The 57,671-nt window shown below is 41.8% G+C and carries 53 protein-coding genes (2 of these 53 cut by a window edge); 30 read left to right on the forward strand and 23 right to left on the reverse strand.

All coding sequences use genetic code 11. The annotated features are described in order from the left end of the window. On the reverse strand, nt 1-1,158 hold the 5' portion of the coding sequence (ribBA, locus tag ACM0OT_RS08945) for a bifunctional 3,4-dihydroxy-2-butanone-4-phosphate synthase/GTP cyclohydrolase II (protein WP_414564031.1). 618 nt of this gene lie to the left of the window's left edge; 1,158 of the gene's 1,776 nt are visible here — the first part of the coding sequence; the start codon lies at nt 1,156-1,158; the stop codon falls past the left edge of the window. 215 nt (nt 1,159-1,373) lie between these two features. On the opposite strand from ribBA, the gene argC reads away from it, so the two are divergent. Then, nucleotides 1,374-2,432: an N-acetyl-gamma-glutamyl-phosphate reductase gene (argC, locus tag ACM0OT_RS08950; RefSeq protein ID WP_414564033.1), complete on the forward strand. Its 1,059-nt coding sequence runs from the start codon at nt 1,374-1,376 to the stop codon at nt 2,430-2,432. A gap of 61 nt (nt 2,433-2,493) precedes the next feature. Here the strand turns inward: argC and eno are convergent, their stop codons facing one another. Beyond that, nucleotides 2,494-3,783: a phosphopyruvate hydratase gene (gene eno, locus ACM0OT_RS08955; RefSeq protein ID WP_414564035.1), complete on the reverse strand. Its 1,290-nt coding sequence runs from the start codon at nt 3,781-3,783 to the stop codon at nt 2,494-2,496. A gap of 322 nt (nt 3,784-4,105) precedes the next feature. Between eno and gloA the strand changes: the two genes are divergently transcribed. Together gloA and clpB are read left to right on the forward strand one after the other, a co-directional pair. Next, nucleotides 4,106-4,540, forward strand: coding sequence for a lactoylglutathione lyase (gloA, locus tag ACM0OT_RS08960; RefSeq protein ID WP_414564037.1), 435 nt, complete (start codon nt 4,106-4,108; stop codon nt 4,538-4,540). A 533-nt stretch (nt 4,541-5,073) separates the two neighbouring features. After that, nucleotides 5,074-7,728: an ATP-dependent chaperone ClpB gene (clpB, locus tag ACM0OT_RS08965; protein ID WP_414564039.1), complete on the forward strand. Its 2,655-nt coding sequence runs from the start codon at nt 5,074-5,076 to the stop codon at nt 7,726-7,728. Nucleotides 7,729-7,793: 65 nt separating this feature from the next. On the opposite strand, the gene ACM0OT_RS08970 is transcribed toward clpB, so the two are convergent. Together ACM0OT_RS08970 and ACM0OT_RS08975 are read right to left on the reverse strand one after the other, a co-directional pair. Next, nucleotides 7,794-8,018, reverse strand: a complete 225-nt coding sequence (locus tag ACM0OT_RS08970; RefSeq protein ID WP_414564235.1) for a hypothetical protein — start codon at nt 8,016-8,018, stop codon at nt 7,794-7,796. Further along, nucleotides 8,002-8,412 carry a PIN domain-containing protein gene (locus tag ACM0OT_RS08975; protein WP_414564236.1) on the reverse strand — a complete coding sequence of 137 codons (411 nt, stop codon included), beginning with the start codon at nt 8,410-8,412 and terminating at the stop codon, nt 8,002-8,004. Before ACM0OT_RS08975 ends, ACM0OT_RS08970 begins: the two co-directional genes overlap by 17 nt. Nucleotides 8,413-8,736: 324 nt before the next feature. Here ACM0OT_RS08975 and ACM0OT_RS08980 point away from each other — a divergent pair, with 324 nt between their 5' ends. Next, entirely contained in the window at nt 8,737-9,216 is a 480-nt protein-coding gene (locus ACM0OT_RS08980) for a hypothetical protein (protein WP_414564040.1), read from the forward strand. 177 nt (nt 9,217-9,393) lie between these two features. Here ACM0OT_RS08980 and ACM0OT_RS08985 read toward each other — a convergent pair whose 3' ends face one another. Both ACM0OT_RS08985 and ACM0OT_RS08990 read right to left on the reverse strand, forming a co-directional pair. Beyond that, nucleotides 9,394-10,566 (reverse strand): glycosyltransferase family 4 protein, encoded by a 1,173-nt coding sequence (locus ACM0OT_RS08985; protein ID WP_414564041.1) that lies wholly within the window; start codon nt 10,564-10,566, stop codon nt 9,394-9,396. Beyond that, nucleotides 10,563-11,558: a glycosyltransferase family 4 protein gene (locus ACM0OT_RS08990; RefSeq protein WP_414564042.1), complete on the reverse strand. Its 996-nt coding sequence runs from the start codon at nt 11,556-11,558 to the stop codon at nt 10,563-10,565. Before ACM0OT_RS08990 ends, ACM0OT_RS08985 begins: the two co-directional genes overlap by 4 nt. A 293-nt stretch (nt 11,559-11,851) precedes the next feature. On the opposite strand from ACM0OT_RS08990, the gene htpG reads away from it, so the two are divergent. The 13 genes from htpG to ACM0OT_RS09055 all read left to right on the forward strand — a co-directional run bounded on the left by htpG (nt 11,852) and on the right by ACM0OT_RS09055 (nt 28,111). After that, nucleotides 11,852-13,849, forward strand: coding sequence for a molecular chaperone HtpG (htpG, locus tag ACM0OT_RS08995; RefSeq protein ID WP_414564043.1), 1,998 nt, complete (start codon nt 11,852-11,854; stop codon nt 13,847-13,849). A gap of 630 nt (nt 13,850-14,479) precedes the next feature. Continuing rightward, the gene (gene rpmB / locus ACM0OT_RS09000; RefSeq protein WP_414543547.1) at nt 14,480-14,716 is read left to right on the forward strand and encodes a 50S ribosomal protein L28; all 237 of its coding nucleotides are present in this window, start codon (nt 14,480-14,482) and stop codon (nt 14,714-14,716) included. 488 nt (nt 14,717-15,204) lie between these two features. Next, nucleotides 15,205-19,854: a hormogonium polysaccharide biosynthesis protein HpsA gene (gene hpsA, locus ACM0OT_RS09005; RefSeq protein WP_414564044.1), complete on the forward strand. Its 4,650-nt coding sequence runs from the start codon at nt 15,205-15,207 to the stop codon at nt 19,852-19,854. A gap of 16 nt (nt 19,855-19,870) precedes the next feature. Further along, on the forward strand, nt 19,871-20,599 hold the full coding sequence (hpsB, locus tag ACM0OT_RS09010; RefSeq protein ID WP_414564045.1) for a hormogonium polysaccharide secretion pseudopilin HpsB: 729 nt from the start codon (nt 19,871-19,873) through the stop codon (nt 20,597-20,599). Nucleotides 20,600-20,758: 159 nt separating this feature from the next. Next, on the forward strand, nt 20,759-21,730 hold the full coding sequence (hpsC, locus tag ACM0OT_RS09015; RefSeq protein ID WP_414564237.1) for a hormogonium polysaccharide secretion pseudopilin HpsC: 972 nt from the start codon (nt 20,759-20,761) through the stop codon (nt 21,728-21,730). Between the two features lie 24 nt (nt 21,731-21,754). Continuing rightward, on the forward strand, nt 21,755-22,453 hold the full coding sequence (locus ACM0OT_RS09020) for a Tfp pilus assembly protein FimT/FimU (RefSeq protein WP_414564046.1): 699 nt from the start codon (nt 21,755-21,757) through the stop codon (nt 22,451-22,453). A gap of 47 nt (nt 22,454-22,500) precedes the next feature. Then, nucleotides 22,501-23,466 carry a hormogonium polysaccharide biosynthesis glycosyltransferase HpsE gene (gene hpsE / locus ACM0OT_RS09025; protein ID WP_414564047.1) on the forward strand — a complete coding sequence of 322 codons (966 nt, stop codon included), beginning with the start codon at nt 22,501-22,503 and terminating at the stop codon, nt 23,464-23,466. An 83-nt stretch (nt 23,467-23,549) separates the two neighbouring features. Further along, nucleotides 23,550-24,116 (forward strand): Tfp pilus assembly protein FimT/FimU, encoded by a 567-nt coding sequence (locus tag ACM0OT_RS09030; protein WP_414564048.1) that lies wholly within the window; start codon nt 23,550-23,552, stop codon nt 24,114-24,116. Between the two features lie 33 nt (nt 24,117-24,149). Then, the gene (locus tag ACM0OT_RS09035; RefSeq protein WP_414564049.1) at nt 24,150-24,794 is read left to right on the forward strand and encodes a TIGR04282 family arsenosugar biosynthesis glycosyltransferase; all 645 of its coding nucleotides are present in this window, start codon (nt 24,150-24,152) and stop codon (nt 24,792-24,794) included. Between the two features lie 303 nt (nt 24,795-25,097). Next, nucleotides 25,098-25,937: an HpsJ family protein gene (locus tag ACM0OT_RS09040; protein WP_414564050.1), complete on the forward strand. Its 840-nt coding sequence runs from the start codon at nt 25,098-25,100 to the stop codon at nt 25,935-25,937. A gap of 97 nt (nt 25,938-26,034) precedes the next feature. Beyond that, nucleotides 26,035-26,946: a glycosyltransferase family 2 protein gene (locus tag ACM0OT_RS09045; protein WP_414564051.1), complete on the forward strand. Its 912-nt coding sequence runs from the start codon at nt 26,035-26,037 to the stop codon at nt 26,944-26,946. Nucleotides 26,947-27,021: 75 nt separating this feature from the next. Further along, nucleotides 27,022-27,609 carry an SMC-Scp complex subunit ScpB gene (gene scpB, locus ACM0OT_RS09050; RefSeq protein WP_414564052.1) on the forward strand — a complete coding sequence of 196 codons (588 nt, stop codon included), beginning with the start codon at nt 27,022-27,024 and terminating at the stop codon, nt 27,607-27,609. A 154-nt stretch (nt 27,610-27,763) separates the two neighbouring features. After that, the gene (locus tag ACM0OT_RS09055; RefSeq protein WP_414564053.1) at nt 27,764-28,111 is read left to right on the forward strand and encodes a DUF760 domain-containing protein; all 348 of its coding nucleotides are present in this window, start codon (nt 27,764-27,766) and stop codon (nt 28,109-28,111) included. A gap of 51 nt (nt 28,112-28,162) precedes the next feature. On the opposite strand, the gene ACM0OT_RS09060 is transcribed toward ACM0OT_RS09055, so the two are convergent. After that, entirely contained in the window at nt 28,163-29,368 is a 1,206-nt protein-coding gene (locus ACM0OT_RS09060; RefSeq protein ID WP_414564054.1) for an HhoA/HhoB/HtrA family serine endopeptidase, read from the reverse strand. A 243-nt stretch (nt 29,369-29,611) separates the two neighbouring features. Here ACM0OT_RS09060 and ACM0OT_RS09065 point away from each other — a divergent pair, with 243 nt between their 5' ends. Then, entirely contained in the window at nt 29,612-30,490 is an 879-nt protein-coding gene (locus ACM0OT_RS09065) for a peptidoglycan DD-metalloendopeptidase family protein (RefSeq protein ID WP_414564055.1), read from the forward strand. A gap of 27 nt (nt 30,491-30,517) precedes the next feature. Here the strand turns inward: ACM0OT_RS09065 and ACM0OT_RS09070 are convergent, their stop codons facing one another. Next, nucleotides 30,518-31,576, reverse strand: a complete 1,059-nt coding sequence (locus tag ACM0OT_RS09070; RefSeq protein ID WP_414564056.1) for an isochorismatase — start codon at nt 31,574-31,576, stop codon at nt 30,518-30,520. Between the two features lie 268 nt (nt 31,577-31,844). On the opposite strand from ACM0OT_RS09070, the gene ispG reads away from it, so the two are divergent. Both ispG and ctpC read left to right on the forward strand, forming a co-directional pair. Then, nucleotides 31,845-33,071 carry a (E)-4-hydroxy-3-methylbut-2-enyl-diphosphate synthase gene (gene ispG, locus ACM0OT_RS09075; RefSeq protein ID WP_414564057.1) on the forward strand — a complete coding sequence of 409 codons (1,227 nt, stop codon included), beginning with the start codon at nt 31,845-31,847 and terminating at the stop codon, nt 33,069-33,071. Between the two features lie 231 nt (nt 33,072-33,302). Then, nucleotides 33,303-34,586, forward strand: coding sequence for a carboxyl-terminal processing protease CtpC (ctpC, locus tag ACM0OT_RS09080; RefSeq protein WP_414564058.1), 1,284 nt, complete (start codon nt 33,303-33,305; stop codon nt 34,584-34,586). 223 nt (nt 34,587-34,809) lie between these two features. Here the strand turns inward: ctpC and ACM0OT_RS09085 are convergent, their stop codons facing one another. The 11 genes from ACM0OT_RS09085 to pilM form a co-directional block, all read right to left on the reverse strand. Beyond that, complete coding sequence (locus ACM0OT_RS09085; RefSeq protein ID WP_414564059.1) at nt 34,810-36,285, reverse strand: dihydrolipoyl dehydrogenase family protein; 1,476 nt, start codon at nt 36,283-36,285, stop codon at nt 34,810-34,812. Nucleotides 36,286-36,370: 85 nt separating this feature from the next. After that, nucleotides 36,371-37,543, reverse strand: a complete 1,173-nt coding sequence (gene cobD, locus ACM0OT_RS09090) for a threonine-phosphate decarboxylase CobD (RefSeq protein ID WP_414564060.1) — start codon at nt 37,541-37,543, stop codon at nt 36,371-36,373. Between the two features lie 26 nt (nt 37,544-37,569). After that, complete coding sequence (locus ACM0OT_RS09095; protein ID WP_414545061.1) at nt 37,570-37,854, reverse strand: HU family DNA-binding protein; 285 nt, start codon at nt 37,852-37,854, stop codon at nt 37,570-37,572. Between the two features lie 373 nt (nt 37,855-38,227). Continuing rightward, nucleotides 38,228-38,539: a DUF5615 family PIN-like protein gene (locus ACM0OT_RS09100; RefSeq protein ID WP_414564061.1), complete on the reverse strand. Its 312-nt coding sequence runs from the start codon at nt 38,537-38,539 to the stop codon at nt 38,228-38,230. After that, the gene (locus ACM0OT_RS09105; RefSeq protein WP_414564062.1) at nt 38,536-38,769 is read right to left on the reverse strand and encodes a DUF433 domain-containing protein; all 234 of its coding nucleotides are present in this window, start codon (nt 38,767-38,769) and stop codon (nt 38,536-38,538) included. The genes ACM0OT_RS09100 and ACM0OT_RS09105 overlap by 4 nt, the downstream gene beginning before the upstream one ends. Before the next feature lie 63 nt (nt 38,770-38,832). Next, nucleotides 38,833-39,213 carry a helix-turn-helix domain-containing protein gene (locus tag ACM0OT_RS09110; protein WP_414564063.1) on the reverse strand — a complete coding sequence of 127 codons (381 nt, stop codon included), beginning with the start codon at nt 39,211-39,213 and terminating at the stop codon, nt 38,833-38,835. A 10-nt stretch (nt 39,214-39,223) separates the two neighbouring features. Continuing rightward, complete coding sequence (locus ACM0OT_RS09115) at nt 39,224-39,517, reverse strand: type II toxin-antitoxin system HigB family toxin (protein WP_414564238.1); 294 nt, start codon at nt 39,515-39,517, stop codon at nt 39,224-39,226. Between the two features lie 185 nt (nt 39,518-39,702). Further along, entirely contained in the window at nt 39,703-42,117 is a 2,415-nt protein-coding gene (locus ACM0OT_RS09120) for an AMIN domain-containing protein (protein ID WP_414564064.1), read from the reverse strand. Nucleotides 42,118-42,315: 198 nt separating this feature from the next. Continuing rightward, nucleotides 42,316-43,080 (reverse strand): GspMb/PilO family protein, encoded by a 765-nt coding sequence (locus ACM0OT_RS09125; protein WP_414564065.1) that lies wholly within the window; start codon nt 43,078-43,080, stop codon nt 42,316-42,318. Next, nucleotides 43,077-43,847 (reverse strand): PilN domain-containing protein, encoded by a 771-nt coding sequence (locus ACM0OT_RS09130; RefSeq protein WP_414564066.1) that lies wholly within the window; start codon nt 43,845-43,847, stop codon nt 43,077-43,079. The genes ACM0OT_RS09125 and ACM0OT_RS09130 overlap by 4 nt, the downstream gene beginning before the upstream one ends. Before the next feature lie 4 nt (nt 43,848-43,851). Continuing rightward, the gene (gene pilM / locus ACM0OT_RS09135; protein ID WP_414545066.1) at nt 43,852-44,958 is read right to left on the reverse strand and encodes a type IV pilus assembly protein PilM; all 1,107 of its coding nucleotides are present in this window, start codon (nt 44,956-44,958) and stop codon (nt 43,852-43,854) included. 141 nt (nt 44,959-45,099) lie between these two features. Between pilM and ACM0OT_RS09140 the strand changes: the two genes are divergently transcribed. Further along, nucleotides 45,100-46,401 carry an ABC transporter substrate-binding protein gene (locus tag ACM0OT_RS09140; RefSeq protein WP_414564067.1) on the forward strand — a complete coding sequence of 434 codons (1,302 nt, stop codon included), beginning with the start codon at nt 45,100-45,102 and terminating at the stop codon, nt 46,399-46,401. Between the two features lie 158 nt (nt 46,402-46,559). Here ACM0OT_RS09140 and ACM0OT_RS09145 read toward each other — a convergent pair whose 3' ends face one another. Continuing rightward, nucleotides 46,560-47,357: a PhzF family phenazine biosynthesis protein gene (locus tag ACM0OT_RS09145; protein WP_414564068.1), complete on the reverse strand. Its 798-nt coding sequence runs from the start codon at nt 47,355-47,357 to the stop codon at nt 46,560-46,562. Nucleotides 47,358-47,555: 198 nt separating this feature from the next. On the opposite strand from ACM0OT_RS09145, the gene ACM0OT_RS09150 reads away from it, so the two are divergent. Both ACM0OT_RS09150 and ACM0OT_RS09155 read left to right on the forward strand, forming a co-directional pair. After that, nucleotides 47,556-48,344, forward strand: a complete 789-nt coding sequence (locus tag ACM0OT_RS09150; RefSeq protein ID WP_414564069.1) for a hypothetical protein — start codon at nt 47,556-47,558, stop codon at nt 48,342-48,344. 131 nt (nt 48,345-48,475) lie between these two features. Then, on the forward strand, nt 48,476-49,840 hold the full coding sequence (locus ACM0OT_RS09155) for an aminopeptidase P family protein (RefSeq protein ID WP_414564070.1): 1,365 nt from the start codon (nt 48,476-48,478) through the stop codon (nt 49,838-49,840). Nucleotides 49,841-49,864: 24 nt separating this feature from the next. Here the strand turns inward: ACM0OT_RS09155 and ACM0OT_RS09160 are convergent, their stop codons facing one another. Further along, nucleotides 49,865-50,521 carry a Uma2 family endonuclease gene (locus tag ACM0OT_RS09160; protein WP_414564071.1) on the reverse strand — a complete coding sequence of 219 codons (657 nt, stop codon included), beginning with the start codon at nt 50,519-50,521 and terminating at the stop codon, nt 49,865-49,867. Between the two features lie 82 nt (nt 50,522-50,603). Next, a complete protein-coding gene (locus ACM0OT_RS09165) occupies nt 50,604-51,395 on the reverse strand; it encodes an NAD-dependent epimerase/dehydratase family protein (protein WP_414564072.1) in 792 nt (263 codons plus the stop codon). Nucleotides 51,396-51,705: 310 nt separating this feature from the next. On the opposite strand from ACM0OT_RS09165, the gene ffh reads away from it, so the two are divergent. The 5 genes from ffh (at nt 51,706) to ACM0OT_RS09190 (ending at nt 55,546) form a co-directional block, all read left to right on the forward strand. After that, a complete protein-coding gene (gene ffh / locus ACM0OT_RS09170; RefSeq protein ID WP_414564073.1) occupies nt 51,706-53,163 on the forward strand; it encodes a signal recognition particle protein in 1,458 nt (485 codons plus the stop codon). Nucleotides 53,164-53,311: 148 nt separating this feature from the next. Further along, nucleotides 53,312-53,572, forward strand: a complete 261-nt coding sequence (gene rpsP / locus ACM0OT_RS09175; RefSeq protein WP_414543785.1) for a 30S ribosomal protein S16 — start codon at nt 53,312-53,314, stop codon at nt 53,570-53,572. Continuing rightward, nucleotides 53,535-53,969: a KH domain-containing protein gene (locus ACM0OT_RS09180; protein WP_414543786.1), complete on the forward strand. Its 435-nt coding sequence runs from the start codon at nt 53,535-53,537 to the stop codon at nt 53,967-53,969. Before rpsP ends, ACM0OT_RS09180 begins: the two co-directional genes overlap by 38 nt. A gap of 146 nt (nt 53,970-54,115) precedes the next feature. Continuing rightward, nucleotides 54,116-55,069 (forward strand): PhoH family protein, encoded by a 954-nt coding sequence (locus tag ACM0OT_RS09185; protein ID WP_414564074.1) that lies wholly within the window; start codon nt 54,116-54,118, stop codon nt 55,067-55,069. 69 nt (nt 55,070-55,138) lie between these two features. After that, on the forward strand, nt 55,139-55,546 hold the full coding sequence (locus ACM0OT_RS09190) for a ChuX/HutX family heme-like substrate-binding protein (RefSeq protein WP_414564075.1): 408 nt from the start codon (nt 55,139-55,141) through the stop codon (nt 55,544-55,546). Between the two features lie 20 nt (nt 55,547-55,566). Here ACM0OT_RS09190 and ACM0OT_RS09195 read toward each other — a convergent pair whose 3' ends face one another. Further along, on the reverse strand, nt 55,567-56,430 hold the full coding sequence (locus ACM0OT_RS09195; protein WP_414564076.1) for a pentapeptide repeat-containing protein: 864 nt from the start codon (nt 56,428-56,430) through the stop codon (nt 55,567-55,569). Between the two features lie 251 nt (nt 56,431-56,681). On the opposite strand from ACM0OT_RS09195, the gene ACM0OT_RS09200 reads away from it, so the two are divergent. Both ACM0OT_RS09200 and ACM0OT_RS09205 read left to right on the forward strand, forming a co-directional pair. Next, a complete protein-coding gene (locus tag ACM0OT_RS09200; RefSeq protein ID WP_414564077.1) occupies nt 56,682-57,470 on the forward strand; it encodes a DUF6816 family protein in 789 nt (262 codons plus the stop codon). A 119-nt stretch (nt 57,471-57,589) separates the two neighbouring features. Further along, nucleotides 57,590-57,671, forward strand: partial view of an ABC transporter ATP-binding protein gene (locus ACM0OT_RS09205; RefSeq protein ID WP_414564078.1) — the beginning only. It continues 1,739 nt past the right edge of the window; the window shows 82 of its 1,821 coding nt (coding positions 1-82); its start codon is at nt 57,590-57,592; its stop codon lies beyond the right edge, outside the window.

The following is a 57,671-nucleotide window of genomic DNA, read 5'->3' on the forward strand; positions in this document are numbered from 1 at the left end:
CATGAGCATTTGCGCTCCCATACCATAATCACGCAAGTCCGCCGGAAATCCTAAACGCTCGTTGGCTTCGACTGTATCCAGTCCCATATCCTGTAAAGAATAGGCTTTGAGTTTATTAATTAAGCCGATTCCCCGCCCTTCTTGACGCAGATAAACTACGACCCCTTGACCAGCCGCTTCAATCATTTTTAATGCTGCTTGTAGCTGCATTCGACAGTCGCAGCGTAATGAACCCAAAGCGTCACCAGTTAAACATTCCGAGTGCATCCGCACCATCACAGGTTCATCTTTAAAATTAGCCGGATCACCCTTGACAATAGCAACGTGTTCTGTATTATCCAGAGTATGGCGATAGGCATAAATATCAAACAGACCGAACTGACTAGGTAGCTTGGTGACTACTTCACGATATACCAAGCGATCATGTTGCAGACGATAACTAATTAAGTCCGCAATACTAATAATTTTGAGATTGTGATGTTGAGCATATTCTATTAACTGGGGCAACCGCGCCATTGAACCATTAGGGTTTTGAATTTCACAAATTACCCCGGCTGGATATAGCCCTGCTAATCGAGATAAATCAACAGCCGCTTCTGTATGTCCGGCGCGTTTGAGTACACCGCCCAATTTGGCACGAATCGGGAAAATATGACCAGGACGACGTAAATCTGTAGGTTTTGTCGCTGGATTGAGGGTAACTTGAATCGTGCGGGCGCGGTCTTCGGCGGAAATGCCAGTAGAAACACCCAATTCAGGGCCAGCGTCAATACTGACAGTAAAAGCTGTTTGGTTAGTATCTGTGAGATTCGTCACCATTAAAGGCAAGTCTAATTCATCCAAGCGATCGCCTGTCATCGCTAAACAAATTAACCCTCGTGCTTCCACCGCCATGAAATTAATCATATCTGGTGTCGCAAATTGGGCAGCACAGATTAAATCGCCTTCATTTTCTCGATTTTCATCATCTACTACCACAATGACGCGACCTGCTTTTAAGTCTGCCAAAGCAGCATCAATGGCATCAAACTTAAAGGCAGGGGTTGACGAAGTAGATGTATCAGTGTTTTCCCCTGCTTGAGGAGCCACACCCGTGGGGGTGTCTTCCCCATTGAAGGGAGTAGAGTGAGACTGCCGCGTAGGCTTAGGGTTTGACACAGAAAATTTCCAGCTACCAGAAAGTAAACTTTTTTAACAATTTCTTCTTTTAGATTGTAGCTCGTTTATGCAGCATAGAAGTAGACTAACATTGACACTCTCCGGTATAAACAACAGTGAACATCAGCTTACTGCCTGAGGCTCCGGGGTTTTCGGTATATTCTTCATAACAGACAACTAAAGATTAACCAAAAGCGGATAAGGATTTCATCATCATGGGTAATTTGAGACGCGTACCAGTTGGGATTGTTGGCGCGTCAGGCTATGGCGGGGTGCAACTAGTAAGATTACTGATGGAGCATCCAGAACTCGAACTAGTGTATTTAGGGGGTGAGAGCAGTGCAGGAAAATCCTTTGCAGACCTCTACCCCCATCTGGCTCATTTAGTTAATTTGCCAATCGAGGCAGTAGAGCCAGAGGTGATTGCTCACCGCTGTGAAGTAGTATTTCTTTCTCTACCAAATGGTCTGGCTTGCCAAATTGCCCCAAAATTATTAGAAAAAGGCTGTAAAGTCTTAGATTTGAGTGCAGACTATCGATTCAGTGATTTGGTAACTTACACCAATTGGTATGGCACACAAAGAAGCGATCAGACAACTGCCGCCACAGCAGTATATGGTTTACCAGAACTTTATCGCGATCGCATTGCCGAAGCCCAGCTAGTTGGCTGTCCTGGTTGCTACCCCACTGCCAGCTTGTTAGCACTTTCACCACTTTTAAAGCAAGGCTTAATCGTTCCCGAAACCGCCATTATTGACGCCAAGTCTGGCACATCCGGCGGCGGACGGCAAGGCAAAATTAACTTGTTACTAGCCGAAGCAGATAACTCATTAGGAGCTTATGGTGTCGCTCGTCACCGCCATACCCCGGAAATTGAGCAGATTTGTAGTGATTTAGCCGGTCACGAAGTCACAGTGCAATTTACGCCCCACCTCATCCCAATGGTGCGCGGGATTTTGGCTACAGTATATGCCACACTCCGCGATCCCGGACTAGTGCGAGATGACTTGACGACAATTTACACAGCCTTTTATCGCAACGCACCCTGGGTAAAAGTATGCGAAAGTGGCATTTATCCCCAAACAAAGTGGGCTTGTGGCAGCAACCTTTGTTTCATTGGTGTAGAAGTTGACCCGCGCACTGGCCGAGTGATTGTGATGTCAGTTATCGACAACTTGATCAAAGGACAGGCGGGTCAAGCAATTCAATGTTTAAATCTAATGATGGGTTGGGAGGAAACCTTGGGGTTGCCCAAATTAGGATTTTATCCCTAATCCGGGACTGGGGATTTGGGCTTGGGAATTGGCAAAAAACTTCCCCCCTGCACCCCTGCCTCTACTTAGGCCCTAAACCTACAACACCAGCATAAATGGCGCGATCGCCTAATTCATCCTCAATGCGTAGCAAGCGGTTGTATTTCGCTACTCGTTCGCTGCGACAGAGGGAACCTGTTTTGATTTGACCGGCGCGGGTGGCTACGGCTAAATCGGCGATAGTGGTGTCTTCGGTTTCCCCAGAACGATGGCTAATTACTGACCGGAAACCATTGCGGGTGGCTAAATCAATGGTTTCTAAGGTTTCAGTGAGGGAACCAATTTGATTGAGTTTAATCAAAATTGAGTTACCGGCTTTTTGCTCGATGCCTTTTTGCAAGCGGGTAGCATTGGTCACAAACAAATCATCTCCCACCAACTGCACACGGGAGCCTAACTTTTGGGTAAGTAATTGCCAACTCTGCCAATCTTCCTCATGTAACCCATCTTCAATGGACACAATGGGGTATTGATCAACTAATTGACCCAGGTAATCAATAAATTCCGCAGGAGCGTGGGGTTTACCATCATAGACATACTGCCCATTCTTGTAAAATTCACTCGCCGCCACATCCAGGGCCAAAGCTACTTGTTCTCCTGGCTTGTAACCAGCTTGCTTAATGGCAGCTACGAGTAATTCCAACGCCACCTGATTGGACTCTAGGTTAGGGGCAAAACCACCTTCATCGCCCACACCAGTTAATAAACCCTTTTCATCCAATACCTTACTCAAGGTAGCAAATACTTCTGCACCCCAGCGCAACGCTTCTTTAAAAGAAGGCGCACCAATGGGGACAATCATAAACTCTTGGAAATCCACGTTGTTGGCTGCGTGAGCGCCACCGTTAATTACATTCATCAACGGTACAGGCAACAAATTCGCTAACGGGCCACCCAAATAGCGATACAGGGGAATATTCAAAGATTCAGCACCGGCTTTAGCTGCTGCTAAGGAAACCGCCAAGATGGCATTTGCACCCAAATTGGATTTATTCGCCGAACCATCCACAGCAATCATTGTCCGGTCTAACAGTTCTTGGTTGAGGACATCCAAGTCTAATAACTTCGGAGCAAGTAACTCATTCACGTTTTGCACCGCCTTGAGAACCCCTTTACCCCCATAACGGCCTTTATCACCATCCCGGAGTTCATGCGCCTCAAAAGTACCTGTAGATGCACCACTGGGAACCTGTGCTAAACCCACAGTACCGTTAGCTAAATGCACTTCGGCTTCCACTGTTGGTCTACCACGCGAGTCAAGAATTTCGCGGGCAACAATCGCCTCAATGGCAGTATCTAAGTAGTTACTCATTTGTTTTTTGTCCTTTGTGTCTTTTGCAAGAGTGCATTCCTAACGTTGATGGCATACATTCCAGTCGCTTACCCCAATCGTTAGCATAGGCGGTTAAGTGACTATGTAGCCTGAGATTAAACAAGATTTCCACTGACGAGGTCAACTTTCTGTAAGGGAGTTGGGAGTTGGGAGTTGGGAGTTGGGAGTTGGGAGTGGGGGAAAAGCAGGGTGCAGAGGGAAGACTGTGGTTAGTAATAAAATTTTTCTGCCTCATCCCCCTTATCTCCCATTCCCCAGTCCCTATTAAAATCAGTAAGAGAGAACAAATCAGGAAATAATTATGCGCTTACTACACACAATGCTGCGGGTAGGTAACCTGGAAGAGTCTTTGAAATTTTACTGCGATCTCCTGGGAATGAAATTACTGCGGAAAAAAGATTATCCAGGTGGAGAGTTTACCTTGGCTTTTATTGGCTACGGCGATGAAAGCGACAATTCCGTCATAGAACTAACTTATAACTGGGGTGTGGAAAAATACGATTTGGGTAATGCTTACGGTCACATTGCCCTGGGTGTCGATGATATTTATGCCACTTGTGAGGAAATTAAAAATCGCGGTGGTAAGGTGACACGGGAGCCAGGGCCAATGAAACACGGTTCCACAGTAATTGCCTTTGTGGAAGACCCAGATGGATATAAAGTTGAACTTATTCAAGTGGGTACTCAAGGGTCAACAGTTAAAAAGGAATCACCAGAACAATTGGTGAATAAATAAAAATGAAAGGGAACAGGGAATGGAGAATAGAAAAACTTACTTACCTGTTCCCGCCCCATAGGGGCTTGATGGAGGTTAAGTAGTATAGTAACTGTGCGATCGCACTCCAGCAATTTCCCAGTCAACTCATCATAGGGAAATCCTCTAAACAGGAAAAACATCTTCTCTAGCCTCTAACCTCTAACCCCTCAATTTGGCAAAATTCGCTCATCTGGATATTTTCGTTTTAAATTGGAAATAGGGCAGGAAGTAAACTCCTACCAGTGACTAATCTCAAACCGCAACCGCAAATACACGCGGATAAACATTGTTAACGTTTGGATAACTATTTAGGGAGTGGTTACTGGGAAAATATGACTAAACTATGTTTTCATCCTAGGCTAATGATAGGGGACGCCGCGAGAGCGTCTGATACCTCTACGTCATTCCCCAGTTCTTTACCCAAAATCTCACATCCATAAATTGAAAAAATTGCTATCAGGGAAATTCTCCCGGCAAATTCCTGAAAAATCCCAAATCTAAAATCTTTAAAGATGCAGCCTACAGATCCCAATAAATTTACTGATAAAGCCTGGGAAGGAATTGTTAAATCTCAGGATATAGTTCGTGCATATCAACAACAGCAACTAGATGTTGAACATTTAATTATTGCTCTTTTAGAAGAACCTACAAGTATAGCTATCCGGATTCTCGCCCGCGCTGAAGTTGATCCTATTCGCTTACAACAACAATTAGAAGCTTTTACCCAGCGTCAACCGAAAGTCGGTAAAAGTGACCAACTTTACCTCAGTCGCAGTTTAGACACATTGCTAGACCGCGCCGAAGAAGTTAGGGTGAGGATGCAAGATGCCTACATCTCAGTGGAACATATCCTTTTGGCTTTTGCCGATGATGAACGCATCGGTAGGCGAATAATCAAAGGTTTTAACGCTGATGGCGCTAAGTTAGAAGCCAGTATCAAAAGTATTCGCGGTAGCCAAAAAGTGACAGATCAAAATCCAGAGTCTCGCTATGAAGCTTTGCAAAAATTCGGGCGGGATTTAACGGAACAAGCTAAGGCTGGTAAGTTAGACCCAGTAATTGGTCGAGATGACGAAATTCGTCGGGTGATTCAGGTATTGTCACGCCGGAGTAAAAATAACCCAGTGTTGATTGGTGAACCTGGGGTGGGTAAAACTGCCATCGCCGAAGCTTTGGCGCAGCGGATGGTAAATGGTGATGTGCCAGAATCTTTGAAAAATCGGCAGTTGATTTCTTTAGATATCGGCAGTTTAATTGCTGGCGCGAAATACAGGGGTGAATTTGAAGACCGTTTAAAAACTGTACTCAAAGAAGTAACTGAATCTAACGGTCAAATTGTCTTGTTTATTGATGAACTGCACACAGTTGTGGGTACTGGTTCCAATCAACAAGGGGCGATGGATGCGGGTAATTTACTCAAACCCATGCTGGCGCGGGGCGAATTGCGATGTATTGGTGCTACCACACTAGATGAATACCGCAAACACATTGAAAAAGATGCAGCCTTAGAACGGCGTTTCCAGCAAGTATTTGTGGATCAACCCAGTGTAGAAAATACCATTTCCATTTTGCGGGGATTAAAAGAACGCTACGAAGTTCACCACAACGTCAAAATCTCTGACTCAGCCCTGGTAGCAGCCGCAACTTTGTCATCTCGTTACATCAGCGATCGCTTCTTGCCAGATAAAGCCATAGACTTGGTAGATGAAGCCGCCGCCCAGTTGAAAATGGAGATTACCTCCAAACCCTCAGAATTGGAAACCATTGACCGCCGCTTGATGCAGCTAGAAATGGAAAAGCTATCATTGGCTGGAGAAGAGAAGGAAACTGCACCAGCTAGGGAGCGTTTTGAGCGCATTGAACAAGAAATTGCCGACTTGACGGAAAAACAGCAAGAATTTAACGAGCAATGGCAAGGTGAAAAACAGCTATTAGAGGCTATCAGCACCTTAAAGAAAGAAGAAGATGCTTTGCGGGTGCAAATTGAGCAGGCAGAACGGGCTTATGATTTAAATAAAGCTGCCCAATTGAAGTATGGCAAATTGGAAGGAGTGCAACGCGATCGCGAAGCCAAAGAAGCGCAACTGCTAGAAATTCAAAGCCAAGGTTCCACATTACTCAGAGAACAAGTCACAGAAGCTGATATTGCCGAAATCGTCGCCAAATGGACAGGTATCCCCGTGAATCGTCTTTTGGCATCAGAACGGCAAAAATTACTGCAACTAGAAAGCCATTTACATCAACGCGTTATCGGGCAAGAAGAAGCAGTAGCAGCAGTCTCCGCCGCCATTCGTCGCGCCCGTGCAGGGATGAAAGATCCCGGTCGTCCCATCGGTTCATTTTTATTCATGGGGCCTACAGGTGTTGGTAAAACCGAACTTGCCCGTGCTTTAGCCCAGTTCCTCTTTGATTCCGATGATGCCCTGGTACGCTTGGATATGTCCGAGTACATGGAAAAACACTCAGTTTCCCGGTTAGTGGGTGCGCCTCCAGGATATGTCGGTTATGAAGAAGGCGGTCAACTTTCCGAAGCTGTGCGCCGTCACCCCTATTCGGTGGTGCTACTAGATGAAGTAGAAAAAGCCCACCCCGATGTGTTTAATATTTTATTACAAGTATTAGATGACGGTAGAATTACTGATTCTCAAGGGAGAACCGTAGACTTTCGCAACACCGTTATAGTGATGACCAGTAACATCGGCAGCGAATATATTTTAGATCTTTCAGGTGATGACACCAAGTATGAAATAATGCAAACCAGGGTAACAGATGCCCTGCGATCGCACTTCCGCCCCGAATTTCTCAACCGGGTAGATGATATCATTCTCTTCCATGCCCTCAGCCGTTCAGAAATGCGCCATATCATCCGCATTCAATTAAAACGGGTAGAAAATCTCTTGCGCGAGCAAAAAATCTCCTTTGAAATATCCGCAGCCGCCTGTGATTACTTAGTAGAATCTGGCTACGACCCAGTTTATGGTGCCAGACCCCTCAAACGAGCAATTCAGAGAGAAGTAGAGAACCCCCTTGCCACCAAGTTATTAGAAAATACCTTTATCTCTGGAGACACAATTTTCATTGATAAAGAAGACCAGGGTTTAACCTTTAGTAAAACCATGCCCGTCAAAGTCACAGTCTCACCATCCACAGTCAAAGTCGTGGAATGAAAAGGTTCGTAGTGAGGACTTTAGTCCTCTCTTCTTTTTTCAAAATAATTTTCCATGTTAGACACTTACTCAATAATTTCGTCATATTGATTAGTGTCATCTTCAGGCAATTCGTTCATTTCCAGCAATACATTCGCCAAAGTTTTTTCATCTAGCCATTGATGACGTTCTTTAGTATAGTCTCCTTTACCGGGACTGAAATACCGAATAAACCGAATAGTATCCACAACTCCCAGAGAATTAATTAAGGCATCATAGCCCTGTTGAATAATTTCATGTTGCGTTTTCATCATTACTGTTCTCGGCTTGTATTACTTCTGCCAGCCATTGAACCGGATTATTGGTCTTGACTGCAATTAATTGAGAATTTTTTTGGGCTTTTTTTAAAAGTCTGTCATCTGTTGTGAGAAATATATCAGCCTCTGCTCTTTCAGCGCTGGCGATATGGGTGGCATCATAGCTAGAGAATCCTAATTTTTGGAGTTGGTCTGCTCTGTCTACAATAAAAGCACTATTGATAACTTTGATTTTAGCAATAGAAAGTAATTTTTTGACGTTTTTTAGTCTTTCTAAATCTGGGGTTTGGTTTAATTCGGCTATTAAAGCACTGCTGTTAACAAGTTTCCAAGTCGCTGATCTACAATGGTTAAGAATTGTCGTAATCGCTTGCGCTTCTAAATAAATACGGGATTATGTCTGGTCATCAAACAGACGATTTAGACAACAAGCATATAGATAGATTTTATATTGTGTACTCATGATGTTCATAGCCAGTAATATTACAGCGCAACCAACCTGTTCAGCAACACTGGCAATTGACTGTGATGAAGTTCAACCGGCAAAACGTTAATTTCGTCATATTGATTAGTGTCGTCTTCAGGCAATTCGTTCATTTCCAGCAATACATTCGCCAAAGTTTTTTCATCTAGCCATCTCACTTAGTGCATAAACAATTGCAGTCATACATATCAAGTGTATGTAAAGACATTCGATAGGTGAGTGACTGCAATGAAGAGCTTAACTTTGAACTCGAAGATGATTTGTGGAAGTTTGATTGCCTTAAGCTTCCTCTGTGTTACCCCCAAACCTGCAATGGCTCAACTCAACTGTAGAGTAGTAGAAGCATTGGGGAATAGTCTGCAATCGGATATTTTGACAGAATTAAATAACAATTTAGCTGGACAACGGGAACGAATTAATCGGCGCAAAGAGTTACAAATTAATCATATAGAGAACGTTTCTTTTAATGGTTGCCGGATGACAACTACAGTTAATGTAACTTTAAAACGCAGAATCCGCCGTGATGCCCACGGAACAGTACAAGTAGGCGCAGATATTACATCCTTGAATATACCTAATCGACAATTATGCTATAACAATGCCAGAGTAAGCAATGTTAATTTAAGTAGAACTTTGAAAATTGGTGAAGCTGTTTATAAATGGGTAGCAAATGCCATCCTTCCTAATAGTGGATGTTTTGGGGGTTAAATCTGGGGTTTGACACAAAGACTCAGAGTGCGTCCGCAAAATAAGTGTCACAGCGATCGCGTAGCAGAATTAATCATAAGCAATACATAAGAAGTTCAAGCAGCAGAAATTTTAATTGCGATCGCCTTATCTGGAAATCCATCCCAGGAGACTACCGAAGAACTCAAAGATTTATGTCTACATAATTTCTAAAAACAACTGTTTAGCTGTTCGACCAGCAACTTCCCAATTCAGACGATATAAATATTCATTGAATGATGAAATAGCTAATTCTTCATATTTTTGATAATTAGTTAAATAGTGAACTATATAATTACAATAATCTTCTATAGATGCGTCGACTGCAAAAGTTTTACCATTGACATCATCTTTAATTACAGTTGGTATGCCCGCTATATTTGTTGTTAAACAAGGGACACCAAACGCATTTGCTTCCACCAAAACATGAGGATTAGTATCTGCTCTAGTAGGTAACATCAAAAAATGAGAATCACCTATCAGTTTACGCATCCTAGATAAACCATCGGGTGTAGACTTATTAATATATCCCAATGGCTTCACAAAACTTGGTAATGGTTCTTCAGAAATAGGTTGGCATCCTATAATTGTTAATTCTGTTTTAAAACCTATTTTGTTTAATTGTTTAGCTACTGCAAGGGCAATATCTCCACCTTTTCTTTGCCAATAAACACCAGAAAAAAGCAGCTTGCATGGAGTTTTTACCCGTGAATTAACTAGGTTTTTAATATCTGTAAATGTTCTTTCTGGCTGAAGTTCTATATTTGCACCTCTAGGAATTACCCTAATTTTTGCCCTATCTATTCCATAAGTTTTGATGACGGTTTCTACTGCCCATTCAGATGTAACTATCAGTAGCTTACATCTTTCTAATGCAGCTTTCTCCATGTTATAAATATTATTTTTAGTTTCTTGGCAGAGATTACTCAAGTAAGGAAAAAAATTAATTAATTCTACTAATGTTGTATCTATCCACAGAACTATTGGCTGCTGACATTCTAGGTAAGCAGTAGGGGTTGCTCCCTCTGGAGAAATAATAATATCACTATTTAAATACGCTAATTTTTTACTTACTTGATTGGCGTAATTTTGACAAACAATTGGTTCAGCCCAATTATAATAATCTGTTTTAAATAAGTGATGATAAAATAACCATTTACTTCTGGTTAACCAAGGATATTTTTTTTGTAATGGGCCCAAATAATCAATGAAAATATTTTGATTTGTTAATGCCTTGGCAATAAAATTACTTGCGCCATAATTTCCGCCATGATACTTTGGCCAACTAGCAGTATTTTGGACATCATAAGTGGTGACATAAGCAATTTTCATAAACTAGATTCGCTATGATTTTTTTTAGTACAAATATTTTCAAAATATTGAATAGTTTGTTTAGCTAAACCTGACCATTCTAAATTTTCTAAATTAGCTTGTAGCGATCTCTCCCCTTGAATAGCCCAATCTAATGCTGTAGCTAAAACTTCTGTAGTCAACTCTCCAGGGTATAACTTTACCCACTCTATCCCCACCTGTTCTTGTAGTTCTTTCATTGATCCTTTATCAGGCACTAATATAGGAGAATCAAAAGATAAAGCTAATAAAGCACTACCTGAGTTCAGAATTTCTTGAAAAGGTAAAACTACTAAATCAGCAGCATGGAAATAGATTTGTAACTGTTCCTCAGGGACAAAAGAAAAATGCAATTTCACCCTGGAATCATTACCTGCTAAGTTCGATATTTGAGTGCCTAGTTCTGGCACTTCAATTTTGCCTGCTATCAACAATACCCAATTATTGATATCTAATTCTCGAAAAACTTGCACTAAATGAGGAATATTTTTGTAATAGTCAATGTATCCCAGGAACAAAAGTAAATTACAGCCGGGATAAATATCGAAAGATGACCTAGCTGCTTCACGAGTAATTTTATTAGAATAAATCTGCCGATAATGACCATGAAGAATAACTTGATGAGAAATATTTTGCAATTCAGGAAAAGCTTTTTTTGCTAATTCCTTACTCATTTGACTATGACTAATACATCCATCAACCTGCTTGATAAACTGCGACTGAAACCAATTTGCTAATTGAGGATGTAATAGAGAATGAGGATACTCATCGTGAATAGTCCAAATAATTTTTGTTCCCCTAACCTTAGCCCAATTTATAGCTAACAATAGTGTAATTGCCCGCAAAAAAGCTACAACTAAGTTTGGGTGACGCAATATAGTTTCGGTTGGCCAGTGCAGATGAAAAATGTCATAGTGTTGACACAGCAACTTACTAAAACTAAATTCCTCAACTGTCGCACCATATTCAAGCATGTTTGAATACAAGAGCCAGTTATAGGGGTTTTTATACTTAGTTTTAAATGCTGGCCAGGCAATAAGTTTCATCAAAAATTACCTATTTAAATCAATCATGATTGATTGTGTGATACTTTGTCTACGAAATACTTTACGAACTATCGGCTTTGCGATCGCTATTTACCCGCTACTATAAACGAGTAGGGAAATCCGCATCAGTAATATGGTGTAAACAAACCTTGATAGGGCAAACGATCGCCACCATTATGCCCTTAAAATTCACAGTAGGCAAATTTTATTAATCTAAGGTTATGCTAGAACAAGGCACTATCAGTATTCATACTGAGAATATTTTCCCAATCATCAAGAAGTCCCTGTACTCAGATCACCAAATCTTCTTGCGGGAATTGGTATCCAACGCTGTAGATGCTATCCAAAAGTTGAATATGGTATCCCGCGCTGGAGAATTTGCGGGAGACACAGGTGAACCGGAAATCCAAATTGCTATCGACAAAGATAAAAAAACCCTTTCCATCACCGATAACGGCATTGGGATGACAGCAGATGAAGTTAAGAAATATATCAATCAGGTAGCTTTCTCTAGTGCCGAAGAATTTATTCACAAATACGAAGGTAAATCAGATCAACCAATTATCGGTCACTTTGGTTTAGGTTTCTACTCCTCCTTCATGGTGGCGCAGAAAGTAGAAATTGATACTCTCTCATATCGAGAAGGCGCACAAGCTGTCCACTGGAGTTGTGATGGTTCTCCTGCGTTTACTTTAGAAGAGTCTAGCCGCACTACTCGTGGTACTACTATTACTCTCACCCTCCAAGGAGAGGAAGAGGAATTTTTAGAAGCTGCACGGATTAAGAATCTTGTCAAGACTTATTGTGACTTCATGCCAGTACCCATCAAACTGGAAGGCGAAGTATTAAACCAGCAAAAAGCACCTTGGCGGGAGTCTGCTAGTAACCTGAGTCAAGAAGATTACTTAGAATTTTACCGATACCTGTACCCATTTCAGGAAGAACCTCTGTTATGGGTGCATTTAAATACGGATTATCCCTTTATCATCAACGGGATTTTGTATTTTCCCAAAATGCGCCCCGATGTGGATGTGACCAAAGGGCAAATCAAACTATTTTGCAACCAAGTTTTTGTTAGCGACAACTGCGAAGAAATTATCCCCCAATTTCTCACGCCCATGCGGGGTGTGATTGATAGCAGCGATATTCCTTTGAATGTGTCTCGTAGTGCATTACAAGGCGATCGCACAGTCCGCAAAATCGGCGATTATATAGCCAAGAAAGTAGGCGATCGCCTCAAAGAATTGTACCGCGACAACCGTGAACAATACATCAGCGCTTGGAAAGACCTCGGCACATTTGTAAAATTTGGTGTTCTCAACGACGAGAAATTCAAAAAACAAATCGAAGATATCATCATCTTCCGCACCACAGCAAAGCCAGAAGGGAGTAGGGAATCGGGAGTAGGGAATAGTGAAAGCCCTTCTGTTCAAGTTCAATCAAGTGAAGAAGATGCTTGGCAAGATGTCACTCCTTCCCCTGACTCTCCCACTTCCCACGCCCCATATACAACCCTGAAAGAATACTTAGAACGTAACAAAGAACGTCACGAAAACCGGGTTATCTACAGTACCGATGAAGCCAGCCAAGCTACCTATATAGAACTACACAAAAACCAAGGCTTAGAAGTCCTGTTCATGGACTCCTTCATCGATACCCACTTTATCAACTTCCTCGAACGGGAATATTCGGATGTCAAATTTACGCGGGTAGACTCAGATTTAGATAACACCCTACTAGATCAAGACAAAACCGGGGAAATAGTTGACCCCAAAACCAACAAAACCAAGAGTGAGGTCATCAAAGAGTTATTTGAAAAATCCCTCAACAAACCCAAAGTTAACATCCGTACTGAATCTTTAAAATCAGACGATCCCCAAGGAACACCACCAGCAATGGTACTGTTACCAGAAATTCTTCGCCGTCTGCGAGAAATGAACGCCATGATGCAGCAGCAGAACGCAGAGTTTCCCGAAGACCATATCTTGCTGGTAAATACAGCGCATCCCCTAATTCAAAATCTCACCAACCTTAGCCAAGGCAGTATTATTCAGGGTGATGGTCAGTCATCGACAGATCAGTTAGTGACGATGATTTGTCAACACGTTTACGATTTAGCGCTCATGTCCCAAAAAGGATTTGACGCTGAAGGCATGAAATCTTTTGTCGAGCGCTCAAATGATGTGCTTACTAAGCTGACAGAACAAGCCAGCAAATAAGGGAATTCCAGAAATTAAATTATCCCATCTTGTAGGGTGGGCATCCTGCCCGCCCTGAATATAAGCCAAGCAAGATGCCTGCTCTACAAAGAATTTTGTCATACTTTTTTACTTGGAAGTCCCTAAAAGAACGTGAATTCGACGGAACCTAACCCCAACCCCTTCCCTTGTAGGGAAGGGGCAAAAAATATCTCACGTGGTACGAAATAATCAGCTTTTTAAGCCTCTCTCCTTGCAGCTACGGTGTACACACAAGTCTTATCAAGTTGTCTAGTAGCGTTTCGATCCCCCCTAACCCCCCTAAACCCCTTCGGGGATGCGCCTTCGGCGTAGAAAAAAGGGGGGAAAAGAATCAAAGTCCCCCTTTTGAAGGGGAGCCACTGCGTTGGGCGGGTTTCCCGACTTGTAGCAAGTGGCGTGGATTTAGGGGGATCAACCCAAATTTTGCACCCAGCACAGAGATGTGTGTACACCGTAGCTGCAAGGAGAGAGGAATGGAAGCGGGGTTTTTAGTCCACACAGGTAAACTTTGTTTGTGTAGTAGCGACTTCTAGTCGCCCCAAACAGCTAAGTCCTGATAGGACTAAAATAGAAAGGTTGTATTCAAATAGTCATCTGGAGATAGTTGCTATGTCTCGCCGCTGTGAATTAACTGGTAAAAAGGCAAATAACGCCTTTGCAATTTCTCACTCTCACCGCCGTACCAAACGCCTACAGCACGCCAATCTGCAAAACAAGCGTGTTTGGTGGGCTGGTGGAAATCGCTGGGTAAGAATGAAGTTGTCTACTAAAGCCATCAAAAGTTTAGAAACTAAAGGCTTAGAAGCAATGGCTAAAGAAGCTGGAATTAATCTGAATCATTACTAAACTTTTGAACAAGGTATAGACTGCCAAACTTAATTTCTCAGTATTTACCTGTAAGAGAATATTTACTCCAGCAGCCTCCCCATTTCGGGGAGGTTTTTAATTACTTCATATCATATCTCGCACTAGCCCAGAAACCTCTAAGCCAGTTGAAAACTTTGATTTTTCCTTAGTCCGCAATCGCAAAGTAACATTCTTCTAAATAAAAACACGGTACATATAAAATCTTTTTTTATAGATTAATTGAAAACTTTACACAAATTCAGTAATTTCCAGTTTCAAGGTCAGCTTTCAATAATGTTATAAACGAACAGTACTTATATCAATTTGTTTTTAGTTGTGTAACTACTTAATTTGCGATTTAGCAAAACCACAACAGTTATATCAACATCAACCTGGACTTCAAGATTAATAGTTTGATAATTACGGACTATTAAGATAACTCCAACAAAACCTATATTTGCATCAGTTCACTGGACAAGGGAGCAACTATGTCTAGAAGACAAAATCCACTCAAAAAAATAACTAGAATCTCACAAAAAATAGCTCATAAATTATTACGAGCGATCGAAAGAAAAATTGTTTGGTTACTGCGAGCCATTTTTGGACTTAATAAAAGACGAGAACCAGCCAATGCAGGATTCGTTTTGCCAACAGTGGTCATGGTTTCAGTAGTAGTGGTTCTCATGACCACTGCAATTATGTTGCGGTCGTTTGATCGGGCTAAAAATGCCAGCAATGTCCGAGTCAATGAAGCAGTTTTAAGTGCTACCACTCCAGCCATTGATAGAGGGAGAGCTAAATTAAATAAGCTGTTTCAAGATAGAAGATTGCCAAGGGCTACACCAACTGATGAAGCGTTGTATAACGTTCTCATAGATAAATTAAACGAATATACCTTTGGTGATGAAACTCAATTACAACTAGGGTTTGATATCAATAGTAATAACAAAGTTGATCAGCCAATTACTGATCCACCAGAAAACAGAACACCAATATATCAAAACGAAACCTTTAAGACTGCTTGGAAGTTTCCTGTTGATACTGATAACAACGGAAAATTTGATAGCTATACAGTGTATGGAATTTACTTTAGAACTCCCGAAGTAAGTAGTGATAATAGATACAAGCGTGCCAGAAATCCTTTAGAAGCCAGAACTCCACCAATGGTACAAGGTACTTTGGATACAAGTTGTGGTGCTAACACAAGTGCAGTTTTAGTAGGTAACACAGGATGGATTAAACAAAACAATGAGTTAAAAAAATCATTTTTTATTTATACTGCCACAGTCCCAATTACATCTAATCCACAAAACGATAGTACTATTACTGCGGGCGATAAAGATAAATATGAGCAGTACAAAGGGAACATGGGTTTTGCAGCTATAGAGTATCAACAAGATCGGCTACAAATACCACCAAATAATTATGCTGTTGTTTATGAAGATGATATAGAAATTACTCCAGGCGCAGCATTAAATTTAAATGGAGCAATTTTTACGAATAGTAACCTCCTCACTGACGGTAATATCAAATTATATCAAGTTAGTGCTTTAAAGTCCTGTTTTTATCAACCTACTAATGCCAAAATTGTAGTAGGTGGTAATTTAGCTATTGACAAATTTACTTCTAATTCTACTAGCAATACTTCAAGTACTAAAGTTGATTTATTCAAAGGTAAGACCACCACTCCAACTGAGAAAACTTGGACAAGAGCAGTAATTGCAAGTCCTCAAAGCACGGCTTATAACAATCAAGCTTATGTGAGTCGCATCAATAGACTAGTTACTGCTCAAATAGCTAATAGTTTAGATACTGACCCATCGGAAGTAAAAGATGGGATTGCAAAGAAAAAGAAAAGTTTAGGTTTAACCAGTTTTACAACACTAGAACTAGACAAAATTCGCCGTCAACAACTCGAACTATATTTTAAAAGACGCACTCGGCGTGTACCTTTTGCAGAAGTTGCTTTTAATGGTACAGATGCAAGTCCTAGTCCATTGTTGCAAGGTAGTGTTGATACTCTACGTGCTAATGATAAGTGGATTTATCCCACAGATCCAACTGATGGTAAAACAGGTACTGATTACACTAAACTAGCGCTTAATATCAGTAGTACATCTCTAGAACCAAAAGCCACAGAACCAAAAGAACTCAAAAAAAATAGTGGAAAAGAAGCAGAATTAGGTGATAGAGTTTTAGTTGGGAACAATTTACCTGAACTCTGGTGGGATAAAACCAAAGGGCGATTTGTTGGGTCAGGTGTTGAAGATACGCAACAAATTAGTGGTATTAAATGGGATCAGCCAGCTGATACAACAGAAATACGCACCCGTCAGTCTTTAGTGCAGACATTAGCTGATGTTGGATCTACAGAAAGAGATGGAGATTGGGAATTAGACGCAGCTAGAGTACCAGCAGATCCCACAGAACCTGTTGGCGGTTTACGAGTCGTGACTGGTGCGGGTATTTATTTGAAAAACGATGGCACTTTTGATAACACTATCAAAACAATTTGGCCAGATACAATGCCCGTGCCACAAGCGGGACTACCAATACAAGAAAATGCAAATGGTACTCCAACACTAGATGCAAACAGTCAGCCGATCACAACTAAAACTATCCAACCATATTGGATGTATTCTTACATGATAAGTGCTTCCAATAGTATAGGGGGAATAACCTATACATGGCCAGAACCTACAAGTAACAACGTTCCTCGCTTACAAATGCGAGCTACGGCAGTTTATCATTATAAATCTACTAACTACAATGCACAAACGCCAAAACCCATAGCATGTGTAAGTAGTTTTTATGTTCCGACTAATCAATATAGAGCTAAAAATCAGCCGGGTCTGCCCTGGAATGCCTCCATAAACGATCCTACTCGTTCACAGCGAAATGGTTTATCCAACAACGGTATAGTTTATCCTGCACCTACCAAAACTGTTAGCGATTATTCTACAGTGCTGACTTACCAATCTCAATTAAGGTATCCAAATGGACGTTTAATAGATGATGGACTACTGGAACGAGCATTGGCAAAAACAGCCGCAAACCGTACCTTATCCGAGCAGTCTGCTATTGATGCTCAACTTTGCGCTCTCCAAATCAGATATGACTCTACTTTTCTACCTGTAACTAGTAGTCCTGTCATTCCTCACGGTGCAATTAAAGAAGTATCATTTTTAGATCCAAGGGAAGTTCAAGGTAACAGTGGTGCTAACAATAATGTTTTACCAACTGATACCTATAATCGTGATGTCATAGATAGACAACCAATAGAAATTCGCGCTACTGTCTTAAATCTTGGTCTTTTGAGTGGAACAACTATTGGTGGAAGCAGCCCATCGCAAGAATACTTACTACCCAATAGCGGTATTATCTACGCAACTCGTGATGATGCTCTGCTAGACATGAGTGCAGATATCACGGCACTTCCCTTAGCTGTAAGTAGTTCAACTCCAACCGAGGCAAATAAACTAGTTAGTCCTGTGGACTTTAAACTTGATCCTACCCGTCGTCCTAATGCCATTATGCTAGAAAGCGGTGACAAATTAGGACGCACATCTACTTACAGAGATGTAGAGAAAGGATTGATTTTAGCTACCAATTTGCCTGTATATGTTAAGGGTAACTTTAATCGCCATCAAGACTCTGCTGGTAACGAACAACAAGAGTTTACACAAAAACTCGACGGAGATTGGACTAGTGCTAAATTTTACACTGATCGCACTACACTTAATTCCAACTTTGCTTGTCGCAAGAACGACCCCAGATTACCCAGTTGTAACATTGGTGACGAATGGCGACCTGCAACTGTATTAGCAGATTCCGTTACCTTACTTTCTGGAAGTTTTAAAGAGGGATACCGTGATGAAGGTGACTATAGCTGGAGCCAAAATCCCCTAGCCTCAGTACCAACTGGTTTTTCAAGGTTTAATAACTTTGTTACTCAGGTTAAATGGTATGACAATACGGGTAAACCTAGCTATTCTAGTTCCTACTTAAATAACTTTGTCACACCCATTGCTTTGAGAGCAGTGCCAGGTGCATATTTAACAGAAGTTTGTCCTGTAACTAATGGAAAGGGAACAATAGGAACAGGAAAAGACGCAATAGAAGTAGATGCAGCAACATTCTGTAGCGATCCTAAAAACTGGACTATTCAAACATCTTGTAGCGATAACGGTGGGGGCAATACTTATCTCAATGACAAAATTGTAGATAAGAATGGAGATCCTAATAACAGTAGGATTAAAACCGGATATATCTTTGATGATCCAAAAGCTTTTGGAGATGAAAATAACAAAGAAGCAAAATGTTTCGATAATGATGCTCCCCGCAGAATAGCCTTTGTTAGAGATTTAAGTACAGGAAAAATAATCTCACCACTTCAAGTTTTAGGCGTTAACACAAGTGGGAAAGTCAAAATATTTGACTTTGGTAATCCTGGTTCAGACCTCATGCCTCCACCGAATGGTGTCTCTATGCCTTGGTTAAAGACAACTGTAAGTGGTGGTAACATCACAGCACTTACGCCTGTTTTACAAATTAAACAACCTTTTGCTACACCTGCTAGCCCAGATAACACTAGCAAGATTGGTGGTGAAGGTACTAGTAGACAAGATAGCAACAAATGGCTACAAGCAGCCGGTGCTGACACTACTTTCAACTTAATTGTTGCTGCTGGAGATAGCCCAGCCCGTCCTACAGAAGATAACGGTGGTTTGCACAACTTTGTCCGTTTTATGGAAAACTGGCAACCTCCTAGCGGCACCAAAAGAGCTATTATTAGCGGTTCTTTCATGCAAGTTAAAAAGAGCGCCTACGCCACAGGCCCATATAACGGAGCATCTAACAATAGTTATGGTATTGACATTGATAACGGTAGAGGCACTGGCTTTCTTCCTCCTAAGAGACAGTGGGGTTATGATGTAGCGCTCCTGTCTCAAGCACCTGACTTATTTGCCAGCAAACTGGTACTTACACCACCTGATTTACCAGACGAGTATTTCCGCGAAGTTGGTAAAGATGACAAATGGGTACAAACATTGTTATGCGCTAGAAATGGCACTGACAATACTAAATTTGCCATAGATACAAATCAGCGTCCTTCCAACTGCCCATCATACAACTAGAATCTGGTAATAAGTCATGATTAAAAAATGCAAATTACAGCAAAAAAAATCATCTTCCAGTGATTCGGGTTTTACAATTATTGAGTCACTTCTAGGCATAGTTGTAGTTGCAATTTTATTAGCAGCTATATCTCCCGTCCTTGTCATGTCAACAGCGATTCGTGTCCAAGCTCGACGCATAGAAAAAGCAACTCAAGCTGCAAGTACATTCATTGACGGTGTAAGAACCGGCTCAATTAAACCACCTGAAGCCAACAAAATTGAATTAGACCCAGCAACCGCAGCTAAACCTAGAACGCTGGAAGATAATTTGATGAGTCTCACACAAATGCCAGTTCCTACAAATGCAACAAATTTGTATCTCTTTAAAAAAGATGGCATCATTTGCCATGCCAGTGAGACAGGTTGTACAAAAAACTCAGACAACCCATTTGAGGAGTTTTACATTCAAGCACGTCAAATTATAGTCAAAGACAGTACAGCTAATGATGGTTATCGTCTAGCAATTCGGGTTTATCGAGCTGATGTTGATTTTGATAAACCTCTCCTAGCTAGTACAAAAGATACTTCAGGAAACACTACCAAAGTAATGGCATCAGCTGTGACTGGAGGACTAGGTAATCAACAATTACCAGCAATTGAGAGAACAGTAGATATTGGCAATATTGGCACTTCATTTCAAGCTTTATGTAGGCGGCTTGGTCTAGCACCTGATAAAAATGGGAATGCACAAAACTGTCAATAATTAGCCAAACATCGTTTGTAGTGAGGGCTTTATCCCTCCTTGAAGTACTTTTCAGGACTAAAGTCCTTACTACAAACTTTTTTTACGTACTTTTTTCTGGTTAGAAAAACTGACAATGTGTAAGCGGTGCATCTTCAGTAAAAGGATAATTCCATGATGATGAAGACACTCCAATTTATACTTAGGAGTCAACTCAAAAGCTCGAAATCAACTCACAAATCTGGTGGTTTTACTCTCATTGAATTGTTAGTAGCTTTATTGATTGCATTTTTAATCATCACACCATTATTAGGCTTCATGATTAGTGTGCTGAGTACAGACCGACAGGAGCAAGCCAAAGCAAATTCTGAGCAAGAAATTCAAACTGCGCTCAACTATATTTCTCGTGATTTACAGCAGGCGGTGTATATCTATGATGCTGCTGGTATTGAAACCATAAAATCTCAATTGCGTTATCCAGATGATGCAGAGAAGTCGCCCTTATTAGTCTTTTGGAAACGAGAGTTAATTAGCAATGTCATAGCAGCAGCCGATAATACAAAAGATGATACTTTTGTTTACTCATTAGTTGCGTACTATTTAATCAAAGATAGTAATGCTACTTGGTCAAAAGCTGCTCGCATTGCTAGATGGCAAATTAAAGATGGTGTGAGAGTGACAAGTGGTGGTGTAGATTGTACAGGATATACTGGCAAGTTTATTCATGCCGATAACTGTCCCAGTCCAGGGTTTGCTCCCTTTATAGACCAGTTTGATGAGGCTGACAGTTTAGAGCAAGGGATGAACAAATGGAAAAAAGCTTCTGTAGCTTATAGTACTAATAACACTGCTACAGTCTTGATTGATTATGTTGATCAAAGCACAAGTTCACCACGACCAGATGCAACTTGCCCGCCTAATTCTACAACGCCTCCACCTCCAATTACGTGGTCAAAAATAGCTCCAGCAAATATAACAGGATTTTATGTTTGTGTAGATAGAGCCAATACAACCGCACAGGTCTTCATCCGAGGTAATGCGTTGGCTCGTATCGAAAATGATGTAAATAGAATTAAATACAATGCTGGGAATAAAACTTATTTCCCCACAACAAGCGTAAGAGTTCAAGGACGGGGATACTTATTTAGGTAAATGTATAAATCGAAGGGGTAAGCAATGGTTTTTAATTACATAATAGAAAAATTGAATATGAAGGTGTTACACCTTGACAACAGGAACGTAAAAAGCAAACCACAAACTTTATCATCTAAATACAATCAACAAGATGCTGGTTTTAGTTTAATAGAACTAGTAGTAGTCGTACTAATGATAGGAATTTTATCAGCTATAGCAGCTCCTGGATGGTTAGGGTTTGTCAACCGTCAGCGACTAAATAAGGCGAATGATGCTGTTTTAACCGCACTACAGGAAGCACATCGAGAAGCTAAAAGGACAAAAAATAGCTATACTGTTAGTTTTAAAACTGACAATAAGATTCCCAAGATAGCAGTTCATCCCTCTTCTTCTAGTCCTTTATGGCAGACCTTAGGAGGAGATTTAGACATTAAACCGGGACAAATCGCACTTTTAACAAATCTGACTGATAAAAATAAGACTGATGACAATGGTAATTTAAATCTAAGTTACAACTTTTTAGATACTGCTAAAACTATTACTTTCGATTACATGGGAAGTCTGCCAAATGCTAACTTTGGTAAAGAAAATACAGATTCTAAAGAAACACCTGGATTAAAAATTGCTGTAGTTATACCCACTATCGGTACTGCTGCATCACTTAATGATATGAAGCGCTGTGTAGTGGTGAAAACTCTTTTGGGTGCAATGATTACAGAGAAAGATACTAAATGTAATTAACTACATTTGCCATAACTTTTTTTCAATACAATTATCAAATTAGAGCAATGGAAAATTGCCTTGATTTTACAGTAGCTATTCCCACTTACAACGGTGAACATCGTTTGCCTGAACTGCTAGAACGGCTACAGAATCAAATTAACACGGAAAATTTATCTTGGGAAATTATTGTTATAGACAATAACAGTACTGATAATACATATCAATTGATTCAAGCTTATCAAAAAAAATGGCAGTGTTCTTATTCCTTAAAATATGCTTTTGAAGCAAAGCAAGGGGCAGCATATGCTCGAAAACGGGCAGTGACAGAAGCTAAAGGTCGATTGATAGGGTTTCTCGATGATGATAATTATCCTATGAATAATTGGGTATCAGCTGCTTATACTTTTGCTAAAAAACATCCCCAAGCAGGGGCTTATGGTAGCCAAATTCATCCTGAATGGGAAGTAGAACCACCAGAAAATTTTGAAAGAATTGCTCCATTTTTAGCAATTACAGAACGAGGTAATTTACCTCTTGTCTATGAAACACATAAAAAACTACTACCGCCTTCTGCGGGACTGGTTGTGCGTCGTCAAGCTTGGCTAGATAGTGTACCTAATCAACCTATTTTAACTGGTAGGGTAACAGGTAATATGCTTACTAGTGAAGATTTAGAGATGTTGTCTTATATCCAAAAATCTGGGTGGGAAATTTGGTATAATCCAGAAATGGAAATTTATCATCAAATACCTAGCTCGCGTTTAACTAAAGAATATTTAATACCCTTTATTAGCGGTATTGGACTAAGCCGCTATGTGACTCGAATGGTAAATATCAAACCATTTTATAAACCAATTTTTACTTTAGCTTATATGATTAACGATTTGCGAAAGATTATTTTACATTTAATTAAATACCGACATCAAGTAACTATTGACTTAGTTGCCAGTTGTGAAATGCATTATTTTATTAGCAGTTTTATTAGTCCATTATATCTTTGGAAACATGGGTATTTAAAAATTAAACAATAAATATGTACCCTGCTATTTGTAAATGATTGAGTAAAATAAAAATAAATTGATAACAAATTTGAATTACTAAAAATATCCGAAACATGTACCCACGGGTAAATTCATCAACGTTAGTTAAGACAAAAATTATATTAAGTAATCACGATACTAGTGGGTTTAGTTTGATAGAAACTTTAGTGGTTATTCTAGTAATTGGTATTTTAAGTGCGATCGCAACACTTGGTTGGCAGGGATTTATCAATCGACAAAAGGTGAATACTGCACAAAGTCAGGCATTAACACTATTACGTAATGCCCAAAGTAATGCCCGACGCGAAAAACTTGGTTGGCAAGTTTGTTTTTGGGATGATGGTAATAAAGTATTAGCGGCTGTACACCGCACCTCTGCCAACAACCAATGTCAAATGGCAAGTGGAGAACCCTTAATTCCAAACTACTCTAAAGCAATTAAATTTACTTCCAACTTCGCTCAAGATACATCTCATCCAAGGAAACATCGGGTACAGTTCAAGTATGATGGTTCTGTTAATGGACAACTAGGAAGAATTACCTTTACACCTCGAAATACTAACGTTTCCCAAAGGTGCGTCATTGTTTCAACTTTATTAGGTGCAATAAGAACTGATAAGGATAGTAGATGTGGTAATTAATTTATATTTCAACAATTAAAATGGGGTTGCTCTGTGCTGAAATTATTAGACATTGCCAAACAGCACTTAATTATTTTTACTCGCTACCCAGAACCGGGGAAGACCAAAACCCGACTCATACCTGCGTTGGGTGACGCTGGTGCTGCCAATTTGCAACGGCAGATGACTGAAAATACCATATTTCAGGTTCAAGAACTACAAAAAACAACTGACATATCTTGGGAAGTACGATTTGCAGGTGGTAACTTACAACTCATGCAAGATTGGCTGGGGACAGATTCAGTTTACCAGCCTCAAGGGGAAGGGGATCTAGGTGATAGGATGACGCGATCGCTTGTTCACGCCTTTCAATGTGGTGCAATACAAGTAGTGATCATTGGTATAGATTGTCCTGGGGTAAATCCTCAGATTCTTACCCAAGCCTTTGAAAAACTCAACACTTACGATCTCGTACTCGGCCCAGCCATTGACGGTGGTTATTACTTGGTTGGTTTGTGTCGCCTAATTCCAGAATTATTCGCTAACATCAATTGGGGAACTTCTCAAGTATTACAACAAACTGTGGAGATTGCTGACAAACTCAAAATATCACTGACATACTTACCTGCTTTGGCTGATGTGGATCTGCCAGAGGATTTACCGATTTGGGAACAAACCCTCAACAAGGAAATTGGATGATCACAAGATACTAAGATTTCCATATTAACGGAACAAATTCAATTTATCTGTTTGTCTGTGCTTCAAATTCCTTCTATCATCACCCCAATCTTACCGCGTATCTTCAATGACCTAGCGTTTTCTGACGACAGCCCACATCACAGATGCTACCGTGGTGTAGTTTAAAACCAAGACACAAAAATTATATATGTGTATGGCACGTGCTTTTTGTTCTCAATAAGTTTCAGCCAACGAATATGGGAACAATATTCCAGTAACTTTAAAGAGGACAATCACTCTGATATACCAAAAATTTGAAAAACTATGACTAACCGTTTTGCTTCTGGGAACGCTGCCCTGACACTCAAGGTAGCAGGGATAATTTTAATATTGTCCTTCTTACTCGACTTTTTAATTTTGATGTTGCCTTTCCAACCCACGGATAGGTCATGGCAAATCAACCTGGCCACCGCATTGGTAGACCGGGGTATTGTGCCTTTAGTGGGGATAGGAATGCTATTTGTGGGCTACTGGATGGATGGTTTTGCTGATGGCGATCGCCCTAAACCCGTAGATGTCAGATTTCCTGTCCTCATCTTATCCAGTATTTTAGGGTTAATCTTCTTGCTAATTTTTCCTCTGCACCTCAATAATGTACGGCAAGCTAGCGCTCAAACCGTCAATCAAATCGCCCAAGATGCACAGCAGGCTGAAAACCAATTGCAAGGTCAGTTATCGCAATTGCAAGCCCAAATCAATAACGAGCAAGGCCAAGCACAACTAGAACAACTGCGAAACCAAGCGAGAAATCAGTTTAATGAACTGCTTAAAAACGACCAATCATATCAACAAGCATTGAATAATCCTCAGATTCCCGCAGCGCAAAAAGAATTACTCAAAAAATTTAAAGCCAATCCCCAAGAACTAGATACCTTTATCGCCCAACAAACAGACCCGCAAGCCCTAGCAACTCAACGATTGACCCAAATTCGCCAACGTCGAGAAGAAGCTCAAAAACAAGCCAGAGACAACGCTTGGAGATCGGGACTACGAATTGGGATTAGCAGTCTATTGTTATCCATTGGTTACATAATCATTGGCTGGACAGGATTACGAAGTATGGGTGCTTTACAAGGTAGTAAACGTAAAGTAGCTGCTCGTTAAAAGGCAGATGGGGCGATGGGGGATTGAGTAAGTATTCTTGTCCCCTTGTCTCCTTATCCCCAATGCCCAATTAGGAAATTTTTTATAAAACTTCAACATGTTTTCCATTTACATACTGACATATAACGAAGAACTAGATATTGCGGCTTGTATTGAGTCAGCGATGCTATCGGATGACATTATTGTTGTAGACTCATGCAGTAGCGATCGCACTGTGGAAATTGCTAGTCGCTATGCTGTTCGCACTGTCCAACACGCCTTTGAAAGCCACGGACGCCAACGTACTTGGATGTTAGAGTCTATTCCTCCCAAATATGAGTGGGTCTACATTCTTGAAGCAGATGAGCGCATGACGCCAGAATTGTTTGCTGAATGCGTACAGGCAAGTCAAAATCCAGACTACATCGGCTATTACGTCGCCGAACGGGTAATGTTCATGAATCATTGGATTCGCCGTAGTACCCAATATCCCCGTTACCAAATGCGTCTTTTCCGCCACGGTAAAGTTTGGTTTACAGATTATGGTCATACTGAAAGGGAAGTTTGTGACGGGGCTACCAGTTTTTTAAAGGAAACCTACCCTCACTACACTTGTAGCAAGGGACTAAGCCGTTGGATTGAAAAACATAACCGTTATTCTACAGATGAAGCCAAAGAGACTTTGTACCAAATTGAACAAGGTAAAGTCAATTGGCGAGACTTGTTTCTCGGTAAAACAGAAGTCGAAAAACGCCGGGCTTTGAAAGATTTATCTTTACGTTTACCTGCTAGGCCCTTTCTCCGTTTTCTATATATGTATTTTATGTTAGGGGGTTGCCTAGACGGACGCGCTGGTTTAGCTTGGTGTACATTACAAGCGTTTTACGAATACCTGATTTTGCTGAAAGCTTGGGAAATGAAACATCTGCCCACACCCAGTTTAGATATAGGTTTATCTGAAGGTGAAGAGAACACCGCAAAAGCACATCATTCTGTTTCTGAAACCACAACTAAGTTAGATGTGGTTTAATTTCAATGTGCTGTTCCCCATTACCCCCTGCACAGAGGGGGCCCCTCACAGGTGTAGGTATATTACTAATAACCAATGACTACAGCAACTAAGATAGAAGCCATTCTTTATTTAAAAGGCAAGCCCTTATCCCTCGGCGAAATCGCTGAGTATGCCGCGTGCGATCGCGCTACCGTGGAAGAAGGCATGATGGAGTTAATTGATAGTTATGCCCACCGGGATAGTGCTTTAGAAGTTGTAGAAACCCCACATGGTTATAGTCTGCAACTGCGGTCTGATTTTCATGACTTGGTACAAACACTAATTCCTGTAGAATTAGGACTTGGTGCATTGCGAACATTAGCCGCGATCGCTCTCAATAATCCCATACTGCAAAGTGATTTAATCGAACTGCGCGGTTCAGGTGTATATCAACATGTTCCCGAATTAGTGGAACTAGGTTTTGTGCGAAAACGCCGAGATCATGATTCCCGCTCCTACTCATTACAAGTAACACCAAAATTTCACCAGTATTTTCAAATCGAGCAGTTGCCTCAAATCTTAGGGAGCAGTCCCAAGGAAGAACAACTAGAGCTAGATTTATCACTGGCAGCAGCAGAATTAGACAATTTGAGTAAAAATGAAGATATCACCAGCCCTGAAGTATCACAAAAGATAGCTTAAGTAGTGCCAAAAAGGTAATCATCGGAAAAAATTCTCTGTTGTAGACGTGGCATAGGCTTTGCCTGGTTAGAGTCCAAGGCTATACCCGTGGAGAATGCACTACCCCTGTACTATGGTTTAGAGTAGAATCAGCAACTAAGCTAAAAATTTGCCAATGGTGTTTGACCCTGACTTTTTAAATGACAACTCTGAGGACAACGCTAATCAGCTTCTGAACGACCATTTTGAGGAAAACCCCAATCAGTTACTCAAATATCTACAGCATCAGTCTCCTGAAGTTCTAGCCCGTGTCGCTCAGTCCGTCAGCCCAGAAATCAAACAGATAATTTCGCAAAACGTCCAGGGGTTAGTAGGAATGCTCCCCGCAGAAAACTTTAACGTGCAAATTACAACGGATAGGGATAACTTAGCTGGGCTACTAGCATCGGCAATGATGACAGGATATTTCCTCCGCCAGATGGAGCAAAGGATGCAGTTAGAGCATTTGTCAAACGGTCAATAGTCAATCACTAAAAATAGTTCGGACTATTGACTTTCGACTCTAGAGCATCAACTACTTCTTCTGGGGATAAGTTCCTGATTGCACTTTGAAAGTTTGGATTTTACCATTGCGGCTGACTTCAACCTTAAGGATATCCCCAACTGTGCTGGACTCCACTTGTTTCTGTACTTGGGCTGCTATTTTTACTGGTCTGCCGTTAATTTTTTGAATTACGTCTCCAGGTAGTAATCCCGCGTCTTGTGCAGGTGAGTTATCCATAACTCCTTTAATGACAACGCCAGTTTCCGACTGAATATCCAGGTCTTTTTCTCGATTCAGCTCTCGTCTGGTGGTAGGAGACAAATCTGTCATTTCAATTCCTAAAAAAGGATGCTCCGCCCGACCTTTGGTAAATAGTTCATTGGCAATTCGGGCGGCAGTTTCAATTGGAATCGCAAAACCCAATCCTTGAGCATCGGCGCGAATAGCAGTGTTAACGCCAATCACTTCACCTTGGGCGTTTAACAAAGGCCCGCCAGAGTTACCAGGATTGATAGCCGCATCAGTCTGAATAAAGCTGACTCGCTTATCGGGAACACCCACTTGAGCGCTAGTTCTATCAGTAGCACTAATGATGCCGATAGTCACAGTATTATCTAAACCCAAAGGATTGCCAATGGCGATCGCCCACTGTCCTGGGATTAAATTTTGTGAGTTACCCAGCTTAACTGTAGGCAATTTAGTTTCGGGAATTTTCACTACTGCCACATCGGTTATGGGGTCAACTCCTACCACCTTGCCCTTAAAAGTGCGACCATCTTTAAGAGTGACTTGCACCGTATCTGTATCAGCCACCACATGAGCATTAGTGAGCAATTCACCATTTTCGCTCAAAATAAATCCCGACCCTGTACCACGCTCAATTCTTTCTCTAGGAATTGGTTGCTCATCTTCACCAAAAAATCGGCGCAATAAGGGATTTTTCAAAGCATCTGAAATGGGATTAGCCACTTTACGAGTAGCGTTAATCCTCACCACCGCCGGGCCAACTTGTTGCACTGCTGAAGCAATAAAATTGAGATTATCGCCTCCACCTGCCCCAATAGCTCCACTTACGGGATGAGGAATCACCGTTTCTGGAGCCGAAGTCGTCACATTCCTCAACTCTTGAAACGAGCGACTATGTGGCAGAAAATAACGACTGCCATACAATCCTGCACCACCGCCAATGGTTAGTAAAGATAGATAAATAGCTAGTTGCTTTAAGGATACATTCATAGTTGTTACGTTTAGAGAAAGCAGTGCAATCGCTAATTTCCAAGTGTAGTCAAGCAAATGCCCAGTGGACAGATAAATTTACAGAAAATTATCAGGCATAGGGCACTAGAGGCTAGAAGCTAGAGTCTAAGAGGCATAGGTACAGATGTGAAAAAGTTGAACCCCCTTATCCTCTTGTCCCTTTGTCCCCACTCTCTAGTTCCCAATTAAAATCTAAAGTTAGTGTTCTCTTCACATTTATATATGAATCTTCTTTATCGTCTATTTTTGCTCTGTAGCCTAGCCAGTGTTGTTGGGCTAGGATCTCTACCCTTAAACTCAAACAATGCCCATGCTGCTCCTGCAAGTTGTCCTACTCCAGCATTATCTCGCTTCCAACGCCACACAGTTGCTCGTGGTGAAACATTAGAGAGCATAGCCCAGCGTTATAATCTTTTGCCGTCAACGCTGATTGATATGAACCCATCTGTGAGAAATGGTAATGTTACCGTTGGTAGCGAGTTACAGATTCCTCCCTACAATGGAATTGTTGTAGAAATACCTAGTGGTCAAACTTGGCGACAAGTAGCAGAAACTTATAAAGTTCGTGCTGATACACTGTTTGAGATTAATGGTTGTCAGCAAAACCCCAGAATCGTGTTTGTTCCCCAGGTGAATAATTCACAAAATCGTCCTGTAGTGCAGTCTCCCACACCTGCTGATGCTGAACCTATATCTATAGCTGGGTATCCCTTGCAGGAACAAGCATCTGTGGGATTACCTTATGGTTGGCAGATTCATCCAACAACTGGTGAAGTGTTCTTCCATAGTGGTGTAGATTTGTTGGCAGCTTTGGGTAGTCCTGTACAGGCGATCGCTCCAGGGACTATAGTGTTTGCTGAGGATCAGGGTAGTTATGGCAATTTGGTCATTGTGAATCATGGCGGTGGACTGCAAAGCCGTTATGCCCATCTGGAAAATATCAATGTTGCTGTAGGTCAAACAGTTGACGCAGGTGATTTGCTAGGAACTGTGGGTACTACTGGACAACCTACTGCAACTCAACCACACCTTCATTTTGAAATGCGTTCTAGTTCAGATTTAGGTTGGGTAGCTAAAGATCCCAAAGAATATTTCCGGTAATAAGGAGTCTTTCAACGTAGAGGAAATTTAAACAGTAATTGATTCGTGGGAATTGACTATGTGCATTCCGGCGCTGGCAAACTTGGTAAATGCTGCATCTGCCTGTTCTGTGTAATCAACTACACCAAGAACCACAACAGGAGATGTGCAATCTTCTAGTAAATAAACTTTTTGGGCAAGGGTAGCATCTACCTGTTGAATTTCTGTTAATAAGTTATCAATTGTCCAGGCGACGCAATGGCTTTTTGCTTGACCGGCAATAATTACTTGATCGAATTGTAAAAGTTGCTGAATTAGACGCGTATTTTTTTGTGCTAGGGGATTTTGCTCAAAATCTGTTAAAACTTCTGGGCTTAAAACAGAGTAATTTTCTGTGAGGGGATGATCGCCTTTGATTTCAAATTGTGTTTGACTTTGACGAGCAATGCTGTGAAAAAATATGGCTTCTTCTACAGATGAAACTAAAGCATGACCGATGCCACCCAACATAGAATGATACGGCCAAACAGTTAGGGGATATTTACCATCTTGACTTAGTTGTTTAATGTAGTGGTAAGCATGTTTTTCTAATATTTCGTAATTGCCATCAGTAATACTATTGGCAACTGCTGGGTTAACTTGCCAAATACCTTTTTCTATATCTGCTAAGGTAATATTTGTGGCTGCTGGTGTGGGATGTTCACCTGATTCATTGATCCAAAAGATGGGATGAAAAATTTGTATGGCTGTGTGCGTATCTAAGGTGGGAATAATTTTTGTGATTACACCCAAGTTGCGATAAATAAATTCACATAATCTGCGATTATCATCCACGGCTCCAGTTCCAGATTTTCCCCCAACAAATAATTCAAATTCAGGTATGCAGAAGGTGTTTTGTACATCAATTAACAGTAAGCAAATTTTGTTTTTGTCTGAAGCTGCTGGTGAAATATGATATTGTTTTGCCCAATCTTCTGCTTCGGCTGCGCGTTGTTGATAAGGTACACGCCAAACTTCACCGACTTTTTCAGGGTTAAAGTGCTGGGGAATTGGATACTCATGCAATAAGGTTGTCATTAAAGCTACACCATCAGGAATTGAGTTCATAAAATTATAGATGCTGCTAATAGTATTGATAAATCAATCAGCAAGCGATCGCTCCCTCTCAATAATACAAAAATACTATATACAGAATTAATAGGCGATCGCTTCTAAGGGACTTGCGACATCTAATCGCTACTAATCACCTTTCACCAAATTTTTAATTTTCTCTTCTGCTCCCTGATTGTCCAAAAACGCCCTGACTATGGCAATCTGAGAGAAAGAGACTTATCAATCTGATATTTTAACTACAGCAAATTTACCTAACTAGGTTATGCAAACTCTGCCGACTCCTACAACATCCGACCCCACAGAAAACCAAGCCATCTTTGATACCACAATCAAGCGGCGCAAAACCAGACCTGTCCAGGTGGGAAATGTCACCATTGGCGGTGGTTACCCAGTGGTGGTGCAGTCGATGATTAACGAAGACACTCTTGATGTCGATGGATCTGTGGCTGCTATTCGTCGTTTGCACGAAATTGGCTGTGAAATTGTCCGCGTCACAGTGCCAAGTATGGCTCACGCTAGAGTGATGGCCGAAATTAAACAAAAATTAATCAAAACTTACCAAGATGTGCCTATTGTTGCCGATGTGCATCACAATGGACTAAAAATTGCCCTAGAAGTCGCCAAGCACATAGAAAAAGTGCGAATTAATCCGGGGTTGTATGTGTTTGAAAAACCCAACTCCAGTAGAGGCGAATATACTCAAGCCGAATTTGATGAAATTGGCGATAAAATCCGGGAAACCCTAGCACCTTTGGTGATTTCTCTCCGAGATCAAGGTAAAGCTATGCGAATTGGGGTCAATCATGGTTCCCTCGCAGAAAGAATGCTATTTACCTACGGAGACACCCCAGAAGGCATGGTGGAATCTGCCTTAGAATTTATTCGTATTTGTGAATCTTTAGATTTCCGTAACATAGTAATTTCCATGAAAGCCTCACGGGTTCCTGTGATGGTAGCCGCCTATCGCCTCATGGCCAAACGCATGGATGATTTAGGCATGGATTATCCGCTGCATTTAGGTGTGACAGAAGCCGGAGATGGCGAATATGGACGCATTAAATCCACTGCGGGGATTGCCACATTGCTGGCTGATGGGATTGGCGACACCATTCGCGTGTCACTGACAGAATCACCAGAAAAAGAAATTCCCGTTTGTTACAGCATCCTCCAAGCCTTAGGATTGCGGAAAACAATGGTGGAGTATGTCGCTTGTCCTTCTTGCGGACGGACTTTATTCAATTTAGAGGAAGTATTACACACAGTCCGGGAAGCCACCAAACACTTAACAGGGCTTGATATAGCCGTCATGGGTTGCATCGTGAATGGCCCTGGAGAAATGGCAGATGCCGACTATGGCTATGTTGGTAAAACACCTGGGTATATTTCTTTATATCGCGGCAGAGAGGAAATAAAAAAAATCCCTGAAGCCCAAGGAGTAGAAGAATTGATTAATCTCATTAAGGCAGATGGGCGCTGGGTAGAACCGTGAAGAGAGGTTAGGGGCTTAGGGGCTAGGGGCTAGAAAGTTTTCTCCATCCTCTCATCCCCCCATCCTCCATTTCCCTACTCTCTCCAATAATCTTCATCAGTACTTAACAAGATCGCCGGATTGTCAAGTATTTTGATGAAATTAGTAATACATGCTTGGTCTGTACACTGTTTCCCTGTGTTAGATTGGGCATACTGACTATAAATTTCTCCCTCTGACACAGCTGTCATTATGGTGATTACAAAAAGTAGACTTGTTTTGGGTGCTACGGCAGTGACACTTTCCACAATTGCTGTTACTAGCCTGGGCATTCACTCGCGAGGTCAGGCTTTATTTAAAGCAAGTCCCAAGGAATTGGTAGACGAGGTTTGGCAAATTGTCCAACGCCAATATGTAGATGGTACTTTTAATCAGGTTGATTGGCAGGCTGTGCGGAAGGAGTACTTAGGTAAGTCCTACACTAGTCAGCAAGATGCCTATAAGTCCATTCGGGAAATGCTGCAAAGGCTTGAAGATCCTTACACCCGGTTTATGGACCCTGAGGAATTCAAGAATATGCAAGTGGATACCTCTGGAGAACTCACAGGTATCGGTATCACAATTAGCCAAGATGAAGAAACCAAGCAGATTGTGGTGATTTCACCAATTGATGACACGCCTGCATTTAAGGCGGGTATTTTGGCAAAGGATGTAATTGTTCAAATCAATGGCAAAAGCACTGAGGGGATGGATACTAACCAAGCAGTATCCCTGATTCGCGGTGAGCCAGGAACAAAGGTAAACTTGACAATTCAACGAAGTGGTGAAGCCAAAAAATTTGAAATCATCAGGGCGCGAATTGAAATCCATCCAGTTAAGCATTCCACGAAGACCACTCCAGCAGGTAATGTCGGTTACATTCGCTTGAATCAGTTTAGCGCTAATGCTAGTAGAGAAATGCAAAGCGCTATCCGAGATTTAGAAAAGCAAAGAGTAGCTGGATATATTTTGGATCTCCGTGGTAATCCTGGTGGTTTACTTTTTTCCAGTGTAGAAATTGCCCGGATGTGGCTGGATAGAGGTACGATAGTTTCCACTATTGACCGTCGAGGTGAACAAGAACGAGAAGTGGCAAGAGGTCGCGCCCTCACAAATAAACCACTGGTAGTCTTGGTAGATAAAGGTTCCGCTAGTGCCAGCGAAATTCTCTCAGGAGCTTTACAGGACAATAAACGTGCAGTTTTGGTTGGCAGTCAAACCTTTGGTAAAGGTTTAGTGCAATCTGTGCGTCCTTTAGAAGATGGTTCAGGATTGGCGGTAACAATTGCTAAATATCATACTCCTAGTGGTAAAGATATTAATAAACATGGGGTTGATCCAGATGTGACAGTGGAGTTATCCGATGAACAGCGTCAAGAACTATGGCTCAATGAGCGTGAAAAACTCGCCACGTTAGAAGATCCCCAATTTGCTAAAGCTGTAGAAGTGTTAGGTAAAGAAATTGCTGCTAGAGGTATGACAAGTTCGGAAAAGTAATAAAAAAATCATAGATTTTATAAGGTGTGTTATGACTTTGTGTCTAATACACCTTTTGTTCAGTAGGGTTATGGTGTACTGGCGTGGCAAGCCTAAATTAGTGCAAAAAAATTGTAGGTTGGGTTGACGTAAGGAAACCCAACATCATTGGCAGCGTTGGGTGGCGCTGCGCTTAACCCAACCGATATCCAATACTAGTGGCGAGATATCGAACTCACGTCTGTCACAAATTCCAATTGCGACGGAATTGGAAAAAGCCTTCTAAAAAATCTTGTAACCCAGTATTACTATTTAACTTTTGCTGATCCCACTCTCTGGCGGTGTTTTCCAGAATCTCTGAAAAACTGGGATAAACAGCAGACAAATTTGCTAAATGCTTAACTGAAATTTTTTGCGCCATTGCTAAAGCAATCAAATTGATTAACTCTGGGGCTTCTGCACCTAATATAGAAGCGCCTAAAATTTCTCCATTACGTAACACGATTAATTTACAGATACCTGTAGTTTCATCCCTTAGTTGGGCGGCTGCCACTGATTTATAATATTGCTGCAAAATTAAAATTTCATTTGGTCTAAATCGGTGTTTTGCCTGTGTCTCTGTCAAACCTACTTCCGCCAACATGGGGTCAGAAAATAGTGCCCAAGGAAGACATCGATAATTGACTAAAAATCTGGGAAAAAATAAAGCATTTTTGACGGCAATTCTGGCTTCATGATGAGCGACGTTAGTAAAATCATAACCACCAATGACATCGCCACAAGCATAAATACGACGGTTAGTCGTTTGCAATTTGTCATTGACAACCAAGCGCCGTCGCCGCCATTTCACCCCTACAGCAGCTAAATTGAGGGACTCAATGTTTGGCTGTTGTCCAGTTGCTACTAAAAGTTCATCAGTTTCAATTGCTTTATCTCCTGCTTGAATCCACTTTTTGTTCTCAATAAGTTTTACTTGAGTAACTGGTTTTTGGGTGAGGACATGTACACCATCAACTTCTAACTGTGCTTGCAGCAGTTGGGCTACCTCTGGGTCAGCACAAGGCAAAATAGAGGAATACTTAACTACCAGCGTCACATTACAACCAAACCGTGCCAGAGTTTGAGCTACTTCAATACTTTGGGGAATACCACCAATAATTACCCAATTTTTAGGTAGGGTTGGTTTTTGAAAAGTTTGCCAAACATTTGATAAGGTCAAATAACCCGTAGTTTGCAAGCCGTCAATATCTGGAATTGCTGGGCGGGAACCACTAGCTAGTAAATAGGTGCGTCCCGTTAGCAAGCGTTCATTTACAGTAAATGTTAGGTGAGATGATAGCCGGGGTGGCGTAGCCATAGATTGAAATTGACCTTTACCCAGAATCACATCGACACCCAGTGCGGCTAGGTTGGCAAGAGAATTTTGTTCTTGGATATTGGAGACAACGCCTTTGGTATACAGCATTGTTTCTGGCCAGGCTACAGATGTTTGGCATGGTTCTGAGGTATCACCATGGGTGTTGTGAATACCAAAACCAGCTATATCACTTAATCTGTGTGATATTTTGCCGATTTCGCTCATAGCCTGGTGTTGAATAAACCCATAATCTACTTGAGACTCCACCAAAGCCACTGTTGCCCGTTGTTGGGTTGCAGCTAAAGCTGCATAGCGTCCGGCAAGACTACCACCAATAATCACAATATCGTAATCAATAGTCATTGGTTATGGGGAGTGGGGAGTGGGGAGTGGGGAGTAGGGGACAAAAATACTTCCTCATGTTTCTCATCTCCGTATTGGGAAGTCTTTAGTGATGAGAACTCACGACTGAATGCAGCGCTGTTAATAAGCGTTGGTTATCAGATGCAGTACGGACAGCAACCCGGAAAAAACGATCGCCTAATTCTTTAAAACTTAGGCAATCACGAATTAAAATCTGGTGATGCTGGAGTAATTGTTGCTGCAAGTACAAACTAGATTGTTGTGATGCCACCAGTAAGAAGTTAGCAGTACTTTCTAGGGGTTGTAAACCTGGAATTGCCGCTAAACCTTGAAAGAGTTGGTTTCGTGCAGGTGGTAACCATTGCCAAGTTTGTGCTTGAAATTCCTGGTCTTGGAGTGCCGCCATAGCCGCCGCCGCCGCCAGGGTGTTTACAGGCCAAGGGTCACGCCATGACTGCCATTGAGCCAGACGATCAGGGTGTGCGATCGCATATCCTAATCTCAGTCCCGGCAGACTGTAAAATTTCGTTAGCGATCGCAATATTACTAAATTTGCATATTCTTGCACCACCCCAATCAGGCTTTGTTCCTCATCAGGAGACACAAAATCCATAAACGCCTCATCCACCACCACCAAGGCGTACTCCTCCAAGTAGGGCAAAATCGCCTCGCGTGAGAATAACTTACCCGTGGGGTTGTGAGGATTATTGAGTAATAACCCATATGAAGAAGATGAGGGAGATATAGACGCGTTAGCAGTGAAGGGGTTGCAGTCTTGGCGTGGCGTAGGCATCACCCGGAGACTGGGGGATGAGGAAGATAAGGAACAAAGATTTTCTTCTTCCCCACTCCCTACTCCCCACTCCCTACTCCCCACATCAAGGGGAAACTCCAGTACTTTAGCGTTGTATGCCGCCAGGGTTCGGTAGTAGTCACCAAAGGCTGGAGTAATTAATGTTGTTGCTGTTAATTTTGCGAGTTCCCTACCTGCAAGAGTAAGTAATTCTGCTGAACCGTTGCCCGGCAGAATCCACTCAAAAGGCAATTGATGGAAGTGACTGAGAGCTAGTCTCAGTTCACTATAGTTTGGGTCTGGATAGTGCTTAAGATTACCAATTTGGGCATGAATAGCCGCGATCGCACTATTTGGTGGCCCCAAGGGACTGATGCTGGCAGAAAAATCCAGAATAGCATCAGGGGGACAGCCAGCCAGTGCGGCTGCCCAGGCTAAGTTTCCCCCATGTGCTGGTTGCCGCATCAAAAAAAAATTCCCTAAAACGTTATTTATTCTTTTGGGGGTGCAACCTTTTCTCTAAACATCTTACCAGCGGAGAAAGCGGGAACCCTGGTAGCAGGAATTTCCATCTTTTCATTGGTTTTGGGGTTACGACCTTCACGGGCTTTACGTTCCCGTGATTCAAATGAGCCAAATCCTACTAGCGTTACTTTATCGCCAGAAGAAACAGCTTCAATAATCGTTTCCAAAGCGGCAGTTAAGACGGCATCCGCTTGTTTTTTGGTCACACTTGCCTTTTCAGATACGGCATCTACTAATTCACCCTTGTTCATATCAAACTCCTTGAGGTTTACTTGAGATTCGATTCTCTAACAGATGCACCTTGTTGTCTTTTTCTTAAATCTCTGTTGAGAGAATTACAAAAATCGTCCTTTAGGAGTATTTACACTCAAAATGGCTGTACATCCTATCGGCTCGACTTTTCAATGAATCATTCTAAGGCGTTGTAGCCTGAAGTGGATAGATGAAACCATTAATTTATATGGATTTCAGGATTTTTGGGATTTTTTGGGTGGTTATTGCGTCTAAAAATATACATAAATCAATAAAATACTGAATAAATCCCCTGATTATGGGCAGAACTTGGGGACTGGGATGAAAGAAATTTTTCCCTTCTCTGTCCTCTATTTCAAAATTTTGATTATCTTACAGGCGATCGCTAATTTCTACAATCGCTTCACCTTGTCGCAGGCGTTCCCAAGCATCTGGAAATTTGACACTCCTCAACACAAGTAAGCCACAAAATGTGTGGTGTATTCCCAAACGACACACCAAATCAACAAAATCGCTATCTTTGGTCATAATTACTGTGAAAGCTTTAGCTGCTGCATCAAAGATTTCTATGTCTTGGGCATCTCGTAAGCCTAAATCTTTTAACGCTATGGCACTAACATCAAAAGTGCTAGTTAACCACCCTGCTAATCCTGGAGGTAACTGAGCATCAATCCAGATATTCATGCAGTCAACCGAGAAAAGTCCGTGCGTCTTGCTGCAAATAACAGACAAGCTTGTATGTCTTCTGGCTCCAGATCAGGAAAATCTTCTAAAATTTCTTCTGAATTTACATTTTCAGCTAGCATTTCTAAAATATCACTAACCCGGATTCGCATTCCTCTAATACACGGGCGACCTCCGCATTGTCCTGGATTTTGTGTAATACGATTTAATAGTGTGGCTTTAGTCATCATTTTTTTCTTTACTCAAATATTTTTTATATACACTTACCCAACTAAATACAACAAATTACAAAATTAAGCTGAATTTTCCATTAGAGAGTAGGGTTGAATCAACACTTCCGCCGGAATCCCTAATTGTTTATGTAACCGCCGAATCATCTCTAGTGTTAGCGGTTGCTGACGATTCAAAATCTCCCCTACCTTTTCATAACTGCCAATAGCAGGCTCCAAATCGTGCCAAGACAGGCCACGCGATTCAAGATAATATAAGATTGCCTCAACTGGCTCTGGAGCATCAATTGGATAGTGTCGCTGTTCGTATGCTTCTACTAGTGTCGTTAAAACTTCCAACAGATCGCACTCTGGTGTATTAGGTTCTGCATCAAATAGTCTTTCAATTTCATCAAGTGCAGCACGATAATCAGCTTCAGTTCGGATGGGACGGGATTCGAGCATATACGTTACCTCAAATTGTTGTCGCGTCTACGTTATCGTATTCAGAATGCGTTCCTACAAAGCGGATAAAAATAATCCTAATGTCATAACGAACGTGAACAATTAAGCGGTAATCATTGCCTTTGATATTAAAAACAACACGGTTATTAGCAATAATGCTGGCATTGCGATAAGTACTTTTGATATCTGTTGGACTATTCCATTCTGCACGAGACGCTTCATCATACCAAGCTTTCATGGGCTGTTCTGCATCTGCATGTATTTCCCAAAATTGCCGTAAAGTGCTGCGGGCAATGATTCGCATACCAGGATTATATTGATTCTCCAACAAGTTTACAAAACAAAACCCGCCTATGCGGGTTTGAAAAGCTGAGTTTTTATGAATACGAGCTGGCAGAGTTAGTTTGTATAGCAATGTATCGCTAAAGTGCATTCAACAAGAATCCCATTCCCTACTCCCCACTTCCAGCCTTTAAAGGCAACTAGGTGTTATCTAGGCGCACTCAACCCACGACGCTCTAGCATTTGCCGCACCTCTGGACTAGGAGTGTAGTTATAGCCATAGGCAGAGTTCTCAGAGTCATCCATTACTTGAGGTGTGAGTAAGACAATTACTTCGTTACGCTGATTATTTCTGTTTGTTCTTCTAAACAACGAACCAATTAGTGGAAGATCACCCAAGACAGGAATTTTGGAAACACTTACTCTATCTGAATCCTGAATAATTCCCGATAAAATTAGTGTTTGACCATCTCGAAGGCGGATTACACCAGAAGTAAGGGAACGTGTAGAAACCAAAAATATTCTTTGGCTACTATTACCACCCAAATTAATTTCTGCTGGAGCTTGAGGAGATGAAACAGTTGGGGACACAGAAAGCGAGACAAAACCATTATCATCAATTCGATCAACTCTCACAGCCAGCTGTAAACCTACATTTGTTTTGTCTGCTGTAACTGTTTCTGAAGAAGTACCATCACCACGAGTTATTTGCCTCGTAATGTTACCCACAACTTCTTGAGTTAACTGTACATCAGCAGTTTGGCCTTCTTGAACAATCAAAGTTGGGTCAGTCAAAATTTTGGCATTACCATTCGTCACCTGAGCCTGCAAACTAGCTAAAAGACGTTTTGGAAACTGGAATAAGCTCGGTAAACCATATGTATACGTATCTGGTGTAGCAGGGGTAACTTGAGGCTGCAAAGAAAAGTTAGTAGGTTGACCCGTAACAGGATCAATCGCAGTTGGTACAACTTCAAATGTAGTTCTTGCTGGCTGTCCGGGAGTAAAGTTTGTAATACCTGGTTGTAGGGGATTGCCGTTTGGGTCTAAAGGTGAACTAGCCAATGGCCTACCAGTTGCCGGATCGAAAAAATTCTCCCTCAAAAATGGTGTCCCCGTAATAGGATTAGTAGTCACAGGTGTGCCAGTCACACTGTTCCTCGCTTCAGCACTGGTAGCCGGCCTCGAACCGCCAAAATTCAGAGCTGCTGCACCACCATCATTAACAAAGAAGTTATTACCAATACCAAAAGAAAAGCTGGTGTTGTTGTCTTGGGTGTTCAACAGGTTAACATCAATAATCTTGACATTAACTGCCACTTGACGGCGGCGGATATCAAGTGGGACAATTTGGGACATCGCAATGTCAACTAACTTAGGCAGACCAATTAAAGTAATACTATTGGTTCGGATGTCTCCTGAAACTTGTAAACCTCTTAATATGGGAATTGAATCAGTAAATGTAATTCGTTGAGCCTGAAGATTTGTATCTTCAGCAAGTTCTCTTTGTGACCCTTCTGCCGTGCCTATTACCTCTGTAGTAACCCTAGTTGTTTTGGGTTCAGCATTGACAGCACTTTCTGCTCCCAAGTTAACTAAAACTCTTAAAATTTCGGTTACTGTTGCTTGATTAAGTCTCAGGTTACGTACTACGACATCACGAGTAGAATTAGGCAATTTTGGCCCGACAAAGATAGTACGTCCACTGCGGTTAGCTTCTAAACCACTTAGGCGCAAAACGTAGTTAAATACATCTTGTACTGGCTCGTTTTCTATATCTAGGGATATTGTTTGATATATTAACCTTTCGGTAGCGCCTGTATTGATCTGAGAGCTAGAACCTTGCTTATCTCCTTCTCCTCCTCCAGCAAAAGCCAAATTCATCCCAGCAGCACGAGCCAGCAATGACAATACCTCACGTATTGGTGCATCTCTCAATACCAGGCGGGGTACACGTTCTTGAGTTCCTAAATCAATAGTGCTGGGAGACGCATCTGTAGCGGAAATAGCGATATCTCCCACTGGTGGGGCCACAGCTCTAGGCAACATAGGCGGTGCTTGACTCACAGGTTGACCGGGGCCTGCTGGTAGCGCAGGTCTACCGTCAATCGAGACTTGTGGGTTAGGAACCAGAACATTAGGAGTGGGTTGGGCTGGAGCCGCAGCAGGTGGAGTTATGGCAGCCATAGGAGGCACTGGGGTTGATGCAGTGGTTGCAGATGGCGTAAAACTGAGGGTAATTTCATCTGACTTTCGCACCAAAGGCTGACCAGTGGGGATGCTATTAATCCCCGTTACCATTACCCGAACGCTATTGGCATCAAGTTGCATAACTTGAACTGAGGCAATTCCCGCAGCCGGGTTATCTTGGCGAAAACTATTGCCTTGCGGTAAACGCAATTGCGTATTAATAATATCTGCAACTAAGGAATTACCTCTTTGTGTGGTAAAAACTTGCGGGCGCGACCCAGAAGAAGTTTTTAAAACAACACTAACGCCACCATTTACTTGATTTAGTTTGACATCCGTAACTTGGGCAATTTGTCCCCAAGCAGGTTGAGCAGCTAGAAATACAAAAGCGGCAGCACCTAATATTACACTATTACCGTGAAGCTGTTTCACAGTTCATTCCTCACTATATAAAACACCAATTTACGAACTTTTTTGGCTAGCTGCGTTGTAATTATTATTATCTGCAACTTGCTATTTTTAGTCTTCCCATTTTAGAGGTGCTAAGGAGGATATTCACTTTGATAAATGAAAATATTTCCCCCAACCTCATCTTGAAAATTTGTGTACACACAAATGATTAAATAACTTCTATTGTTTGGCTGTTTCTGCTTCCGCAGCAGCCGCTACTTCCTCAGAATTCAAGGGCATTAACGCTTCTAGTTGGAAAGATGTAGTAATAGGTGCTGGCCCTACCCGACGCACTTCTTCGCCCGATGGGTCTGTTGCAACTTCAGGAGCTAATCTCGCCTGATAATCTTTAACTATGAGCAAAGGCTGTAGACGCTCGATATTGCGAATAATCGATTGTGTTTGCTCAAAAGTGCCAACAACTTCAACATTAACGCTACTACGTTTTAATTTGCCATCAACTATTGCTCCGAGAGAGCCATCATTAATGGTTTCTGCTTGCTGTGCAGATGGGACAAATTTCTGTAGTTTTGCCCTGACTGCATTAGCCGTAACTTGAGCATTATTAGACTCAACTAACCGATTCAGATCTAGTAGCAAGGTATCTAAAGTTTTTTCATCAGAAAATAAGCTTAAAACCTGGATTCTTTGCTGCTTTGCCTGGGCTAACTCATCTTTTACTTTGTCAATTTGTTGAATGCTGGCTTTCTTTTGCTCAATTTGCCCTTGCAAATCATTGCTTTTTTCTTGCTGCTGTTGATAAGTTTCCCAAGCGGGCATTACCATATTCATCAGCATGTACGCCGATCCAGCAATTCCCAATACACCCACTAAAATGCCGATAATTTTGGGTGTAAAACTAATACCAAAAACAACAGGATAAGCTGGTGCTTCGGCACCAAATTCCCCGCCTTCCGTAAAATTAAAATCTTCACTAAGCGTCATTTTGAAATGACTCCTGTTTGTTGCATACTGCGAATTCGAGTTACTAAGCCAATGGTGCCTTTTTGTTCTAACTCCCGAATTAAATCCGAAGCGGGAACATCGCTCAGACTGGATTGAATAGTGTATCTAACTACTTGGGGTAGTTTAATTTGCACACTATTATTAGAGCGTCCAGTACCTGGTGGTATTGGTGCATCTACTAAAGTGGCGGTGATAATTCTGCTTTCTGAGGATTTCAAGAACCGGGACTGTTGGAGAGTCAGTAAGAAATCATTGACATCGTTAAAAGAACGAGCCAGTCCTGTAACCTCTAATCCTCCAGCCCTACTACCGGGTGGTTTTCCAGCGACTGCGGGTGTGGGTGGGAGTTGCTTGACGTTTTCAATTTGCACAGTGGCTGGTATGCGATCGCGCAAATCTTGTAACATGGCAGACCAAGGTCTAATCTGGTCAAATACTGTAACTAAACCCTGTGTTTCCGCTTGGACTTTTTTTGTCTCTTCGCGGATTTTGTTAATATTGCCAATTTCTGTTTCTAACCTCTTGTTTTCTTGATCTAGTTGTGCTATTTCTTGCTCCAATTGGCTATTTTTGGCTTGCAAAAACCACAAACCAGCCCCAACAAAAACGGGAAAACACAAGCCCAGGGCAACCCCTATATATACAGGTGTTAAATCCCCCGTTGGCAGTTTAATTCCTGAGCTTTTCTTGGGCGTATTTTGGTAACCTGCACGGTCTTTAAGAAAATTAACGTCTAAACTGTACACTCTGTTACACCCCCCGCATTCCTAAACCAAGTACTATCCCTAAGCCAGAACGTTTTGCCATAGGATACTGTTCTTCATCAACTTGTAAGGACAAAGACCCAATAGGATCAATTTGGGTGGTTGGCAAGCTCAATCTTTGAGTGAAAAATTCATCTAGTTGTTGCAGTCCGCCTCCCGGCCCAGCTAAGAAAATCTGCGCCACTTCTAAGTTTTCACTTTGATTCAAGTAAAAATCGATAGAACGACGCAACTCATCTGTGAGTTCTCCCAAAACCCTCAACAAAGCTGCCATCCCAGGATTGATATCAGTCACCCCAGTTTGTCCACCATCGATGGGAGTGGGCGTAATCACCATTCCCATTAACAGTTCCATGTCTCGTGATGTGGGTAAACTCATGGCCCTAGCCATAGCCATTTGCATTTGATAAGTACCTATAGGTACGGTGCGCGAAAATTGCGGTACGCCGTTAATGACGATGGCTATTTCTGTACTGTCGAACTCAATATCAACTAATACCGCTGCCTCTTGGGGGCTGAATTGCCGCAATTGCTCGCGGATTGTCCGAATCAAAGCAAAACTGTTAATCTCTAAAATATCGACTTGCAATCCTGCCTGTTCAAAGGTACTAAGATAGGTATCTGTCACCTCCTTACGAGTGGCAACTAGCAATACCTGTACCTTTTCGATGCCATCCTCATCAACAAAATACCCAAGTTTCTGATAATCTACATCAGCTTCTTCACGGGGATAAGGTAAATACAAACCAGCTTCGTGGTTTAATACCATTTCCCGTAATTCCTTGTCATCCAACTCTGCTGGCACAGGTATGAGACGAACTATAGAATCTCGTCCTGGTACACCAGTAGCAACACGAGAAACCTTGATTTTACTCTCAGCCAATGCCTGCTGAATTAACTGCGCCATTGCTGGGGTGTCGGTAATTTGACCATCAGTTATGACCCCTTCGGGAACTTCTACTGATGTCAAGGACTCTAATTTTAAGCCTTGGCGCTGTTTGCGTAGCTGAACTACATTCACCCGTTCTGGTGCAAGTTCGATGCCCACCCCTTTATTTGATTTGCCGAACAGACTATTGAAGCTTTTCACCACAGTTGTGCCCGCTGGACTGCTAAATGGAAAATTTAAATGATACTAAAGAATGTTCTGAGGACTAAGTAATTGATTTAGCCTATAATCTCGACAATTTGGCACAATTTTTTCACCCCAATCAAGCGTAAAAATACTGGTAAGATGATGCAATTGCGAAAATTCAAACAACTGGCGGTTTTTGCCCTAATTGGTTTATTGACCAGTTGGATGGTAAGTTGCAGTACCGGAAACACTGGTACAAATACACAACAAGCTGCTTCAGGAGAGGCAACTGTTGAGTTTTGGACTATGCAACTCCAACCTCAATTTACTGACTACTTCCAAAACCTAATTACAAATTTTGAAAATCAAAATTCAGGTATAAAGGTTAACTGGGTTGATGTACCCTGGTCAGCAATGGAGAACAAAATTTTAACAGCTGTCTCCGCAAATACGCCACCCGATGTAGTGAACCTGAATCCAGTTTTTGCGTCCCAACTTGCAGGACGAAATGCCTGGTTAGACCTGGATACAAAACTCTCAAATGAAGAACGCTCCTCCTATCTACCGAATATTTGGAAAGCCAGCACGCTTAACGGTAAGAGCTTTGGTATTCCCTGGTACCTCACCACACGGCTAACCATTTATAACACTGATTTATTAAAACAGGCAGGTATAACTAATGTACCCACAACCTACGGAGAATTAGCAGAGGTAGCACAACAAATTAAAGATAAGACAGGCAAATATGCATTTTTTGTCACATTTGCACCGCAAGATTCCGGTGAAGTGTTGGAATCCTTTGTGCAAATGGGAGTGACGCTAGTGGATGCGGAAGGTAAAGCCGCTTTTAATTCCCCACAAGGAAAAGCAGCATTTCAATATTGGGTAGATTTGTATAAAAAAGGACTACTTCCCAGAGAGTCGTTAACCCAGGGACATCGCCAAGCAATTGATTTATACCAATCTGGACAAACCGCATTTTTAGCTTCAGGGCCCGAGTTTCTGAAAACTATCGGTAATAATGCTCCCCAAATTGCCAAAGCTTCGGCGATCGCACCCCAACTTACTGGTGATACTGGGAAGAAAAATGTTGCGGTGATGAATGTAGTTATCCCCCGCGCCAGCAAACACCCAGATGCTGCGGTGAAGTTTGCTTTATTTCTCACCAATGACGAAAACCAGCTAGCTTTTGCCAAGGCTGCAAATGTTTTACCATCTACCAAAAAAGCCCTGGCTGATAGTTACTTTAAAGATGTCCCGGAAACTGCTTCTACAGTAGAAAAAGCCAGAGTTATTAGTGCTAACCAACTACAACAAGCAGAAATATTAACTCCAACTTTGAAGGATTCCAAGAGATTACAAAGAGCAATTTATGAAAACTTGCAAGCAGCAATGTTAGGGCAAAAAACTGTAGATAAAGCCTTAGAGGATGCAGCCCAAGAGTGGAATAGTCGGGCGTAGGCTAGAGGTTAGAGGCTAGAGGTTAGATAGAGTAATTTCTAGCCCCTAACACAGAATAATCTTCATGTATCTAGCCATGAATTATGTCCATATTTTTTAAATACTTACCAAACTTAGAGTTGGAAACATACCAAATGAGTAATTATATTTCGGGAAAATCAGGTAATTAATTCGCCGCGCATTACAGTTACTGCTTGTCCAGAAAGAAACACGCGATCGCCTCCTGGGTACCTTACCTTAACTACTCCACCACGGCGGGATGCTTGATCAGCCAAAAACTCATCTTTACCCAGGCGATCGCGCCAGAAAGCGGCCAAGCAACAATGAGCAGCCCCAGTCACTGGGTCTTCATCTATACCTACTCCCGGAGCAAAAAAGCGCGAAACGAAATCGTATTCAGAACCAGGGTAAGTTTGGCTAGTAACAATTACATCAGCCATAGGTAAAGTTTTGAGTAGCTGAAAATTAGGCTGCATTTGTCGTACCAACTCTTCAGACTCTACTTCTACCAAATACCCCAAAGAATTTTGCAGCACAGATTTACAAGATACACCCAAAGCCTCACTCAGTTGTGGAGGCGCGACTGTTACCTGTGAACGATTCACAGGAAAATCTAGCTCAATCCACCCACCCAAGCGCTTGGCAAGCAAAACACCGCTTTTAGTATAAAACCGAGCCATTTCATCAGGTAATAAATGCCCTTCCGACCAAAGTACATGGGCACTAGCTAAGGTAGCATGACCACAAAGCGGCACTTCTACAGCAGGTGTAAACCAACGCAGATTAAAACCATCATCTTGTCTGACCAAAAAGGCTGTTTCTGATAAATTCATCTCTTGGGCGACATTTTGCAACCAACGGTCATCCTCAGCATCAGACAAAACACAGACAGCCGCCGGATTCCCCGCAAAAGGTTTATCAGTGAAAGCATCAACTTGAGTAATGACTTGTCCCATTTCGACTATTGATTAACCTCTGCACTCAATATGTTTTTTGAGAATTCACTAAAATTACTTGTAGGTAAATTGGCGAGAATCAATAAAACTATACTTTCCCCATGATTTTCTCATGAAAGTGATGAAAGAGCGATGCCTATGCTAAAAATCGATCTAGAGATAGTAGTAGCATTTAGGGAAAGCTGAAAATCTATAAAAGTGTTGAAATTATTTAGTATCGTGTTTGCTATTGCTGATCCAGAACAATCGATATCAAATTCTATTATTCCGTGGTTATCAGCGCTATTTGCCATTAGTTTAGCTATTATTCATATCTATTCAGGTCAGCTACGTTTTCTAGATACAATTCCTCGCAGTCGCTGGCTGTCGATGGCAAGTGGTGTATCAGTCGCCTATGTCTTTGTCCACATACTTCCCGATTTGAGTATTAGACAAAGAGTGATAGCGCAAACGGGAATTTTTGCCTTTGTAGAACACCATGTTTATCTCATTGCACTTTTTGGACTTACTGTATTCTATGGGCTAGAAAGAGCAGTAAGAGAATCGCGTAAAATTCAAGAAAAATTTGGTAAAGATATACCAGAAGTAGGTGTTTTCTGGCTACATATCATCTCATTTGCCCTTTACAACGGACTAATTGGTTACCTGCTATTACATCGAGAAGAACCAGGAATTCAAAGCCTTTTCTTGTTTTTTATGGCAATGGCATTGCATTTCGTCGTCAATGATTATGGTTTACGCCAACACCACAAACACATTTATCATACACGGGGGCGCTGGATACTAGCAGTTGCAATCATTGTAGGATGGGCGATTGGATATGGCACAGAGATTGATCAAGCTGCGATCGCAGTATTGTTTGCTTTCTTAGCAGGTGGAGTAATTCTCAATGTTTTGAAAGAAGAACTCCCCGAAGAACGTAAGAGTTGTTTTTGGGCTTTTGCAATGGGTACGGGTGCTTACACTCTGTTATTGCTAACACTTTAAGCACTTAAGTAGTCGGCAAGTTCAAAATCATCAGCAGTCCAAAGCTATAAAATTAAGTTGAACTAGTCTGAAAAACTCCTTTGCGACCCTTGGCGCTGACCTTTAAATTCCTTTGCGATTAAAAAATAATTATGTCCAACCTCCCTCAAACTTTACATCAGCGCCGCCAAAAGCTAGCTAAACTCATTGATTTTCCGGCAATTTTGTGGTCAGGAAGCATTAATTCGCGTAACTTCCCTGCCAATCACTTTCCTTTTCGCGCCAGCAGTCACTTCCTCTATTTTGCCGGACTACCATTACCCAACGCCGCCATTCGCTTGGAAGCAGGCAAACTAGAACTATTCATGGATGATCCCCCACCCAGCAGCGCTCTGTGGCATGGAGAAATGCCCACACGCGACCAAATCGCCCAGCGAATCGGCGCAGATATCGCTAAACCACTGGCAGAGTTAGAATCTCATCTAGAAGGTGCAGCCACAATTTCTGCCCAAGATGCTGCTACTTGGACACAGCAATCCCAACTATTAAATAGATGGGTGTTACCACAACAACCACCCCAAGGAATCGACTTAGAGCTAGCCAAAGCCATAATTTCTCTCCGCCTCACCCACGATGAAAGCGCATTAACTGAATTACACCAAGCTGCTGCTGTGACTGTTGCAGCACACAAAGCCGGTATGGCAGCCACACCAAAAGCCAAACTAGAAGCGGAAGTGCGGGCGGCAATGGAAGGTGTCATCATGTCTCACAATATGACCACCTCTTACAACAGTATTGTTACCGTCCACGGCGAAGTTTTACATAACGAGCAGTATCACCATCCCCTGCAACCAGGAGACTTACTACTTGCTGATGTGGGTGCCGAAACAGAGATGGGTTGGGCTGCTGATGTCACCCGTACTTGGCCAGTGTCAGGGAAATTTTCATCTACCCAAAGAGATATTTATGATGTGGTGTTGGCGGCTCATGATGCTTGCATTGCCAAAATATGCCCTGGTGTAGAGTATGGGGATATTCATCTTCTAGCGGCCACAGTTATTACTGAGGGTTTGGTAAATTTAGGAATTTTACAAGGAAATCCCGCAAATTTAGTGGAAATGGATGCCCATGCACTGTTTTTCCCCCACGGCATCGGTCATTTACTGGGCTTAGATGTGCATGATATGGAAGACTTGGGCGATTTAGCAGGTTATGAAGAGGGAAGAACAAGAAGCGATCGCTTTGGCTTAGGCTACCTGCGTTTAAATCGTCCTTTGCATCCAGGAATGTTGGTGACAATTGAACCGGGATTTTATCAAGTGCCAGCCATTCTAAATAATAGAGAAATGCGGGCAAAATATGAAAATGTGGTGAATTGGCAGCGATTATCCCAATTTGCAGATGTGCGGGGAATACGTATAGAAGATGATGTTTTGGTCACACAAAACGGTAGCGAAGTCCTCACAGCCGCATTACCAAATGCAGCCAACGCTGTAGAAGATTTATGTAATTCGTAATTAAGGAATACAAAGGTCTGATAATCATTCATTTGTGGTTGAATTATTTTGCTGAATTTGCCTCTTCACCCAGTTGCGAAATTCTTTAACTAATTCTAAATAATCTTTTTCTCCCACCTGTTGTAAAAAATCAGCAATTTCTGTAAGTGGCAAATTCGGAAACGCTAAACTTTCCTCTACAGCTATGTATTGTTTTTCTTGCAAAATATTTATACTAAATTCATTACCATCATATCGCCAAATTTCTGGCACACCCATATCAGCGTAAACTTCAAAGCGATTTTTAGAACTGCTGGTAATATCAATTTCTACTACCAAATCTGGTGGCGGGTCTTGTTGCAAATTAATTCTTTTTTTGCTTTTAATTACATTAATATTGCCAACGTAAAAGCATTTATCTGGTTCAGCACCGCTTAATTCTGGAAGTTTGAAAGTAGTAGAACCTAGAGAATCAATTCTAACTTCTAGTTCTTCAGCGAGAGTTTCGACAAATCGACCCACAATTTCTTTATAACGTTCGTGTTCAGGGCAAGGAACCATGATTTCTAAAGTACCGCGATTATAGGTAAGTCGCAGGCGGCGATTAACACTAAGTTCAGTGAGCAAGTTTTCATAGGTTTGCCAACTAATACCTGATAAATGGACGATTTCTGTTGGTTGAATTAAAGTATTGCTAATCATAGCTATATTTTGATGTATTATCTCATTTTACCCTCACTGCAATTGATTAATGAGGGTAATGTCTGTGGCAAGTTGCTATGTGTTATGGGCTAAGTTCTGCTAATCCTTGTTCACGGGTCACGATTGGCACATAACCCAATTCATCACGGGCTTTGCGATCGCTAAAGGTAAATCCTCTACCAATTAATCTCACCATAGTTTGAGTTATGGGTGGTATATCATCCCGTTGTTGGATTTTCCACAGGAATTCTAGAACACCCGCAATACTCCAGGAAAAAGCGTAAGGAATACTTCTATTTCCAGGATTGACTCCTTCGATTTGCAGTAGTGTTGTTACCCAATCACGAAAGTTCACAACCCCATCATCACCCAGGAAGTAAGCCTGACCTCCAGGACTATACTCAGATGCCAAGATAGTTCCATGACAAACGTTAGTTACATGAGTAGTGACATAAGGATAATTACCCTGATCAATCCAAATAAATTGATTGTGGCGGACTGCATTAGCAACATTGGGAATTGCATGGTCACCTTTCCCCCAAATCCATGAGGGACGAACTACTGATGTGATGAATCCTGGTGCATTCGCTGCAATTACTCGCTGTTCCGCCAGACTTTTAGTAGCGATGTAGGGTGAAAAGGATGATGGCTGTAGGGGAAGACTTTCATCAGCATCAAAAATTGCCTGTTTATCCATGACAACGGCTGATGCACCTACCTGAACAAAGCGCGAAACACCAGCCGCTTTAGCCGCACCAAGCGATCGCTCTGTTCCCATGACATTTGCTTTATAAAATGCCTCGTATTTACCCCAACCACCTAGAAAGCCTGCAACGTGAAACACCACCTCACACCCTTGCATTCCCTTGATCATCAATGATTTTCTGCGGTTGCTAAAATTAATTCACGAGTTTTTTGGGCTGGATGCTCGGCTGGCTGCATCGTTTATTCATAACTTCATAAATCTAACAACTAACATAAAAGAGCTACGGGTTTGAGATAAAAATCAGAACTTAGAGCTAAAAGACGGTTCGCCACCTCAAGAAAGGTAGGTATCTGGTTGTTCAAGTCGGGGTGAAAACTACTAAGCTGGTAAATAGCACGTTAAAAATTTACCGGGAAACCTGAATCGCATTCATGGGCGGTTCAACTTTACCCATTGGCGAATTACCTGTAATTACACTATGTTTGATGCTTTATCTGAACGTTTAGAAAGTGCCTGGAAAAAACTGCGGGGACAGGACAAAATATCTCAATCCAATATTCAAGACGCTTTGCGGGAAGTACGCCGCGCCTTGTTGGAAGCAGATGTCAATCTCCAGGTAGTTAAAGATTTTATTAGCGAAGTCGAAGCCAAAGCACAAGGGGCCGAGGTGCTTGCTGGTGTGCGACCTGATCAGCAGTTCATCAAAATTGTGCATGATGAATTGGTACAGGTAATGGGGGCGGAAAATGTGCCCCTAGCGGAAGCCGAGGAACAACCTACAATTGTTTTAATGGCTGGTTTGCAAGGTACTGGTAAAACCACGGCAACAGCTAAGTTAGCTTTACATCTGCGGAAATTAGAGCGTAGCTGTTTGTTGGTAGCCACAGACGTATATCGCCCAGCAGCTATTGACCAGTTGGTGACGTTAGGTAAGCAAATTGACGTACCAGTTTTTGACTTGGGTAGCGATGCAGACCCCGTAGAAATTGCCCGTCAAGGTGTAGAACGCGCTAAAGCAGAAGGCGTCAATACAGTCATTATTGACACGGCTGGTCGTCTGCAAATTGACGAAGAGATGATGGCGGAGTTAGCCCGCATCAAAGAAACTGTCCAACCCGATGAAACTTTGCTAGTCGTGGATTCCATGACTGGTCAAGAAGCAGCGAATCTTACCCGTACCTTCCACGAACAAATCGGGATTACTGGGGCAATTCTCACCAAGATGGATGGTGATAGCCGTGGTGGTGCAGCACTATCGGTGCGCCAAATTTCGGGAGCGCCAATTAAATTTGTGGGTGTGGGCGAAAAAGTCGAAGCACTGCAACCGTTTTACCCTGACCGCATGGCATCGCGGATTCTGGGAATGGGCGATGTGCTGTCTCTGGTAGAAAAAGCTCAGGAAGAATTTGATCTGGCTGATGCCGAGAAAATGCAGGAAAAAATCCTGTCAGCCAAGTTTGACTTTACTGACTTTCTCAAACAGCTGCGGATGCTGAAAAATATGGGTTCACTGGGAGGCATCATGAAGATGATTCCAGGGATGAACAAGCTTTCAGACGACCAGCTAAAGCAGGGAGAAACCCAGCTCAAGCGCTGCGAAGCCATGATTAACTCCATGACTCGCCAAGAACGCCACGACCCCGATTTATTAGCAAGTTCGCCCAGCCGACGGCGACGGATTGCCAAGGGGTCTGGCTATAGAGAAACCGATGTCAGTAAACTAGTGGCTGACTTCCAAAAAATGCGATCGCTCATGCAGCAAATGGGTCAAGGTCAAATGCCAGGAATGCCAGGAATGTTTGGTGGTGGCGATAACGCCTTTGCAGGTGCGGGTAATCGTCCTGCCCCTGGATGGCGCGGTTACAATGCTGGTGCAGCAGGTACGAAAAAGAAAAAAAATAAAGAGAAAAAGAAAAAAGGCTTCGGCAGTCTTTAGTAATTCGTAATTCGTAATTACAGACCAATTAATTATCTAGTCGCCAATCCCCATTGCCCCTTATCCCCAGAAATCATAGCAGCGAAGACAAAGCAAGTGCTAAAATTAGCATTTCAGTACCAACAATTAGGAGAATCATTCCTCAACCATGATCAAATTGCGCTTGAAGCGATACGGCAAAAAGCGGGAAGCGAGTTACCGCATCATCGCCATTAACAACCTTGCGCGCCGTGATGGCCGTCCCCTAGAAGAACTGGGATTCTATAACCCCAGAACTGACGAAGTGCGACTAGATGTTCCTGGTATCATCAAGCGGCTACAACAAGGCGCTCAACCAACTGATACCGTCCGTAGCATCTTAGTTAAAGCCAATGTTTTTGAACAGCTCAGTGCCACAAACGCATCTTAAGGACGAAATACAATCCCCAACAGCTAGTCCCAATTACGTTGGGCTAGTTAAGTTTTTGATTCAGCCATTTTTAGAATCTCCAGAGACTTTAAGCGTCGATTGTGAAATTTCTCCCACCCTCAAACGGGCTTGGATTCGCATCGCCTTTGACAGCACAGACAAGGGGAAAGTGTTTGGTCGAGGAGGACGCAATATTCAGGCGATTAGAACAGTAATTGCAGCTGCTGCGGCACTTGCCGGACAATCAGTATACCTGGATATTTACGGCAACAATGCTTTAGGCAGAGAGGGAATGTCTTTTGACGAGGATCAACAAGAACGATCATCTCCACCACCAAAAACACGGGAAAGAGCCGGAAATTTGCCTAGACCTGTGGTGAAACCCCGAACTCGTTAGTTAATCAAGAGAAAGTCTGAGCGGTGGAAACTGAGCTACGCCGGAGTGCTATGGTTACTTCCGCTCAGATATTTCAAATTAAAAATTGAAATGGTATAACCTTTGTTATCAAAAATTGCACTTCAGAAATTAAGCAATAAATATTTATGGCAGATGCTTTAACAATTCAGCTGCCTAACATTCCCAGTGCGATCGCTCTTGCCGGTGATAGAGAAGAAAATCTCAAACTATTATCCCGACAAACAGGCGCTAATTTGGTGCTGCGTGGGCAAGAACTACACATTGCAGGTACAGAAGCGCAAATTAACCTGGCTTCTCAATTAGTGCGATCGCTTGAAGTAATCTGGACTAAAGGCGATACTATCTCCAGTGCCGACATATTAACAGCCCGTCAAGCTCTAGATAGCCATCGACAAGGGGAACTTCAAGAGTTACAGCGAGATATCTTAGCCAAAACTCGTCGCGGTGAAGAAATTCGTGCCAAAACCTTTCGCCAACGGCAGTACATTGAAGATATACGCAAGCGTGACTTGACATTCTGTGTTGGGCCGGCTGGGACAGGTAAAACCTATCTCGCAGTTGTGGTTGCTGTACAAGCACTGTTAAATAATCAGGTAGAAAAGCTGATTTTAACTCGTCCTGCTGTAGAAGCCGGCGAAAAACTGGGCTTTTTACCCGGAGATTTACAGCAGAAAGTCAATCCCTATCTCCGTCCACTTTACGATGCCATCTATGAATTTATCGATCAAGAAAAAGTCCCCAGTTTGATGGAACGGGGTGTCATTGAAGTTGCACCACTCGCCTATATGCGAGGACGTACCCTCAATCATGCTTTTGTAATTGTCGATGAAGCCCAAAATACTACACCTGCTCAAATGAAAATGGTGTTGACTCGTTTGGGTTTCCGTTCGCGGATGGTAATTACAGGTGACACTACACAAACAGATTTGCCCCTCAACCAAAAATCAGGACTAGGGGTAGCTTTACAAGTCCTCAAGAATGTTGAAGGTATAGGCTTTTGTGAATTCACCCAACAAGATGTTGTGCGTCATCCTCTAGTTCAGCGCATTGTCGCTGCTTATGAACGGTACGAAAGATAATTTATCTGTAGTTGCGGAAAATTTCCTCTAGTTGTACTAATCACAAAACCTGATAACTAATAACTGATTATGACTAAAAATTTGAAAGACTTTTTAGAAGCCTGTGAAAATTTAGGAACCTTACGCATTATTGTTACCAGCAGCGCTGCTGTATTAGAAGCAAGAGGTAAAATAGAAAAGCTATTTTATGCCGAATTACTTAAAGGTAAGTATGCAAATATGCACACCGAAGGCTTTGAGTTTCATTTGAATATGGATAAAATTACTCAAGTAAAATTTGAAACAGGTGAAGCAAAAAGAGGTAATTTTACCACTTATGCCATTCGGTTTTTAGATGAAAGCCAGGAGTCTGCTTTAAGCCTATTTTTACAATGGGGTAAACCAGGAGAATATGAACCCGGTCAAGTGGAATCTTGGCATACTTTACGGGAGCAGTATGGGGAAGTTTGGCAACCTTTACCTATTGAAACTTTATAAAGGTTAGCTAATATTGATAATTAGGATTCATTATCCAATTCTTGTTTGAAAGATGCATCAAATTTAGCATTTTCCCAGCCTTTAGTTGCTTTGATTTGCGCTACTGTTAAATTTTTCGCTCCGCGCAAATCCGCGCAAACAAATTCGCCTTTTTCATTTTCAGTACATAATTGAGTGTTTTTAAGATTAGCTTCTTTAAGATCGGCTTCACTCAAATTAGCTCCGCTTAAATCCACTTGTTGTAATGTAGCCCGACTGAGATTGGTTTGCTGGAGATTCACCTTGCTGAGATTGGCTATTGTGATTTTGGCACCACTGAGGTTACTATTTTGCAGATTGGCACCAACCATATTTACATGGTGGAATTTAGCACTTTGCAAGTTTGCATCTTTAAGCTCAATTCCTCTCAAATCAACTTGTGAACAGTTCTTATTTCCAGGTAAATTTATCCCCAGTAACGATGTCTTATTTCCTTTAAGTTCAATTCCGGGTAAATATTTGCCTGGTTTAAATTTCAACCCTGATAGCTGTTCACAACTTTCTGCTAGAGTTGTTAAGGCGATCGCTAGTCCAGCACTAGTATCTTTTTCTACCACGTAATGAATCATTTCCCAGGCAGTAAATTTTCTCTGCTGCACTTCCGCATTGAAGCTAAAATAAACGTGAGGAATTTGCATAACGGTGAGGATAAATGTCGCAAACAAGCCTAAATGATTCAGACTGTCTGCTTTTTTAGCGATAACACTAGCAACAGCTTCAGCTTTTTGGGTAATTGCATCATAAGCCTGTTCAAGTCTTAACCCTTGCAATTGCTGCAAAAATTCGGCTTTTGATTTTTCTGATGTATCTAGTTCGGCTTTAGCTGTTGGTAGATCACTATTCATCTCTCAATCCTCATGGAAATGTTCAACTAAGGATCGATACAGACAGCATTCACCTGATTTCGCAATTCAGTTGAAAATTTGTGCCACAACTAGGGTTACGGTTAACTTAGGGCTTACCTGAGTTGTGATAGTTTGTTTGTGCGACTTAACCCTAACATACTTTTCTCACAAGCCGCAAAGGACGCACGCGCGTAGCGCCTAGTACACGAAGGTAATTTAGGATTGCTATATTTTTCACTAAAATAAATTTCATGCTGAATATGAGGGTGATTTACAGTTTTTGTTTGATTATTTTATGCCTACTCGGATGGTGTGGGAAAGCAACAGCCGGGGAGTTATCGGAACGTCTAACAAATTTTCCCCAGTGGAAACAACTAACTTCAGTACAACCAGCTAAGGGAGATTTGATTTATCCTGATTGGATGGCTGGTGATTGGCAGGTAACAAGTAAATTGGTAGATTTAGTTGCACCTTTAGCACCAGATATCGTTACCCCTGGATTTGAGGCTAATCGCCAACAACTGAATCAGCCTGTAAGTTTTTTAGTGCGTTTTATTCCCGAAAAACCTCCGATTACTGGTTTAAAACTTATCCCTAAAATAGATAATAAATCAACAATTTTAATAGCAGATAGAGCGTTTAATAGTTTGAATTTGGCAAGGGCTTATTTAGGGGATAAAGCTGTGCTATCAGTCAAAGTAGATCCTGATTCACCTAATCGTCAAATTACTCTTTTGCGAGGCGATCGCCAATTAGTTTCTATCGTGAGTGCCCGTGCTACTGAAACGACTTCAGATGACAAGTTCATCACTTCAGAAGTATTTCAACAACTATTTAAAGGGGGTTCACAACCCTATTTCAATTCAGTGGAATCTACTACCGCTTATCACAAATTAGCTACATCTCAACCCGCTATTGAGGCAGATCAAGTTACTGCTGTTTATCTCTCGCCTCAAGACCCAGATTATTTTACCGCAGGTTCTCGTCCTGTAGCCCTTTATCGCTATCGACTGGAATTTTTCCCTGCAATTAGGGGCTAGGGGCTAGAGGCTAACTACGCCTCAAGAGTGATTTAGCACAGTAGTACTTGACTACAACATGTTACAAATGTAGTATAAATATTCCAAGCTAACGCTCACGCTCTTGGACGGTGTGCATCATGGCAACATTTAAAGATATTATCAACTATTTTCGTCCTGACTGGAAGCTGAGTGTAGTCAGTATTGCGGCATCCAGCATTT

Source organism: Anabaena sp. CCY 9613 (assembly GCF_963920895.1).
In the GTDB taxonomy this organism is placed as follows: Bacteria; Cyanobacteriota; Cyanobacteriia; order Cyanobacteriales; family Nostocaceae; genus Cyanocohniella.

Excerpts from the sequence above, each read along its gene's own strand:
- argC (WP_414564033.1), top strand. The coding sequence starts at position 1,374 with ATGGGTAATTTGAGACGCGTACCAGTTGGGATTGTTGGCGCGTCAGGC.
- eno (WP_414564035.1), bottom strand. The coding sequence starts at position 3,783 with ATGAGTAACTACTTAGATACTGCCATTGAGGCGATTGTTGCCCGCGAA.
- gloA (WP_414564037.1), top strand. The coding sequence starts at position 4,106 with ATGCGCTTACTACACACAATGCTGCGGGTAGGTAACCTGGAAGAGTCT.
- clpB (WP_414564039.1), top strand. The coding sequence starts at position 5,074 with ATGCAGCCTACAGATCCCAATAAATTTACTGATAAAGCCTGGGAAGGA.
- ACM0OT_RS08970 (WP_414564235.1), bottom strand. The coding sequence starts at position 8,018 with ATGAAAACGCAACATGAAATTATTCAACAGGGCTATGATGCCTTAATT.
- ACM0OT_RS08980 (WP_414564040.1), top strand. The coding sequence starts at position 8,737 with ATGAAGAGCTTAACTTTGAACTCGAAGATGATTTGTGGAAGTTTGATT.
- ACM0OT_RS08985 (WP_414564041.1), bottom strand. The coding sequence starts at position 10,566 with ATGAAAATTGCTTATGTCACCACTTATGATGTCCAAAATACTGCTAGT.
- ACM0OT_RS08990 (WP_414564042.1), bottom strand. The coding sequence starts at position 11,558 with ATGCTTGAATATGGTGCGACAGTTGAGGAATTTAGTTTTAGTAAGTTG.
- htpG (WP_414564043.1), top strand. The coding sequence starts at position 11,852 with ATGCTAGAACAAGGCACTATCAGTATTCATACTGAGAATATTTTCCCA.
- rpmB (WP_414543547.1), top strand. The coding sequence starts at position 14,480 with ATGTCTCGCCGCTGTGAATTAACTGGTAAAAAGGCAAATAACGCCTTT.
- hpsA (WP_414564044.1), top strand. The coding sequence starts at position 15,205 with ATGTCTAGAAGACAAAATCCACTCAAAAAAATAACTAGAATCTCACAA.
- hpsB (WP_414564045.1), top strand. The coding sequence starts at position 19,871 with ATGATTAAAAAATGCAAATTACAGCAAAAAAAATCATCTTCCAGTGAT.
- hpsC (WP_414564237.1), top strand. The coding sequence starts at position 20,759 with ATGAAGACACTCCAATTTATACTTAGGAGTCAACTCAAAAGCTCGAAA.
- ACM0OT_RS09020 (WP_414564046.1), top strand. The coding sequence starts at position 21,755 with ATGGTTTTTAATTACATAATAGAAAAATTGAATATGAAGGTGTTACAC.
- hpsE (WP_414564047.1), top strand. The coding sequence starts at position 22,501 with ATGGAAAATTGCCTTGATTTTACAGTAGCTATTCCCACTTACAACGGT.
- ACM0OT_RS09030 (WP_414564048.1), top strand. The coding sequence starts at position 23,550 with ATGTACCCACGGGTAAATTCATCAACGTTAGTTAAGACAAAAATTATA.
- ACM0OT_RS09040 (WP_414564050.1), top strand. The coding sequence starts at position 25,098 with ATGACTAACCGTTTTGCTTCTGGGAACGCTGCCCTGACACTCAAGGTA.
- ACM0OT_RS09045 (WP_414564051.1), top strand. The coding sequence starts at position 26,035 with ATGTTTTCCATTTACATACTGACATATAACGAAGAACTAGATATTGCG.
- scpB (WP_414564052.1), top strand. The coding sequence starts at position 27,022 with ATGACTACAGCAACTAAGATAGAAGCCATTCTTTATTTAAAAGGCAAG.
- ACM0OT_RS09055 (WP_414564053.1), top strand. The coding sequence starts at position 27,764 with ATGGTGTTTGACCCTGACTTTTTAAATGACAACTCTGAGGACAACGCT.
- ACM0OT_RS09060 (WP_414564054.1), bottom strand. The coding sequence starts at position 29,368 with ATGAATGTATCCTTAAAGCAACTAGCTATTTATCTATCTTTACTAACC.
- ACM0OT_RS09065 (WP_414564055.1), top strand. The coding sequence starts at position 29,612 with ATGAATCTTCTTTATCGTCTATTTTTGCTCTGTAGCCTAGCCAGTGTT.
- ACM0OT_RS09070 (WP_414564056.1), bottom strand. The coding sequence starts at position 31,576 with ATGAACTCAATTCCTGATGGTGTAGCTTTAATGACAACCTTATTGCAT.
- ispG (WP_414564057.1), top strand. The coding sequence starts at position 31,845 with ATGCAAACTCTGCCGACTCCTACAACATCCGACCCCACAGAAAACCAA.
- ctpC (WP_414564058.1), top strand. The coding sequence starts at position 33,303 with ATGGTGATTACAAAAAGTAGACTTGTTTTGGGTGCTACGGCAGTGACA.
- ACM0OT_RS09085 (WP_414564059.1), bottom strand. The coding sequence starts at position 36,285 with ATGACTATTGATTACGATATTGTGATTATTGGTGGTAGTCTTGCCGGA.
- cobD (WP_414564060.1), bottom strand. The coding sequence starts at position 37,543 with ATGCGGCAACCAGCACATGGGGGAAACTTAGCCTGGGCAGCCGCACTG.
- ACM0OT_RS09095 (WP_414545061.1), bottom strand. The coding sequence starts at position 37,854 with ATGAACAAGGGTGAATTAGTAGATGCCGTATCTGAAAAGGCAAGTGTG.
- ACM0OT_RS09100 (WP_414564061.1), bottom strand. The coding sequence starts at position 38,539 with ATGAATATCTGGATTGATGCTCAGTTACCTCCAGGATTAGCAGGGTGG.
- ACM0OT_RS09105 (WP_414564062.1), bottom strand. The coding sequence starts at position 38,769 with ATGATGACTAAAGCCACACTATTAAATCGTATTACACAAAATCCAGGA.
- ACM0OT_RS09110 (WP_414564063.1), bottom strand. The coding sequence starts at position 39,213 with ATGCTCGAATCCCGTCCCATCCGAACTGAAGCTGATTATCGTGCTGCA.
- ACM0OT_RS09115 (WP_414564238.1), bottom strand. The coding sequence starts at position 39,517 with ATGCGAATCATTGCCCGCAGCACTTTACGGCAATTTTGGGAAATACAT.
- ACM0OT_RS09125 (WP_414564065.1), bottom strand. The coding sequence starts at position 43,080 with ATGACGCTTAGTGAAGATTTTAATTTTACGGAAGGCGGGGAATTTGGT.
- ACM0OT_RS09140 (WP_414564067.1), top strand. The coding sequence starts at position 45,100 with ATGATGCAATTGCGAAAATTCAAACAACTGGCGGTTTTTGCCCTAATT.
- ACM0OT_RS09145 (WP_414564068.1), bottom strand. The coding sequence starts at position 47,357 with ATGGGACAAGTCATTACTCAAGTTGATGCTTTCACTGATAAACCTTTT.
- ACM0OT_RS09155 (WP_414564070.1), top strand. The coding sequence starts at position 48,476 with ATGTCCAACCTCCCTCAAACTTTACATCAGCGCCGCCAAAAGCTAGCT.
- ACM0OT_RS09160 (WP_414564071.1), bottom strand. The coding sequence starts at position 50,521 with ATGATTAGCAATACTTTAATTCAACCAACAGAAATCGTCCATTTATCA.
- ACM0OT_RS09165 (WP_414564072.1), bottom strand. The coding sequence starts at position 51,395 with ATGATCAAGGGAATGCAAGGGTGTGAGGTGGTGTTTCACGTTGCAGGC.
- ffh (WP_414564073.1), top strand. The coding sequence starts at position 51,706 with ATGTTTGATGCTTTATCTGAACGTTTAGAAAGTGCCTGGAAAAAACTG.
- rpsP (WP_414543785.1), top strand. The coding sequence starts at position 53,312 with ATGATCAAATTGCGCTTGAAGCGATACGGCAAAAAGCGGGAAGCGAGT.
- ACM0OT_RS09180 (WP_414543786.1), top strand. The coding sequence starts at position 53,535 with ATGTTTTTGAACAGCTCAGTGCCACAAACGCATCTTAAGGACGAAATA.
- ACM0OT_RS09185 (WP_414564074.1), top strand. The coding sequence starts at position 54,116 with ATGGCAGATGCTTTAACAATTCAGCTGCCTAACATTCCCAGTGCGATC.
- ACM0OT_RS09190 (WP_414564075.1), top strand. The coding sequence starts at position 55,139 with ATGACTAAAAATTTGAAAGACTTTTTAGAAGCCTGTGAAAATTTAGGA.
- ACM0OT_RS09195 (WP_414564076.1), bottom strand. The coding sequence starts at position 56,430 with ATGAATAGTGATCTACCAACAGCTAAAGCCGAACTAGATACATCAGAA.
- ACM0OT_RS09200 (WP_414564077.1), top strand. The coding sequence starts at position 56,682 with ATGCTGAATATGAGGGTGATTTACAGTTTTTGTTTGATTATTTTATGC.